The organism is Enterococcus sp. FR204, from assembly GCF_031143325.1.
GTDB classification, from domain to species: domain Bacteria; phylum Bacillota; class Bacilli; order Lactobacillales; family Enterococcaceae; genus Enterococcus_B; species Enterococcus_B faecium.
Genome location: NZ_JAKZIW010000018.1, coordinates 1 through 42,296, shown reverse-complemented (window position 1 = coordinate 42,296; position 42,296 = coordinate 1). Strand labels below are relative to the sequence as shown.

39 protein-coding genes and 3 pseudogenes are annotated in these 42,296 nt (G+C 39.7%); 40 read left to right on the top strand and 2 right to left on the bottom strand.

The window, feature by feature from the left end:
- Positions 1–34: 34 nt before the first annotated feature.
- The gene (locus RG571_RS06285) at positions 35–1,069 is read right to left on the bottom strand and encodes a LacI family DNA-binding transcriptional regulator (protein WP_002338791.1); all 1,035 of its coding nucleotides are present in this window, start codon (positions 1,067–1,069) and stop codon (positions 35–37) included.
- Between the two features lie 113 nt (positions 1,070–1,182).
- Here RG571_RS06285 and RG571_RS06280 point away from each other — a divergent pair, with 113 nt between their 5' ends.
- The 10 genes from RG571_RS06280 to pheA all read left to right on the top strand — a co-directional run bounded on the left by RG571_RS06280 (position 1,183) and on the right by pheA (position 13,961).
- Entirely contained in the window at positions 1,183–3,408 is a 2,226-nt protein-coding gene (locus tag RG571_RS06280) for an alpha-galactosidase (protein WP_002338790.1), read from the top strand.
- Positions 3,409–3,425: 17 nt separating this feature from the next.
- Complete coding sequence (locus RG571_RS06275) at positions 3,426–5,309, top strand: glycoside hydrolase family 2 (protein WP_002289518.1); 1,884 nt, start codon at positions 3,426–3,428, stop codon at positions 5,307–5,309.
- The gene (locus tag RG571_RS06270; protein WP_002289516.1) at positions 5,290–6,264 is read left to right on the top strand and encodes a beta-galactosidase small subunit; all 975 of its coding nucleotides are present in this window, start codon (positions 5,290–5,292) and stop codon (positions 6,262–6,264) included. The genes RG571_RS06275 and RG571_RS06270 overlap by 20 nt, the downstream gene beginning before the upstream one ends.
- A gap of 658 nt (positions 6,265–6,922) precedes the next feature.
- Positions 6,923–7,945, top strand: a complete 1,023-nt coding sequence (gene aroF / locus RG571_RS06265) for a 3-deoxy-7-phosphoheptulonate synthase (RefSeq protein WP_002338789.1) — start codon at positions 6,923–6,925, stop codon at positions 7,943–7,945.
- Positions 7,946–7,977: 32 nt separating this feature from the next.
- Positions 7,978–9,042: a 3-dehydroquinate synthase gene (aroB, locus tag RG571_RS06260; RefSeq protein ID WP_002338788.1), complete on the top strand. Its 1,065-nt coding sequence runs from the start codon at positions 7,978–7,980 to the stop codon at positions 9,040–9,042.
- A gap of 1 nt (position 9,043) precedes the next feature.
- Positions 9,044–10,210: a chorismate synthase gene (aroC, locus tag RG571_RS06255; protein WP_002338787.1), complete on the top strand. Its 1,167-nt coding sequence runs from the start codon at positions 9,044–9,046 to the stop codon at positions 10,208–10,210.
- Positions 10,211–10,226: 16 nt separating this feature from the next.
- Entirely contained in the window at positions 10,227–11,318 is a 1,092-nt protein-coding gene (locus RG571_RS06250) for a prephenate dehydrogenase (RefSeq protein WP_002338786.1), read from the top strand.
- Between the two features lie 12 nt (positions 11,319–11,330).
- The gene (gene aroA, locus RG571_RS06245; RefSeq protein WP_002338785.1) at positions 11,331–12,626 is read left to right on the top strand and encodes a 3-phosphoshikimate 1-carboxyvinyltransferase; all 1,296 of its coding nucleotides are present in this window, start codon (positions 11,331–11,333) and stop codon (positions 12,624–12,626) included.
- Positions 12,619–13,128, top strand: a complete 510-nt coding sequence (locus RG571_RS06240) for a shikimate kinase (protein WP_002295213.1) — start codon at positions 12,619–12,621, stop codon at positions 13,126–13,128. Before aroA ends, RG571_RS06240 begins: the two co-directional genes overlap by 8 nt.
- A complete protein-coding gene (gene pheA, locus RG571_RS06235; protein WP_002338784.1) occupies positions 13,125–13,961 on the top strand; it encodes a prephenate dehydratase in 837 nt (278 codons plus the stop codon). The genes RG571_RS06240 and pheA overlap by 4 nt, the downstream gene beginning before the upstream one ends.
- A 62-nt stretch (positions 13,962–14,023) precedes the next feature.
- Here the strand turns inward: pheA and RG571_RS06230 are convergent.
- Positions 14,024–14,536, bottom strand: a pseudogene (locus RG571_RS06230) (sensor histidine kinase); the annotation flags it as partial.
- Between RG571_RS06230 and RG571_RS06225 the strand changes: the two are divergent.
- The 30 genes and pseudogenes from RG571_RS06225 to RG571_RS06080 form a co-directional block, all read left to right on the top strand.
- Positions 14,527–15,024: pseudogene (locus RG571_RS06225) on the top strand (carbohydrate ABC transporter permease); the annotation flags it as partial. The pseudogenes RG571_RS06230 and RG571_RS06225 sit on opposite strands and share 10 nt — an antisense overlap.
- Positions 15,021–15,908 carry a carbohydrate ABC transporter permease gene (locus RG571_RS06220; RefSeq protein WP_002325749.1) on the top strand — a complete coding sequence of 296 codons (888 nt, stop codon included), beginning with the start codon at positions 15,021–15,023 and terminating at the stop codon, positions 15,906–15,908. The pseudogene RG571_RS06225 and the gene RG571_RS06220, both read left to right, overlap by 4 nt.
- A gap of 166 nt (positions 15,909–16,074) precedes the next feature.
- The gene (locus tag RG571_RS06215) at positions 16,075–16,758 is read left to right on the top strand and encodes a DUF1538 domain-containing protein (RefSeq protein ID WP_002292009.1); all 684 of its coding nucleotides are present in this window, start codon (positions 16,075–16,077) and stop codon (positions 16,756–16,758) included.
- Positions 16,755–17,528 (top strand): annotated as a pseudogene (locus RG571_RS06210) (DUF1538 domain-containing protein). Before RG571_RS06215 ends, RG571_RS06210 begins: the two are co-directional and overlap by 4 nt.
- Positions 17,525–17,923, top strand: a complete 399-nt coding sequence (locus tag RG571_RS06205) for a P-II family nitrogen regulator (RefSeq protein WP_002295200.1) — start codon at positions 17,525–17,527, stop codon at positions 17,921–17,923. Before RG571_RS06210 ends, RG571_RS06205 begins: the two are co-directional and overlap by 4 nt.
- Positions 17,924–18,107: 184 nt before the next feature.
- Positions 18,108–18,779, top strand: coding sequence for a transcriptional regulator (locus tag RG571_RS06200; RefSeq protein WP_002295199.1), 672 nt, complete (start codon positions 18,108–18,110; stop codon positions 18,777–18,779).
- A gap of 58 nt (positions 18,780–18,837) precedes the next feature.
- Positions 18,838–19,278 carry a hypothetical protein gene (locus RG571_RS06195; protein WP_002324957.1) on the top strand — a complete coding sequence of 147 codons (441 nt, stop codon included), beginning with the start codon at positions 18,838–18,840 and terminating at the stop codon, positions 19,276–19,278.
- An 11-nt stretch (positions 19,279–19,289) separates the two neighbouring features.
- Positions 19,290–19,958: a 2,3-diphosphoglycerate-dependent phosphoglycerate mutase gene (locus tag RG571_RS06190; protein ID WP_002338779.1), complete on the top strand. Its 669-nt coding sequence runs from the start codon at positions 19,290–19,292 to the stop codon at positions 19,956–19,958.
- Positions 19,959–20,020: 62 nt separating this feature from the next.
- A complete protein-coding gene (locus RG571_RS06185) occupies positions 20,021–20,644 on the top strand; it encodes an HAD-IA family hydrolase (protein ID WP_002325748.1) in 624 nt (207 codons plus the stop codon).
- Positions 20,645–20,699: 55 nt separating this feature from the next.
- Positions 20,700–21,086 carry a DUF1149 family protein gene (locus tag RG571_RS06180; RefSeq protein WP_002291995.1) on the top strand — a complete coding sequence of 129 codons (387 nt, stop codon included), beginning with the start codon at positions 20,700–20,702 and terminating at the stop codon, positions 21,084–21,086.
- Between the two features lie 212 nt (positions 21,087–21,298).
- On the top strand, positions 21,299–22,690 hold the full coding sequence (locus RG571_RS06175; RefSeq protein ID WP_002295194.1) for an L-cystine transporter: 1,392 nt from the start codon (positions 21,299–21,301) through the stop codon (positions 22,688–22,690).
- Positions 22,691–23,189: 499 nt separating this feature from the next.
- Positions 23,190–23,558 carry a lactoylglutathione lyase gene (locus RG571_RS06170; RefSeq protein ID WP_002296407.1) on the top strand — a complete coding sequence of 123 codons (369 nt, stop codon included), beginning with the start codon at positions 23,190–23,192 and terminating at the stop codon, positions 23,556–23,558.
- A 179-nt stretch (positions 23,559–23,737) separates the two neighbouring features.
- Positions 23,738–24,679 carry a rhodanese-related sulfurtransferase gene (locus RG571_RS06165; protein ID WP_002338778.1) on the top strand — a complete coding sequence of 314 codons (942 nt, stop codon included), beginning with the start codon at positions 23,738–23,740 and terminating at the stop codon, positions 24,677–24,679.
- A 68-nt stretch (positions 24,680–24,747) separates the two neighbouring features.
- Complete coding sequence (locus RG571_RS06160; RefSeq protein ID WP_002338777.1) at positions 24,748–25,479, top strand: metallophosphoesterase family protein; 732 nt, start codon at positions 24,748–24,750, stop codon at positions 25,477–25,479.
- A gap of 143 nt (positions 25,480–25,622) precedes the next feature.
- Positions 25,623–27,803: a Tex family protein gene (locus RG571_RS06155; protein WP_002338776.1), complete on the top strand. Its 2,181-nt coding sequence runs from the start codon at positions 25,623–25,625 to the stop codon at positions 27,801–27,803.
- Between the two features lie 19 nt (positions 27,804–27,822).
- Complete coding sequence (locus RG571_RS06150; protein ID WP_002296402.1) at positions 27,823–28,305, top strand: SprT family protein; 483 nt, start codon at positions 27,823–27,825, stop codon at positions 28,303–28,305.
- Between the two features lie 15 nt (positions 28,306–28,320).
- Positions 28,321–29,082, top strand: a complete 762-nt coding sequence (locus RG571_RS06145) for a YdcF family protein (protein WP_308947558.1) — start codon at positions 28,321–28,323, stop codon at positions 29,080–29,082.
- 130 nt (positions 29,083–29,212) lie between these two features.
- Positions 29,213–30,547, top strand: coding sequence for a UDP-N-acetylmuramate--L-alanine ligase (murC, locus tag RG571_RS06140; protein WP_002324015.1), 1,335 nt, complete (start codon positions 29,213–29,215; stop codon positions 30,545–30,547).
- 306 nt (positions 30,548–30,853) lie between these two features.
- A complete protein-coding gene (locus tag RG571_RS06135) occupies positions 30,854–31,339 on the top strand; it encodes a MaoC/PaaZ C-terminal domain-containing protein (RefSeq protein WP_002296398.1) in 486 nt (161 codons plus the stop codon).
- Positions 31,332–32,015, top strand: coding sequence for a Bax inhibitor-1/YccA family protein (locus tag RG571_RS06130; protein ID WP_002324016.1), 684 nt, complete (start codon positions 31,332–31,334; stop codon positions 32,013–32,015). Before RG571_RS06135 ends, RG571_RS06130 begins: the two co-directional genes overlap by 8 nt.
- Before the next feature lie 125 nt (positions 32,016–32,140).
- Positions 32,141–34,786 (top strand): DNA polymerase I, encoded by a 2,646-nt coding sequence (gene polA / locus RG571_RS06125; RefSeq protein WP_002338775.1) that lies wholly within the window; start codon positions 32,141–32,143, stop codon positions 34,784–34,786.
- Between the two features lie 44 nt (positions 34,787–34,830).
- Complete coding sequence (mutM, locus tag RG571_RS06120; protein WP_308947559.1) at positions 34,831–35,667, top strand: DNA-formamidopyrimidine glycosylase; 837 nt, start codon at positions 34,831–34,833, stop codon at positions 35,665–35,667.
- Positions 35,631–36,260, top strand: coding sequence for a dephospho-CoA kinase (gene coaE / locus RG571_RS06115; RefSeq protein WP_002288324.1), 630 nt, complete (start codon positions 35,631–35,633; stop codon positions 36,258–36,260). Before mutM ends, coaE begins: the two co-directional genes overlap by 37 nt.
- Before the next feature lie 49 nt (positions 36,261–36,309).
- On the top strand, positions 36,310–36,642 hold the full coding sequence (locus RG571_RS06110; RefSeq protein WP_002319136.1) for a hypothetical protein: 333 nt from the start codon (positions 36,310–36,312) through the stop codon (positions 36,640–36,642).
- A gap of 312 nt (positions 36,643–36,954) precedes the next feature.
- Complete coding sequence (nrdR, locus tag RG571_RS06105; RefSeq protein WP_002288327.1) at positions 36,955–37,446, top strand: transcriptional regulator NrdR; 492 nt, start codon at positions 36,955–36,957, stop codon at positions 37,444–37,446.
- A 22-nt stretch (positions 37,447–37,468) separates the two neighbouring features.
- Positions 37,469–38,842, top strand: a complete 1,374-nt coding sequence (locus RG571_RS06100; RefSeq protein WP_002331402.1) for a replication initiation and membrane attachment family protein — start codon at positions 37,469–37,471, stop codon at positions 38,840–38,842.
- Positions 38,842–39,768: a primosomal protein DnaI gene (dnaI, locus tag RG571_RS06095; protein ID WP_002288331.1), complete on the top strand. Its 927-nt coding sequence runs from the start codon at positions 38,842–38,844 to the stop codon at positions 39,766–39,768. The genes RG571_RS06100 and dnaI overlap by 1 nt, the downstream gene beginning before the upstream one ends.
- A gap of 128 nt (positions 39,769–39,896) precedes the next feature.
- Positions 39,897–40,337, top strand: a complete 441-nt coding sequence (locus RG571_RS06090) for a hypothetical protein (protein ID WP_002323022.1) — start codon at positions 39,897–39,899, stop codon at positions 40,335–40,337.
- A gap of 143 nt (positions 40,338–40,480) precedes the next feature.
- Positions 40,481–41,182 carry a tRNA (adenine(22)-N(1))-methyltransferase TrmK gene (locus RG571_RS06085; protein WP_002338773.1) on the top strand — a complete coding sequence of 234 codons (702 nt, stop codon included), beginning with the start codon at positions 40,481–40,483 and terminating at the stop codon, positions 41,180–41,182.
- A partial coding sequence (locus RG571_RS06080; RefSeq protein ID WP_308947560.1) for a Nif3-like dinuclear metal center hexameric protein occupies positions 41,179–42,296 on the top strand: 1,118 nt, incomplete at its 3' end. The genes RG571_RS06085 and RG571_RS06080, both read left to right, overlap by 4 nt.

Below are 42,296 nucleotides of genomic sequence, written 5' to 3'. Positions count from 1 at the left end.
GAAGAAACTAAGCGGCTTTTTCACAACCTCTTTTTCAATATCTTTTTGTTCTTGGGATAAAACTATCCCGAACAATCAATCGCGCAGGATAAGTCAAAATGATCGGTTCATCACGTATACCGTCAATTCGCTCCAATGCCATTCGAACAGCTGCTTGCCCAATTGATTTTGCATTGATTTGAACACTGGTCAAGCCAGGGGAGAGATTTGCAATTGTCTCGATATTATCGAAGCTTGCTACAACAATCTCTTCTCCAATTTGGATATTTTTTTTCTTCAATGCCCGATAGACACCGATTGCCATTGGATCGCTCCCGACAAGAATGGCAGTAGGAAGAGGGGATTCATTTTCTAATAGATTAGTCGCAAGTACCTCACCTTGTTTTTCTGTCCAGCCACCTAGATGATAAGACATATATTTTTCTAAGTGATGATCGATCATAAAATGCTGATAGGCACGCATCCTCTTTTCATTTATAGAAATCTGCTTCCCACCGAATTCATCCATATCGACTTTATATCCCCCGATATAGGCTATTCTTTTATGACCATTTTCTAAGAACAATTCCAGTACGGTTTTAGTCATCCGTTCAAGATCTGCATACACCATATCGACCTCTTGCTGGATGTCAGGGTTATCCACGACGATTATTTGCATGTTTTGTTTTAACAAGGCGGTAATCGATTCTTTCGTAACAGTCCCAACAACGATCACCGCACCTAACTGATCTAGATCTTCCCATTGTTTAGGATTATCAGATAGATTATAGATTCGATTCATCCCTAAATGCAGACGTCGAGCTTCTTCTTCCATCCCTACTCGCAAATGTTTGTAATAGATATCCTGTTCTTCGCTCGCTTTGCCGATCGTAGAGATCACACCAATCGAAGGCATTCTCTTTTTGATATATTTACGAGTACTGATGTCATAATCCAACGCAGCAGCTGCCTCTACTATCCGTTGCCGAGTAGTCTGAGCCACATGGATCGTCTGATCGTTATTCAACACGCGGGAAACTGTAGCAGGAGAGACATTTGCCTTTCGTGCGACATCTCTAATTCCAACCATTTTTACACACTCCTCAAAAAAATAAAAAATTTTTATTGACAAAATTGTTTAGTAAACAGTATACAGGAATTATAAAAAAAGTAAACGGTTTCCGTTTTGTTGGGAGTGAAATGATGGATATTACGCATAGAAAAACAGATAAAAATTTCATCTTATTTGATGAAAAGAGCCGAGTCTTCCATTTACGAAATACATTTCTTTCTTATCTGATAAAGATAGAAGAAAGCAATGTATTGGCGCATATTTATTTTGGCAAACCAGTCAAGCAGTACAAAGACAATAAAAATTATCCCCGAAGAGATCGTGGATTTTCAGGAAATGTTCCCTTAAATCCTGACCGGTCTCTGTCGAAAGATACACTACCGCAAGAATACTCTTCTCATGGCAGCATGGACTTTCGAACGCCCGCATCGATCATTCAGCGCAAGAATGGATCAGACTTACTGGATCTGAGATATGACAGCCATTATATTACAGATGGGAAGCCAGAGATCGAAGGCTTGCCTCAAACTTATGTGATGTACAAGTCAGAGGCACAAACGTTGGTGATTTCACTTAAGGATAGAGAAACAGCGATTTATTTCGATTTGTTCTATACCATATTTACTGATAGAGCAGTGATCACACGATCTGTAAAGATAAGAAATGAAACCGGAGAAACAATCAAACTAGAAAAAGCGGCTAGTTTCCAGCTAGACTTTGCCCATACTAGGCGATTTGATGAAGTCATTGCTTTGCCAGGAGCACATGTCAATGAAAGACAGATTTCACGGCAATCTGTTTTATCTGGAACAAAAGTATTTGAAAGCCGTCGAGGAACGAGCAGTCACCATATGAATAACTTTATTGCTTTAGTTCATCATCATACGACAGAAAATACTGGAGAAGCGATCGGACTTCAATTTGTTTATTCCGGCAACCATTCTTTCGAACTTGAAAAAGATCAGATCAATCAATTGAGAGTCGTCGGTGGGATCAACAGCCATCGTTTTTCGTGGGAATTGAATGCAGGCCAGTCTTTTCAAACACCTGAAATGATCCTTTCTTACTCAAGTCAGGGATTGAACAAAATGAGTCAGATCCACCATGAGTTGCTACGTGAAAGAATCGCAAGAGGTCGTCATCAATTTGCTGAACGGCCGATTCTGGTCAATAACTGGGAAGCCACTTACTTTGACTTCAATAGTGAAAAAATCAAGGCGATCATTGATGAAGCAAAGGAGCTAGGCATCGAAATGTTCGTATTAGATGATGGCTGGTTTGGAAAAAGAGATGCGGACAATTCTTCATTAGGAGACTGGTTCGAGTATGAAGGCAAGTTGACAAATGGATTACGTGAAATAGCAGATTATGCTCATAGCAAAGGGTTGAAATTTGGTTTATGGTTTGAACCTGAAATGATCTCGGTTGATTCTGAACTGTATCGAACACATTCTGATTTTCTTATGCAGGAGCCAGGTAGAATGCCTTCTGCTTCCAGATCACAACATGTACTGGATTTTACAAGGTTAGATGTTCGGCAGACGATTGAGAAACAAATGAGAAAGATTTTAGATACGATTCCTCTTGACTACATCAAATGGGATATGAACCGTTCGCTTTCAGATGTCTATTCGATTACCCTTGACCCACAGAGACAAGGAGAAGTAGCGCATCGTTATATGCTCGGGCTTTATGAACTACTTGAACATTTGATAACTGATTATCCGGAAATCTTATGGGAAGGCTGTTCTGGTGGAGGTGGACGGTTTGATGCCGGGTTTATTTATTATATGCCGCAGTCATGGACAAGTGATAACACGGATGCAGTGGAGCGTATGAAAATCCAATATGGAACAAGTCTTGCTTATCCGATTTCGTCCATCACAGCTCATGTATCAGCTGTACCAAATCATCAGACCGACAGATCTACTTCGTTGAAAACAAGAGGAGAAACAGCTATGAGCGCTGTTTTTGGTTATGAACTGGATTTGACAAAGCTGTCTCCTGAAGAAAAAAAGCAAGTCAAAGACCAAATTATATCCTATCAAACGATTCGTCCGGTGATCCAGTATGGCCATTATTATCGTTTGGCGAGTCCTTTTGAAGAAAATATTGCCGCATGGATGTTTGTGTCTCCTAAACAAGATGAAGCTATTGTGTTTTTAGGGAGGATACTAGCTTCAGCTCAACCAGCGTTCCATGAAGTATATCTGATGGGGTTAGATGATGAGGCACTTTATCAGGAACAGACCTCGAAGCGGATATTTTCGGGGGCCGAATTGATGACAGTTGGACTTTACTTCCCCGATTTTCAAGGTGATTTCCAAACAGAACTGCTTCATTTCAAAAAGTTATGAGAGAGAAGGAAAAAAGTATGAAAGCAAATATAAAATGGTTAGATGATCCACAAGTTTTTAGAGTGAACCAATCAAATGCACATAGCGATCATGTTTGCTATGCAACAAGGGAAGAAGTAGAAACCACATCCTCCCTTAAACAGTCTTTAAATGGATCATGGCGTTTTTGTTATTCGCCAAATCCTTCGGTACGACCAAAAACATTTTATAAAAAAGATTTTGATGCCTGTTCTTTTGATGAAATCACTGTTCCTAGTCATATTGAATTAGCAAATTATGACAAGATCCATTACATCAATACGATGTATCCGTGGGAGGGACATGTATTTCGCCGTCCCCCTTTCACGACAAGCCCTGAGAAAGAGGCGGAAGGGATCTTTTCAGCTGCTAAAGACAATCCGGTTGGTTCGTATTTGACGACTTTTCGATTAGAAGAAGGTCTAAAGGGAAAACAAATCTCGATTCATTTTGCTGGTGTAGAACAAGCAATGTTTATTTGGTTGAATGGTCATTTTATCGGGTATGCCGAAGATTCGTTCACTCCGTCTGAATTTGATTTAACACCTTATTTGGAAGAAGAAAATATTCTAGCTGTGGAGGTTTACAAAAGAAGTACAGCTGCATTCTTGGAAGATCAGGACTTTTTCCGATTTTTTGGGATCTTCAGAGATGTCTTCTTAGTTGCTCGAGGACAAAACCATTTAGAAGATCTTTGGATCAAACCTCGCTTAGATGACAAATGTCAAAATGGCAAACTTGAAGTAGATTTGTCTTTTGAGCAAGTAGCCAAAAACAGTCAGCTGAATGTAGCGATACTAGATCCTGATGGGAAGGAAATCTATCAACAGCAATATCCGTTAAAAGAGCAAATGACGATTCGCATCGATGGATTTGAAAATGTGGCACTGTGGGGGCATTTTCAGCCCAATTTATATAAGCTTGAATTGGAGACGATAGACGAAGAAAAAAGAGTAACAGAATATATTGACTATTCCTTCGGTTTTCGTAAAATCGAAATCAAAGATAAAATCATATACTTCAATGGAAAACGGATGATTATCAACGGGGTAAATCGACATGAGTGGCATCCGAAAAAAGGACGCGCCATCACTATAGAAGATATGGAAAAAGATTTGGCTATCATAAAAAATGCAAAGATCAACGGGGTACGGACATCTCATTACCCCAACCAGATCACTTGGTATTATTTATGCGACCAAGCAGGAATCCATGTGATGGCGGAAACGAACCTCGAATCCCATGGCTCATGGCAAAAAATGGGCGCATTTGAGCCTTCTTACAACGTACCAGGTGCAGTACCTCAGTGGCAGGCGGCTGTTCTTGATCGAGCAAAAACGAATTTCGAAACATTAAAAAACCATCCAAGTATTCTTTTTTGGTCTCTTGGAAATGAATCTTATGCGGAAGAAAACATTCGACAAATGAACGATTACTTCAAAAAAGTAGACCCCGATCGACTTGTCCATTATGAAGGGAATTTTCCAAATCCAGCATTCGAAGATTCGATTTCAGATGTAAAAAGCTGCATGTATGCGCCGCCAGAAGAGATTATTGACTACCTTGAAAATAAAGCGGAAAAACCGTTCATCTTATGTGAATACATGCATGACATGGGGAATTCGTTAGGTGGAATGGATTCTTACATGACGTTGCTTGATCGTTATGAAATGTACCAAGGAGGCTATATATGGGATTTTAAAGATCAGGCGATCCAAGTGACTGATCCAATCACTGGTAGAGAAGTGATGCGCTATGGCGGTGACTTTGACGATAAACCAAGTGACTATGAATTCTCAGGGAATGGAATCGTTTTTGCAGATGGACAAGAAAAACCCGCCATGCAGGAGGTAAGATATTATTATGAAAAATACAGTAAATAAAAGTCATATGGATACGGAAAAAGTTGCAATCGTCTTCGGCGACTGTACATTAGGTGTCAAATCGGGGAATACGCATTATATTTTTTCTTATACAAGAGGCGGACTGGAATCGCTCAATAAAAACGGAAAAGAATGGCTATACCGGGAAACACTTCCAGTTTTTTGGCGAGCAACGACCGATAATGACAGAGGTAGCGGATTTGGATTTAAATCCGGTATGTGGTTAGGAGCCGGATTGTATCCAAAAGTCAAAGAAATAGAAGTACTGGTGGACAATAAAAAGATCGATTTGCCGATTGCTCCAGTAAATAATCAATATTCAAGTAATGAATACGCTGAAACGGTTGAAATCATTTTTACACTGGAAATCAACACAGTACCAAAAACCCAAGTGACAATTTCCTACCAAATTGCTGGAGAGGGTAAAATGCTTGTCAATATGCATTATTATGGACAAAAAGGATTACCGGAATTACCCGCATTGGGTTTAAGGTTCATTATGCCAACGAAAGCAAAATTTTTTGAGTATGAAGGCCTATCAGGGGAAACATATCCGGATCGGATGGCTGGTGGTGTCGAAGGTATTTATAAAGTGGCAGGACTCCCCGTTTCCCCATACCTTGTTCCCCAAGAATGCGGCATGCATATGGAAACGAAATGGGTAGAACTAACAAGAAATCAAACGTTGGATAATACGGATAAAGATCAAGAAGATTTTTCGTTGCGATTTGAACAGCAGGATACGCCATTTGCTTTTTCCGCTTTACCATTCAAAGCAGAAGAACTGGAACAGGCAACACATATAGAAGAACTACCGCCAGAAAGACGAACGGTTCTTACGATTTTTGCAAAAGTAAGAGGAGTCGGGGGTATCAATAGCTGGGGAGCGGATGTTGAGTCACCTTACCGAATCAGCAGCGAAGAGGACCATGAAATCGGCTTTATTATTCAGTAGCAATCTTTAGATTATTATTTGAAAAACGGAGTTTACAAGACAAAGCTGCTTTATTCTATATGTCATGAACAAGAGAGTAAAAAAGTTCTCAGATACTTTTGTTCATGACTATTTTCTTCAATAAAACCAATTGTTATTTTTCTGAAAAACAAAGTTAACTATCAGAAAATTAAAAAAAGTTTCATAAAAATGATTGACAGTCGATTTTTTTATGTCTATACTAGGTACAATTCTTACATCAGTTTGGAGCGATTTTTTATGAAATCTAGAAAACTTACAAAACTGAATACGTATTACTTTAGCTATTTTAGATAGGTTTGTATTCATGACTTCGTGGGTACAAACAAACCAGGTTTGTATCTATGATGGCTAAAGATTTTTAAACACGACTTACAGCCACGTAGAGAAATTCATCTATAGTGGCTATTTTATATTTTTGCAGCGCTTTTTAAGGCTCGTTGAAGATGTTCACTGTAGAGGCAATTTCCTACAGGGACATCTTTTTTTGTTGATTATCTGGGTCATAAGTAGGAAAGAAGGAGCGAAAATGAGAACAACAGGACACGGTCATTTAGTAGGAATTAATGTAAAACCACCTTGAAAAAGTAGAGAAAATCAGCCAAGATAGATAAGTAAACAAAAGAAAGCGGGAAAAACAATGATAGTAATTATGAAAAAAGAAGCAACGGAAGAACAAATAAAAAAAGTCGTCGATCATATCGAAAAAGAAGGATTCAACGTCTCAATCGATCAAGGAACAGAACGAGTAGTGATTGGACTAAAAGGTGATACGCGAAGTTTACAAGAAGGAGCATTTACACGCTATGAAGGAGTAGAAAATGCTGTGCGTATTTTAAACACATACAAATTGACTTCTCGAGAATTCCATCCTGGCAATACAGTCGTGGATGTAGACGGAGTAAAAATTGGTGACGGCAGTTTCGTGACGATGGCTGGTCCTTGTTCTATCGAAGGATTAGACCAAATCAGAGAATGTGCGCGAATGGCCAAAGCCGGGGGCGCAAAAATTCTGCGAGGTGGTGCCTTCAAACCACGTACTTCTCCATATGCTTTCCAAGGTTTAGAAGAAGAAGGATTGAAATACATCCGTCAAGCGGCTGATGAATTTGGAATGAAAGTGATTACTGAAGTGATGGATGAAGGGCATATCGATATGGTGGCTGAGTACAGCGATATCCTACAGATTGGCGCACGTAATATGCAAAATTTTAAACTGCTATCTGCTGTCGGTAAAACAGGTAAACCTGTTGGATTGAAACGTGGAATTTCCGGTACGATCAATGAATGGCTTAATGCTGCAGAATACATTGCAGTCGAAGACAAATCTCCTGTCATTTTTATCGAACGTGGGATTCGGACTTACGAGACAGCGACACGTAATACGTTTGATTTAAGTGCTGTCCCATTGATGAAAAAATTAACTCATTTCCCTGTGATTGTTGATCCAAGTCATGGTACAGGAATTTGGGAACTTGTACCACCAATGGCTCGTGCGGGTGTGTCAAGCGGAGCAGATGGCATGATCGTAGAGATCCATCCTGATCCTGCAAATGCTTGGTCAGACGGTCCCCAATCGTTGAATGAAAAGACTTACTCACGCATGATGAAAGAAGTTGCGATCATGAAAGAAGCAATGGAAAAGATTCAGACACTCGATTAATTCCAGCTTTTTAAAAGAAAGAAGTGAAACGAATGCTTACTGTACATGTTGATAACCAAAAATACGATATTCATATTGAAAAAGGCGCTCTAGAACAGGCTGGATCATGGCTTCAAACGATTTGGAGACCTCAAAAAGTAGCTGTGATCACTGATACAAACGTTGCTCCACTATATGCAGAAAAAATCATGTTCCAATTGAGACAAGCTAATTTTGAACCAGTCCTTTCAATCGTACCGGCGGGTGAGACCAGTAAATCTTTAGAACAAGCAGCTGAGTTATACGATTTTTTAGCAGATAATGATTTTACCCGCAGCGATGGGATACTTGCACTTGGTGGAGGAATGGTGGGTGATCTAGCCGCATTCGTGGCCTCGACGTTCATGCGTGGGATCCATTTCGTTCAAATTCCGACTACGCTACTTGCACAAGTAGATTCTAGTATTGGCGGAAAGACAGCCGTCAATACAAACAAAGCGAAAAACCTTGTCGGAACATTTAACCAGCCAGCTGGTGTATTGATTGATCCTGAGGTTCTAAAAACTTTGCCGGTACGTCGTTTACGAGAAGGAATCGCTGAAATCATCAAATCAGCAGCTATAGCAGATGCAACGCTTTGGAAACAGCTGAACGAGCTGAAAGACGAAAAAGATCTTCTGGAACATGCTGTTCCAATCATTACTGCTACGTTGGAAATCAAACGAAAAGTAGTGGAAGAAGATGTCTTTGACCAAGGAAATCGACTTATTTTAAATTTTGGTCATACAATTGGCCATGCAATTGAAAATACAGCAGGATATGGGGTAGTCAGTCATGGAGAAGGAGTAGCTATTGGAATGGTAGCCATCACTTCTCATGCAGAAAAAATCGGCTTGTCTCCAACTGGATCGACAGCTGCTTTAGAAAGGATACTTCAAAAATTCCATCTGCCGATTACGTACGATCTAAGTCATCCAGATGAATTATTCCACGCGATAACCCATGATAAGAAAGCAAGAGGAAGCCAATTGAATATCATCTTGCTAGAAAAGATTGGGCAAGCAAAAATCGTTCCTGTTCCCACAGAGACATTCAAAGATTACTTAGGAGGACTGTAAGATGCGTTATATGACTGCGGGAGAATCCCATGGACCAGAATTAACAGCGATTATTGAAGGACTACCAGCAGGGTTACCTCTATCAGAAGAAGAAATCAATCACGAACTCGCTCGCAGACAAGCTGGTTACGGCAGAGGAGGAAGGATGAAGATCGAAAAAGACCGTGTTCGGATCACGTCTGGCATCCGTCACGGCAAAACAATTGGTTCACCTGTCACTTTAGTGGTAGAAAATAAAGATTGGAAAAATTGGACAACTGTCATGTCTGTAGCAGAAGTGCCTGAAAAAGATCAATCACTGCGGCGAGTTGCACGTCCGCGTCCAGGTCACGCGGATTTGGTTGGCGGTATGAAATACCATCATCGAGATCTTCGGAATGTGCTTGAACGGTCCTCTGCAAGAGAGACGACCATGCGTGTAGCAATCGGCGAAATTGCCAAGAAAATTCTGGAAGAACTTGACATCATCGTAGCAGGACACGTGATTTGTCTTGGTGGAATCCAAGCAGAAATACCTAGAAATATCTCCATTCAAGAAATCAAAGAAATTTCTGAAGCATCAGAAGTACGGGTTGTTGATTCAGCAGTCGAGCAAAGAATAAAAGAACTGATCGATCAGACAAAGAAAAATGGAGATACGATCGGAGGAATTGTAGAAGTGCTCGTTGGAGGCGTTCCAGCTGGATTAGGAAGCTACGTACAATGGGACACGAAGCTAGATGCCAAAATCGCACAAGCTGTGGTTAGTATCAATGCCTTTAAAGGCGTAGAATTTGGGGTCGGATTCACTTCTGGTTCATTACCAGGCTCAGAAGTGATGGATGAGATCCTATGGGAAGAAGAAAGAGGCTATTTCCGACGTACCAATAATCTAGGCGGCTTCGAAGGCGGAATGACCAATGGCGAACCACTTGTCATTCGCGGGGTCATGAAACCCATCCCTACATTGTACAAGCCACTTCAAAGTGTTGATATCGATACAAAAGAACCTTACAAAGCAAGTGTAGAACGTTCGGATAGTACAGCAGTTCCTGCAGCTAGCGTCGTTGCGGAAAATGTTGTAGCCACTGTGGTAGCGACAGAGCTATTGTCAAAATTCCCAAGTGATTCGCTTGTTGAGTTGAAAGCTGCAGTGAAGGAGTACCGTGACTACTTGAAACATTACTAAAAAGGGGGCAAATAAGATGGCACAACATGTTTTTATCGTGGGGCTTGGACTGATTGGTGCTTCTATGGCACTTTGTATTCGTCAGACCAATCCAGAACTGATAGTAGTTGGTTGGGATAGTCAGTCAAAAACCCGTGAGCAAGCAGTAGAACAGCAGATCGTTGATTACGTTGCAAATGATTTTGAAACAGGTGCAGAACAAGCAGACGTTATCTTATTAGCCGTTCCCGTCCGTACAACCTTAGCTTATCTTGATGTCCTTGAAAGAATCAACTTGTCTGATCACGTCATCATTACGGATGTCAGCAGTACGAAGCAGCAAGTCGTGACATCTGCTGAACAGAAAAATCTTCGGTTTGTCGGTGGACATCCAATGGCTGGTTCTCATAAATCAGGTATACAGGCAGCAGATGCTAAACTATTTGAAAATGCCTATTACATCTTTACACCTTTGGAAAAGACGAAAAAAGATGTTGAAAAACTGCAAGAACTATTTTGCGGAACCAAAGCAAAATATGTAACTCTTACAGCAAGAGAACATGACCGTATAACAGGAATGCTAAGTCATTTTCCACATATTCTGGCAGCTGGCTTAGTCAATCAGGCAGAACAATTCAATCAAGAGTATCCGCGAGCCAAACAACTGGCAGCAGGAGGCTTTCGAGATATCACTAGGATCGCTTCCTCGGATCCTGTTATGTGGACAGATATTTTGTTGAGCAATAAGCAGATATTATTGGAACGATTGGCGGATTGGCAGCAAGAAATGGCACAAATAGCAGAATGGATCATGACTGAGAACCAATCGGAAATCTTTTCTTTTTTCAATCGGGCAAAAGAAAGTCGAGACCAGTTGCCTATCCATAAGCAAGGCGCGATTCCTGCCTTTTTTGATTTATTTATCGATGTGCCAGATGAACCTGGCGTGATTGCAGAAGTAACTGGACTGATCGGAAAAGCGGGAGTTTCTTTGATTAATTTGAAGATCCAAGAGACCAGGGAAGATATTTTAGGAATACTGCAAATCAGTTTTAAAAACCAACAGGATTTGTTACAAGCAAAAAGAATCATTATGTCTAATACCAGTTATCATTGCTGGATCAAATAGGAGGCTGGATAAATGCAATTATTACAACAAATACATGGATTAAGAGGAACTGTTAGGATACCAGCAGACAAATCAATTTCTCATCGCAGCATCATGTTTGGGGCAATTGCGGAAGGAACGACGACTATACAAAATTTTTTGCGCGCAGAAGATTGTCTGAGTACTTTACATGCCTTCCAGCAATTAGGCGTTGAAATCGAAGAAGAGGAAGAGATGATCAAGATTCATGGTCGCGGTAGCCACTCATTTGTCCAACCAACCGAATCAATCGACATGGGAAACTCCGGTACGACCATACGTTTATTGATGGGTATTTTGGCTGGACAGCCTTTTACGACTACTCTGTTTGGGGATGCTTCGTTGTCTAAACGTCCAATGGGGCGAGTGATGGAACCTTTACGCGAGATGGGCGCTGACTTGCAAGGAAAAGAGAATGAGCAGTATCTACCAATCACTGTGACAGGAACCAACTCTTTATCACCTATCCGATACAATATGCCTGTAGCCAGTGCGCAAGTCAAATCTGCTTTGCTGTTTGCGGCACTACAAGCAGAAGGTACATCCGTAATCGTTGAAAAAGAACGTTCCCGTAACCATACGGAAGAAATGATTCGTCAATTTGGTGGAAGGATCACAGTGGAAGATAAAACGATCATAGTGACCGGACCGCAAAAATTAACCGGTCAGCAGATAACTGTTCCAGGTGATATTTCATCAGCTGCTTTCTTTCTAGCAGCAGGACTTCTTGTTCCGGAAAGCCAACTGTTGTTAAAAAATGTCGGGGTCAATCCAACAAGAACTGGTATCTTAGATGTGCTGGAGGAGATGGGCGCAGCGATTACTCAGACGAATCACAATGAACAGAACCAATCGGCTGATTTAAGTGTCAAGACGAGTCATTTGAAGAAAGCAACGATTGGCGGAGAAATCATTCCGCGTCTGATTGATGAATTGCCCATTCTAGCTTTAGTGGCTACTCAAGCAGAAGGAATCACGATCATCAAAGACGCAGAAGAATTAAAAGTAAAAGAAACCAACAGAATTGATGCGGTGGCAGAAGAATTACAGAAAATGGGAGCAAAGATAAAAGCGACAGCAGACGGTCTGATCATCCATGGGCCGACACCTCTGCATGGCGCAAAAGTGTCCAGCAGAGGCGATCATCGAATCGGTATGATGCTGCAAGTAGCTGCTTTGATAGCTGATGGACCTTGCGAACTAGAAGGAGCTGAAGCTGTTTCAATCTCTTATCCGGCATTTTTTGACGATTTAGCAGAACTTGTGACAGGAGGAGAAGCTCATGGCTAGCATTTTGCTGATTGGTTTCATGGGCGCTGGAAAAACAACAATCGGTAAAGGGTTAGCTCAACGTTTACAAAAAGAGTATGTAGATTTAGATACAAAGATTGAGGAACATATCCAATTGTCGATTGCCGAATATTTTCACTATTACGGTGAAAAAAGCTTTCGAAAAGTGGAGTCAGATATTTTAAGAAAGCTGTCAAATGAAGACAAAATTATCGCGACTGGTGGAGGGATTGTCCAAAGTGCAGAAAATCGGCGTTTTTTAAAAACACAGCCGATTGTTCTTTACTTAGAGGCAGAAGCGGACTGTCTAGTTGATCGTATCCAACAAGATGAAACGTCTATTCGACCTTTAGCTCTTGGAAAAACAAGAGAAGAAATAAAAGCATTATTGGCACAACGACTTTCTTGGTATGAAGAAAGTGCGACACATCGAATCAACACGACCAATCAAACACCAGAAAAGATCATCGATACCATTATAGAAAGGATCAAAAGCATATGAACGTCAGCTATCTAGGGCCAGAAAGTTCATTCACTTATCAGGCGGCTTGTCAGCTATTTCCTACAGAACAATTGACTGCGTATGCTTCCATCCCTGCTTGTTTGCGCGCTTTGTTTCGCAAGCAGGTCGATCTGGCTGTCGTTCCTGTAGAGAATTCATTGGAAGGATCTGTTCATCACACAATCGATCTTCTTTCCAAACATCCAGAAGTCGAAGTTAAAAGTGAAATCGTTCTTCCTATCAAGCAGCAGCTTTTAGGCAATCCAGCAACAAAGATTACAAAAATCCTTTCTCATCCCCAAGCACTAGCACAATCACAACAGTTTTTAGAAACGCATTATCCAAATGTACCTTTAGTAGCAACAGAATCAACAACTGCTGCAGCAATGTATGTAGCAGAACATCCGAAAGAAGACGCAGCAGCGATTGCTTCATTAGAAACAGCACAGCATGTTGGATTGGAGATCTTAGCTGAGAATATCCAAGATAATGAGTTGAATCAGACACGTTTTTGGATCGTCGGTGACCGAAAGATGACCAGCCAGCAGTCAGCTCCAGTAAAAATGAGTGTCATCTTGACACTACCTGCTAATCGGCCAGGGATGCTTCATAAAATGCTGGCAGCTTTTGGCTGGCGGGAAATCAACTTAAGTAAGATTGAATCCCGACCATTGAAAACTAGCTTGGGAGAATATTTTTTCGTGATCGATTTGTTGTTGGACCGCCCAATGACATTAGTAGAGAATGCGCTCCAAGAAATCAAGATGCTCGGAGGAGAAAGTCAAATATTGGGCTGTTATCCAGTGCTGACAGTAGAAGAGACGCGTAGATGAAAGTCAAGAATACTGATTGATTTATTTAACTTAAAATAAAAAAATCAGCGCTTGGCTATTCTTTATTTTTGATATTCTGATTGATTTTTAGGAAGAAGCGGTAGACAAATCGTTACAGTCGTTCCTGTCCCAATCACTGATTGGATTGTTAAGCCATATGCATCGCCATACATTAGGCGTATCCGCTCATCTACATGGCTGATGCCGATTCCTGAAAAATGATCATTTTTTTGTTTGGTATTTTCAGTATCGAAGCCATCGCCGTTATCAATCACTTCGAATAAAAGAAGCTGATTTTTTGTTTTGCCGTACACCGTGATGAATCCTTGCGTTTTATTGTGAAAAGCATGAAGATAGGCGTTTTCGATAATTGGTTGAAGGATTATATTCGGCATAGATAATGACTGCAGTTCATCAGGAATCATTATTTTAGCCGAGATTCTTTCGCCATATCGCATACTCAAAAGATCGATGTAACTTTGTACGCTTTTGATTTCTTCCTTGACTGGAATCACTTCTTCTTTTTTCCCAATCGTACTTCTTAGTAAAGTAATGAAACTGTCGATTCCTTGAATCTGGCCTTGTAAACAACTTGTTGTTGGGCATTGGTATGATTGACACACCGATTGGCTGGTTGACTCATCCAATTTGGTCGAGAGTTCTGATCATTCTTTCGATCACTTGGCGTTGGACTGGATACAATATGATTTTTTTTCTTTCAGGCATGCAAAATATTGATTCGGAGATTTATGAAGCAGCATCTATTGACGGTGCTTCTAAATGGCAGCAGTTTATCAAAGTGACGATCCCAAATTTAAAACCAATCATTTTGTTTACTTCCATTACTTCGACGATCGGGACATTGCAGCTTTTTGATGAAGTACAAAATATTACTGGCGGGGGACCAGCAAATGCAACGACCACCCTATCTCAATACATCTATAATTTGAGTTATAAATTCACGCCTAATTTTGGATATGCGGCAGCAGTTTCCTTTGTTATTGTTTCCTTTATTGTGATATTGTCGATAATCCAAACGAAAGTAGGAGGAGAAAGTCGATGAAAAATATGGTAGAAAAAGAAACAATCGAACGCCCCAACGTCAAAAAACAAGCATTAGAACTTCGTTCGACAATTGGGTCAGTATTAAAGTATACAGCATTATGCATCCTATCATTTATTTCCATTTTTCCTTTTGTCTGGATGGTTTTGGGAATGACGAATACACCCGTAGATATCACATCGGGAAAAATAAAGATTGGCAGTAACTTGATCATCAATTTTCAAAATTTGTTTTCCAATGAGCTGAATTTTACTCGTTCCCTTTGGAATTCAGCGATGATCGCTTTGGTGACCACTGTGTTTGCATTACTGATTTCGTCAATGGCAGGATATGGATTTGAGATTTATCAAAGTAAACGAAAAGACCTAATTTTCAATATTCTACTGCTATCGATGATGGTTCCTTTTGCGGCATTGATGATCCCTTTGTATCGAATGTTTTCACAATTGAACGGAACGGTTTTGGGAATCAACAGTTTCTTGGTTGTCATCCTGCCATCTGTTAGCACTGCTTTTTTGATCTTCTTCTTTCGACAAAATGTTAAATCTTTTCCAAAAGATCTAGTAGAAGCCGCTCGATTAGACGGTCTAAAAGAACTAAGTATTTTTTTTAGAGTGTATATGCCGACGGCTAAAAATACCTATGCCGCGGCTGCAATCATCACATTCATGAGTAGCTGGAACAATTATTTATGGCCCTTAGTAGCTTTGCAATCTCCTGATAAACGGACGGTTCCGCTTGTTTTATCTGCTATGGGTGCTTCCTATACACCAGACTATGGAATGATCATGGCTGGATTAGTCATCGCTACTTTACCAACTGCCATCGTATTTTTTGTTTTGCAAAAGCAATTCGTTCAAGGAATGATCGGCTCTGTAAAATAAAAAAACACAATAAGCGCGTTCCTTCAAAGTCATTTTTCCAAGTAAAAAGATACTTTTGGGACGAGTGTTATTTTATGTTGAGAAAAATTAAATGATAACGTTTTAAGTTTGTGCTCGAAAACTCTTTCATTTTAAGGTAAACTTAAAGAGTAAAGGAGGAGGATACATGCTAAAAAATTTTAAAGAAGTGATTGCTGCTATATTGCCGATGACTGTCCTGATTGTCATTTTAACGTTTGTTTTTGCACCGTTAGAAGGAGAAGACCTCGCTTCATTTCTGGTTGGTGCGGCAATCATGATGATCGGAATGACGCTCTTTTTGTTTGGAGCAGATTATTCTATGATGGAAGTCGGAGATCTAGTAGGGAAATATATGATCAAAAAGAAAAGTTTGGCTGTTTTGGTCAGTTTGGGATTTGCTATTGGGATCGTGATCACGATTGCTGAACCTTCCGTGCAAGTTTTGGGACAACAAGTATATGATATATCTGACGGAGAGATTGGCAGAGTGTTGCTGATTGGGATCGTCAGCGTCGGCACTGGAGTATTTTTAGCCTTTGCGCTACTTCGGGTCGTATTCAAGCTATCCTATTATCAATTGATGGCTATAGGCTACATAGGCGTTTTGATCGCCTCATTTTTCACCAGTTCCGAATTTATGCCGATTGCTTTTGATTCGGGCGGAGTAACTACTGGTCCAGTAACTGTTCCGTTTATTTTGGCCCTTGCCGGAGGGATGACTAGCATGATCAAACAAAAGAAAAATGAAAATGACAGTTTTGGAATGGTCGGTATTGCTTCGTTAGGGCCGATTCTTGCCGTGATGATTTTGGGGGTGATCTTCCAATGAGTTTCTGGCAGCAAGTGATAGATGGAATCGAAATCGTTACCATGGAAGTCATTTTGGCAGTGGCACCTATCGTAATCCTATTTGTTTTAATGAATATCATTAGTTTTCGTATGCGCAAAAAGCGTTTCTTTGACATTATGAAAGGTTTCTTGATAACGACTATTGGGTTGATCCTTTTCCTGCACGGAGTCAATATGGCTTATGTACCGGTAGGACAGCATTTAGGCAGTGCTATTGCGGGATTGCCTTACAATTATATACTGGTTCCCCTTGGCTTTTTAATGGGGTTCTTAGTAGGGTTTGCTGAGCCGGCGATTCATGTAATGGTCAAACAGGTTGAAGAATTGAGTGAAGGAAGGATCCGGTCGAAAGTCATGCTGATGGTGATTTCGATTGGGATTGGCGCAGCAGTAGGATTGTCTATGTGGCGTTTGCTCGTCGGATTCTCTCTTTATTATTTCTTGATCCCAGGATATGGGCTAGCATTTATTTTAGGATGAAAAGTGGACAAGATCTTTTTAGCAATGGCTTTTGACAACGGTGGAGTAGCAACGGGTCCGATGTGTTCGACATTTATTTTATCAATGAGTGTGGCAATCGCTGCACAAATTGAAGGAAGAGACCCGATTATTGACGGGTTTGGTGTGGTTGCAATGATTGCATTGACACCAATATTATCCACTTTAGTACTAGGATATATCTATAAACGAAAAGATGAAAAAGACAGAATCGAAAAAGAAAGATTGCAAAAATTGGGGGAAAGCAAATGAAAGACCTTGTAGCATTGAATCTTCACATGATTGTGACGATCGTTGACGGAGGAATGGGCGAAGATGTTATCGACTTTTCAAAAGAAGCAGGTGCAGCAGGCGGAACGATCTTACATGGAAGAGGTTCTGGTGTACATGATTCAGGGAAATTTTTAGGTTTGGACATTTCGCCAGAAAAAGATATTGTGTTGACATTAGTACCCGATAGTTTGACGAATAAAGTAATGGATGCGATTGGTCAAGGCATCAACATCGATATTCCAGGTAATGGTATTTGTTTTAGTATTGATGTAGACAAAGTCATTGGTATCACTAAGATTCATCAATATCGAGAAATTATCGGAATGCAAGAACTTTTAGATGAAAATAACGATAGAGAAAAGTCTGAATCATAGACAAGCGTTTGAAGAGGAAATAAACATAAACAAGAAGGCGGATGAGCGTTATTTCCGCTTTTTTGTTTGTATTTTTCTCGTGAATACTTATGAAATAGTAAATTTTTATGAAATTCTACTCTAAGCATCAGACTTTCTTTTCAAAATATGCTATTTTAAAAATGATGAAAAAAGGGGGAGAAAAATGAATTTTTTAGTTGTTTTAAAAGATACTCTGATTGAGCGATCTACATTTCTATATGTTCAATTGCAGGAAAATAAAACATTGCTGCATTTTTCACCAGAGTTCCATCTAGAGGGGCTAACATTAGGAGAAATCTATCAAGCAGAAGGGCTGTCGGCTGTTTTGCACTTTTTTAAGGTAGAATTGGAATTACCAGTAAAAGATTATATCGAGCTTTCTCTTGAATCTTGGGATCGAGCAGTGGTTGAACTGTTTCCAGAAGGTTTAATGATCGATACAAACGATGGGAAGATCCATCTGACTGCAGCAGAACTGCAAAAACAAATGCGTTATCAAATAGATGACGAAAATTCTTTTTCTATTTTTAGACGTCAGCAAAAGATTCTAAAAAGCTTTTTAAAAGTGATCAGTAAAAAACGGAATCTGATCAAAACGACACAGCTGTTGAAAAAATATCCAGGTCTGCTTCACACGTCTATTCAATTTCCTCAATTGATTACGATGATCCATCGTTTTATACGTATGCAACAGCTACCATCTAAGAAGCTGTTTCTTCCATTGACGGACACATTTCGAGTAGTCAACAGAGAAGATAAAAAGAAAGTGATTGTGATTGACTTTACCAGAAATCGGAATGTCCTTCACCAAGTTGCAATGGAAAAGGCCAATTAAGGCTTTTTCTTTTTGGATTTTTTTGTCATAATAAATATTAGATGATGGAGGAGATAATATGATGCAAACATGGTTAGAAAGGCTAATACGATTTCAGCAGAACTATCACAAACTTATGCAGGGAAGATATGCGAAATTTGATCAGTTGAATCGCGGTCTATTGATCGCTGCGCTTGTCTTTAGTTTGCTAAGTCGTTGGTTGCCCTATAGAATCGGACAATTGTTGTTCATCGTCTTTTTCGGATGGATGATATTTCGTTTCCTATCAAAAAAAATCTACCCCAGACTAAATGAGAATCAACGTTATTTGAAATATCTTGATAGAGTCAAAGAAAAATATCATCAGATAACAAACAAAAAGCAAGCTAAAATGGATCGAAAAAGTTATACTTTTTTTGAGTGCCCGAATTGTCATCAAAAGCAGCGTGCGCCTAAAGGAAAAGGACGAATACGCGTGACATGCAAAACATGTGGTATAAAATTCGAAACGAATGTTTAAGGGAGAAAAGAATGAAATTAGTATTATTACGTCATGGCGAAAGCGAAGCAAATTTTGAAAATTACTGGACAGGATGGCTAGATGTCGCCTTAACAGAAAAAGGAAAAGAACAAGCAGCAGTAGCCGGTCAAAAAATGCTTGAAGCTGGCCTTCAATTCGATGCCGTTTATACCTCTGTTTTGAAACGTGCGATTCTTACCGGACAAGTCGCACTAGAAGAAATGGGTCAGTTATGGCTTCCTATAATAAAAACATGGCGTCTAAATGAACGGCATTATGGGGATCTTGTGGGTAAAAACAAAGATAAGATGAAAGAAATATACGGAAAAGATCAAGTAAAAAAATGGCGCAGAGGATATACGGAAGTTCCGCCGTTAACCGCAGAAAATAGATTTGACCGCAGATATGATCACTTGGACCCGCATTTGATCCCATACGGAGAAAGTCTGGAAATGACAGTGAATCGGATCATTCCCTTATGGCAAGATCATCTAGCACCAAAACTAAAAGATCGGCAAGATTTACTAGTTGTGGGTCATGGTAATAGCATCCGAGCACTGACAAAATATTTAGAAGATGTTCCTGAAGATCAAATGGATACGATCGATATCCCAAATGCCCAACCAATCCAGTATACATTAGCAAATGATTTGACAATTCTGGACAAAAAAATACTTTAAAGAACACCTTTATCTAAAGTGAGAGATAGAAAAAAGAAGCAAAGGAATGGAACAAAAGGAACATGAAAAATTATATATGGGACTTTGATGGTACATTGTTTGATACGTATCCCGCAATGGTAGATGGTGCATGGCAAGCACTAAAAGATTTTGGTATCAGTATGGACAAAAAAGAAATCTACTTCAAAATGAAAAAGTATTCTACTAGTTATTTGATCAATGAATCAAACTTGAACGCCAAAGAGTTTAATGAATTATTTCACCGATATGAAAAAGAAAGTACGGAAGTTTCCCGTCCATTTCCAGAAACGAAACAAGTACTGGAAATGCTAAAAGACAACGGCGGTCGTCATTTCATCCTGACCCATCGTTTGACAGAATCAACATGGGGCCTGTTAAAAGAACATCGATTGGCACATCTGATTGAGGAAGTAGTAGGGATCGATCAGGACTTTCCTCGTAAACCTAATCCAGCATCTTTAAATTATTTGATCGATACTTTTCATTTAGAAAGAACAGACACGATGATGATCGGCGATCGTCGTTTAGATATCGAAGCAGGGAAAAATGCAGGAGTCGCTACTTGTCTTTACGACATCGATCATTTTCTGGGTGAGATCCCGGCAGATTATGTGGTAGGAAATCTGAATGAAATCCTTACCTTGCAGAGCATCATTAAAAAGTAGTATCCCCTTTCAAAGGAGATATGTTATAATTTTCATAAAGGAGTGATAAAATTATATGGAAATCAGAAGACAAAAAGAAGTTGTAGAAGCATTTCATTATGATATGAGATTGCCGAACCAAGAAGTAGAAACAGATTTGAAAGTAGGCTTCTCGCCTTTAAAAGAAACGATCGAAAACTATCCGAAAGAACATAGCATCGTAGGAGCACGCTTAGAGTTCCGGTTAGTGTTTGATACATATGTTTTATCTGGAAGTGTGAGTCAGATCAATCATATCCTCAATCGGAAAATTGAAGGTCAAAATGATGTCACACAAGAAGAAGTGGACGAGCTAGTAGCACCGTTATTCGATATCGTACGCCGGATGTCTTATGAGGTGACAGAGATCGCCTTAGATCAGCCTGGGGTAAAATTGAATTTTCAATCAGAAAAACAAGAATAGACAGTAAAAACATACCTGCGATAGATTAAAGCTATCACAGATATGTTTTTTTATTACTAATTGTAAGCAAAAAGAATGTCATTTCGATAAAAATCGTCTAAAATATAAAAGTCACTGAAAAAAATTTTTTCAGGAGGATGGTTGAAGAATCATTCTCGGGAACCTTTACTTCCTTCGATGGACTTGTCATTAATAATATGAGGAGGAGAAAAATGACAACACTCATCACAGTTTTAGTGGTTCTAGTTTTTGCGGCATTATTATATGTGTTCTATCGTATGCAAAAGCGCCATACAAAATTTTCAACACGCGTCTTTACAGCATTAGGAGTTGGTATCGTCTTTGGCGGTCTGCTTCAATTGATCTTTGGTGTAGACGACAAAGTCGTTACTCAATCCATGGAATGGATCGGGATTGTAGGTCAAGGATATGTATCATTCTTGCAAATGCTAGTTATGCCTTTAGTGTTTATTTCGATCATTGGTGCATTCACAAAAATGAAAGTTTCTGAAAAGCTAGGGAAAATTAGTGCGACTGTATTGACTTCTTTACTTGGAACAACAGCTATTGCAGCATTGATCGGAATTGGTTCAACAATGCTGTTCGGACTCCAAGGAGCTAAATTCACACAAGGAGCTGCAGAAACAGCACGAATCTCTGAACTGGCAACACGTCAGGAAACAGTTGAAAACTTATCGATTCCACAGCAGATTTTATCCTTTATCCCTAAAAACGTATTTGCTGATTTAGCAGGTAGTCGTGCAACAAGTACGATTGGAGTCGTTATTTTCGCGGCATTTGTCGGAATCGCTTATCTAGGCGTGAAAAGAAAAGCGCCAAAAGAAGCAGCATTCTTTTCAGATTTAGTCGACAGTCTGTATAAAATCATTATGCGGATCGTGACGCTTGTTTTGCGTTTGACACCTTATGGAGTATTTGCTTTGATGACAAACGTTTTGGCAACAAGTGATTTTGCAGCTATCGTCAATTTAGGTAAATTTGTCGTTGCTTCTTACGTAGCATTGCTTGCTGTTTTGATTGTCCACTCACTGATTTTGATTGGTGCAAAAGTCAATCCAATCAACTATTTCAAAAAAGCCTTTCCGGTATTGAGCTTTGCGTTTACTTCACGTTCAAGTGCTGGAGCTTTGCCATTGAATATCGAGACTCAGACAAAAGCTTTAGGAGTAGATGATGCAACAGCTAATTTCTCAGCAAGTTTTGGTTTGTCTATTGGACAAAACGGCTGTGCTGGCGTTTATCCAGCTATGTTGGCAACGATCGTCGCACCAGCAGCTGGAGTGAATGTCTTTAGTTTGGAATTTATTTTGATGCTTGTGGCAATTGTAACAATCAGTTCTTTTGGTGTAGCTGGAGTCGGTGGGGGCGCAACATTTGCTTCACTGATCGTTTTAGGGGCAATGAACTTGCCAGTAGCAATCGTTGGGTTAGTTATCTCTGTCGAACCATTGATCGATATGGCACGTACAGCAGTAAACGTCAGCGGTAGCATGGTAGCTGGTATCGTGACAAGTGCACGCATCAAAGATTTAGATCGCGATGTCATCAATGATGATTCTAAAGTGATCGATGTGAATGCATAGTCAAAAAGAGGTTGTAATAGAAGTGGTCAGCTTTAAGAAATAAGAAGAAGTTTCCTAAAAATAGCTTCTCAAATTTTTGTGAAATTTTGGCTTATTTCCGAGAAGCTACTTCTGAAACACCGTGAATAAGAGGTTGTGAAAAAGCTGCCCTGCATCAAGTAATAAGAACAGCCAAACAAAAATAGTTCCTCATATTTTACGTTTGGTTGAGCTTATTACCGCAGATGCAAGTTTTTGAACACCGTTTAAGAAAGAGGTTGTGAGCCTGCCGTTTCACTCTGAGTCACGACCTCTTTTTTTTATTTATTCCATATAAATACACATTATTTATTCCGAAAAGTGAAAGCGTAAATAACAAAAACAACCAACTTATTTATTATTAAAGAAAAGCGTATTTAAGTAGGACGATTCTGTTGAGAGCTTTCGTAGATTTTCCCATTTTCCTATGGTAAACTGACAAAGTTGAGAATGTTAGAACAGATCGTTTAGGAGGAAACAGATGTTTACGAATGAAATAAAAATCATGCTTTATGTGGACGATGTAGAAAAAAATGCAACGTTTTGGAGAGCAGTTGGCTTTGCAGAAAAAGATCGTCAAGAAATGGATGGGACGCTTATAATTGAAGTAGGAGTTGAAGATAGTCAAACCTCATTTCTGTTATATGATCGAGCATTTGTTGAGTCCCATTCACCTGGCACAGCTACTAGTGCCCCATCTTTGATGTTTTACAGTAAAGATATCTTTGGACTATATAAAAAAATGCAGACACAATCAGTCACATTAGGTGATATGGTACAGCTTGGAGAAGAATATGTTTTCAACTTTGCTGATCCCGATGGCAACTACTTTGCGGTTACAGGTAAATAATAGAAATAAAGACTTTGTTTTTCTGTGCGAAACAGGAAAGCGAAGTCTTTTTAATTCAAATAATAATATTATGTAAACAAAAAACTTTCCATGCGTAATTATACACAAGCAAATAAATCGTCAAATGCGAACGCCTTCTTTATACTGTTTAGGAACGAAAAGAAGGAAGGAAGAAATACATGGATTATCAAGTACTGCTTTATTACAATTATACAAAAATAGAAGAACCAGAGGAATTTGCCAAAAATCATTTAGCCTTTTGCAAATCTTTGGATCTTAAAGGTCGTATTCTAGTAGCTGAAGAAGGAATAAATGGTACTGTGTCTGGAACCGTTGAAAACACAACTGCCTATATGGAAGCAATGAAAGCTGATCCTCGATTTGCTGATACGATGTTCAAGATTGATCCAAGCGAAGGACATGCCTTTAAGAAGATGTTTGTAAGATACCGTCCAGAGCTTGTAAGTTTAAAGCTAGAAGAGGACATTGATCCAAACCAAGTGACAGGTGCTTATCTTTCACCGCAAGAATTTAAAGAAGCTATTTTAGATGAACAGACAGTGGTGATTGATGCACGGAATGATTATGAATATGACTTGGGACATTTTCGAGGGGCTGTACGCCCAGATATACGCAGTTTTCGAGAGCTTCCAGACTGGATCCGCGAGCACAAAGAAGAATTTATGGAAAAACGGGTAGTGACCTACTGTACTGGTGGCATTCGTTGCGAGAAGTTTTCTGGTTGGCTTGTCCGTGAAGGATTCAAAGATGTCGGACAGCTTCATGGCGGTATTGCTACTTATGGTAAGGATCCTGAAGTTAAAGGGGAATTATGGGATGGCAAGATGTATGTGTTTGATGAACGGATCGCTGTCGATATCAACCAAGTAGATAAACAAATCGTCGGTCGCGACTTGTTTGACGGAACACCATGTGAACGATATATCAATTGTAGCAATCCTGAGTGCAATCGTCAGATTCTTGCTTCCATTGAAAATGAAGAAAAACATTTAGGAGCATGTAGCATAGAGTGTGCGAAACATCCGCGCAATCGCTATGTTCAAGACCATGGAATCTCTCCAGAAGAAGCAGAACTGCGGTTTACAGCTTTAAGTAAATAGAAAACAATAGTTTTGATTGTCGACCATTTCCAATATGCGCTATACTAGCGTTGAGGATGGTGATCTATATGAAATCATTACTTTATGCTATTGGGGATGTCCATGGCAAATATGAGCTTTTTGAAAAACTTATTCACTATTATGATCCAAAGATCCATCAGCTTGTTTTATTAGGGGATCTCAATGATCGAGGTCCTCGTACAAAAGAATGTTTTTTATTAGGAAAGCAATTAGTCGAAGAAACAGGAGCCATTTACCTCCGGGGAAACCATGAAGAATATTTTTTGCAATTTCTGCAATCACCGGAGGACTGGTATGCGCCTTATATGAGAAATGGTGGAAAAGAAACGTTTGAGAGCCTGCTTCACCCAGGGGCATCGGAGGAATACTCCCCAACTGAAATCTCGATGATGATCCAATCGAGATATTCAGAACTGATTAAATTTTTAGTCCAGCGCCCCTTGTATTATGAATGGGAAAATTATCTTTTTGTCCATGCCGGTGTGGATTTGACAAAGAAAGACTGGCGTAAGACAAGTCCAAGAGACTTTATTTGGATAAGGGAACCATTTCATGAAGGGAAAAACAATACAGGTAAGACAATCGTATTTGGACATACGATTACACCAATGCTCCATGGAGATATGCAGACAACAGACCTCTGGATCCATGATCATAAAATCGGCATGGACGGTGGAGCTGTATTTGGAGGGTCATTGCATGGGGTTGTTTTTGACAAGGAAGGTATTCTTCAAGACATTGAATATCAGAACAACGAAGGACCATGGCATGGAATCTGACTAATGGAAAGAATGAAGGAGCTGTGACTTTGTTGCGGCTCTTTTTATTTGTATAGAGAATATTGTTTCTTTCAGTAGTTTAACCCACGATAAAAAGTATGATAGAATAAAGAAGCAATTTTTAGCAGAAAAGAGGCATTTTAATGACGGAAAATTTGAACCAGACGATCATTCGGCTTGTACAAAAAGAGCTTTCAGACTATCGTCCCAAGCAGTTGACTACTGTACTTAATTTGTTAAATGAAGGAAACACTGTTCCTTTTATCGCGCGTTACCGAAAAGAAATGACTGGAAGTCTTGATGAAGTCCAGATTCGTGAAATCGAAGAGCGGTATGCATATCTTGAAAACTTAGAAAAACGTAAAACTGAAGTGATTCGGCTAATCGATGAACAAGGGAAACTGACTCCCGAGTTAGAAGCAGAAATCACCCAAGCCGTGAAAATGCAACAAGTGGAAGATTTGTATCGTCCATACAAACAAAAACGACGGACAAAAGCAACGATTGCTAAAGAAAAAGGACTTGAACCACTCGCGAAGTGGCTGATGCAGCTTACAGATGGAGAGGTGCAATCTGAAGCAGAAAAATATATTGACAAAGAAAAAGAAGTCTCTTCTGCCGAAGAAGCGTTGCACGGTGCTCATGAGATTATTGCTGAACAAGTCAGCGATAATGCAAAATTTCGGACTTGGATTCGGTCTTATACGTATAACAAAGGTATGTATGTCAGCAATGTCAAGGATGAGCAAGCAGATGAAAAAGGCGTATATGAAATGTATTATGACTTTGCAGAACCCGTCCATAAAATGGTTTCTCATCGAATATTAGCTACTAATCGTGGAGAAAAAGAAGATATTCTGAAAGTATTCTTTCAAGTAGATGAAGCAGCAATTTTAGCTTACTTGGATCGCCAAATAGTCAAAAATCCTGCCTCTCCTTCTTCTTCATTCGTCAGAGAAGCCTATCAGGATAGTTATAAACGCTTTATTCAGCCAGCAATCGAGCGAGAACTGCGCAATGAATTGACTGAAAAGGCAGATGAGCAAGCAATCGCTATTTTCGGCGAAAACCTCCGTAATCTTTTGTTGCAACCGCCACTAAAAGGTAAAGTTGTCCTGGGATTTGATCCGGCTTATCGTACTGGATGTAAACTAGCAGTCGTAGATGCGACAGGGAAAGTTTTAGCAATCGAAGTTATTTATCCGCATAAACCTGCAGCGCAAGCAAAAAGAGAAGCTGCTGGACCAGCTTTTATCCAATTAATTAATAAATATCAAGTAGATATGGTAGCTATCGGAAATGGTACAGCCAGTCGGGAATCTGAACTTTTTGTGGCTGAGCAGTTGAAATCCGCCGACCATAAAACCTATTACGCCATCGTCAACGAAGCAGGTGCTTCTGTTTACTCCGCTAGTGAAATTGCACGAAAAGAATTCCCACATCTACAAGTTGAAGAAAGAAGTGCTGTTTCTATTGCCCGTCGCCTGCAAGATCCTTTAGCTGAATTAGTCAAAATCGATCCTAAAGCTGTCGGAGTAGGCCAGTACCAACATGACGTTTCTCAAAAACGTTTGGCTGAACAATTGGATTTTGTTGTGGAAACAGCGGTTAACCAAGTAGGTGTGGATGTGAATACAGCAAGCCCGCAGCTCTTGCAGCATATATCAGGATTGAATAAAACAACTGCCCAAAACATTGTCATTTATCGTGAAGAAAACGGAGAATTCACCGCACGAACTCAATTGAAAAAAGTGCCACGCTTAGGACCAAAAGCATATGAACAAGCAATCGGATTCTTGCGAGTCCCTGGTGGGAAAAACATTTTGGACAACACAGGTATCCATCCCGAAAGCTATTCTATTGCAAAAGAAATATTAACTTCAGTCCAACTTTCAGAAAAAGAGCTTGGTACAGAAGAAGCAGTAGAAAAATTGACACGATTATCCGTAGAGAAACTGGCTGAAAGCCTATCAGTCGGAGAAGAAACGTTAACCGATATTTTAGCTGGGCTGACACAACCTGGACGAGATATGCGTGATGAGATGCCAGCGCCCTTATTACGTACAGATGTATTGAGTATGGAAGACTTGAAACCAGGGATGGAATTGACTGGAACGGTCCGTAATGTCATTGACTTCGGCGCATTTGTTGATATCGGTGTGAAGCAAGACGGACTTGTCCATATATCGAAACTCAGCAAAAAATTCGTCAAGCATCCTACAGATGTCGTGTCAGTAGGAGATATCGTAACAATTTGGATAGAACAAGTCGATACGAAAAAAGGCAGAATCAGTTTGACGATGCTTTCCCCTTATGAAGAGTAACAATGAGGAGTAACAAAAATTGACACAAGAAGAACTGCAGCAGTTAGTAGAAGAGATATCATTAAAAAGCTTCCAGCTTCCTTTCAAGCACCAAGCAATGTTCAATCCACGCTTACGTACAACTGGCGGGCGCTATCATTTAAATGATCATCATTTAGATTTTAATGCGAAGCTATTTGAAGAGTCAGACGAAGAGACGATTGCAGGAATCATCAAGCATGAACTTTGCCATTATCATCTTCATCTAGCTGGAAGAGGGTATCAGCATAAAGATATGGATTTCAAGTATCTTTTGAAAAAAACAGGAGGGTTGCGCTATGCACCAGCCTTGACGAAGAAACAGATAAAGATGGAGTATTATCGATGCCAAGATTGTTCTGCCACGATCTGCCGCAAGAGAAGAATCGATGTACGCAAATATCGTTGTGGAAGATGTCATGGAGAAATCAAATGGATTGAGACAAAAAGAGAAGACTTTAATGAAGCACAAAAAATCAGATGAAAGGATGGAAGGCCTTTGGAAAAAAGTGAGCAGAGGAATCTAAAAGACTGGAATCAGCTATTAAATTTTTTAGCCGCACCTGAAGAGGGAAATTTTGAGGAACTGACGGCACCTACACTTATTTTAGCTGGAAACTGTCTTCCTATCTTAGCTGATAAAGCAGCACAAATGTATTTAAATGGCCAAGTAGATCAATTGTTTTTGGTCGGAGGGGTGGGGCATGCGACTAGAATCCTTTATGAGAATTTTGAAAAGCAAGGATTTCATTTTGAAGATGGCATGAGTGAAAGTGAAATCTGTCGTCAGTATCTAAAAGAAGTCTATGATTTGCCCGATAAGGCTTTTCTGATAGAATCGAAGTCTACAAATTCTGGAGAGAACGCCACTTTTTCACTGGAGATTCTTCATTCCTTAGGAGCTGTACCAGAAAAAATCTTATTGATGAATGATCCGACACTGCAACGCAGGACTCGAGCAACTTTTGAGAAAGTATGGCAAAATGAACAAACTATTTTCGCGAATGCTATGCCATTTGTGCCGGAAATCCTTCACTTTTCTGAAGAGATCATCTTTACAGCAAAAGAACTGAATCATCAATGGCCTAAGGAATATTTCCATGCGCTAGTATTAGGAGAAATGGAACGACTCCATGACGATGAGAACGGCTATGGTCCGAAAGGAAAAGATTTTATTCCTCACATTGATATATCAGAGGAAGTTTGGTCTTCTTACACCAGAATTAAAGAGTCAATAAAAACGGATTTTTCCCGTACTTGACCATTTTAGCAAGCGAATCCTCCTTTCCAAATAAATTTGGTTGAAATTTTCAATCGTTTATAAGATAATGAGGAGCGTGTTGAATGTAATAGCTAAAAGAATGGACGCTAGATAAGAGAAGAGGATTCAAATGGAAAATCAAAATAAATTGTATCATTTTGTTGGTATCAAAGGTTCAGGAATGAGCTCCTTGGCTCTTGTTTTACATGAACAAGGTCTAAATGTCCAAGGATCAGACATTGAAAAATATTTCTTTACACAAAGAGATTTAGAAAAAGCAAATATCACGATTCTGCCATTTAACGCAGATAATGTAAAACCAGGGATGACGATCATTGCAGGAAATGCATTTCCTGATTCACATGAAGAAATCCAGCGAGCAAAAGAATTAGGTTTGGAAGTGATTCGCTATCACGACTTTATTGGTCATTTTATCCAAAACTATACGAGTATCGCTGTAACAGGCTCTCACGGAAAAACAAGTACGACTGGACTGCTCTCTCATGTATTGAGTGGTGTCCGTCCAACAAGTTATCTAATTGGAGATGGAACAGGACATGGTGATCCGCAAGCGGAATTCTTTTCATTTGAGGCCTGTGAATATCGCCGTCATTTCCTTGCCTATTCACCAGACTATGCAATCATGACCAATATCGATTTTGATCATCCGGATTATTATACAAGTATCGACGATGTATTTACAGCTTTCCAAACAATGGCTGGACAAGTGAAAAAAGCTATTTTTGCGTATGGTGACGATGCTTATTTACGCAAATTAAAAGCAGATGTGCCGATTTATTATTATGGTGTCACAGAAAACGATGATATCCAAGCACGAAACATCGAACGCACAACTTCTGGTTCTGCTTTTGATGTCTATCATGGGGATGAATTTGTTGGGCACTTCACTGTACCAGCATTCGGTAAACACAATATCTTAAATGCTTTAGGTGTTATTGCAGTAGCTTATTTCGAAAAACTGGATCTGAAAGAAGTGGCAGAAGAAATGCTGACTTTCCCAGGAGTAAAACGTCGATTCAGTGAAAAGATCGTAGCAGACATGACCGTAGTCGATGATTATGCGCATCACCCTGCAGAGATCAAAGCAACGATTGATGGCGCACGCCAAAAATATCCAGATAAAGAAATAATTGCAGTTTTCCAACCCCATACGTTTACGCGTACGATTGCATTGATGGATGAATTTGCAGAAGCACTTGATTTAGCTGATAAAGTTTACTTATGCGATATTTTTGGTTCGGCTCGGGAAGAACAAGGAAACGTTAAGATCGAAGACCTTGGAGCGAAAATCAAAAAAGGTGGAGAAGTCATCAAAGAAAATAATGTATCTCCATTGTTAGATTATCATGATGCAGTAGTAATCTTCATGGGTGCTGGAGATGTTCAAAAATTTGAACAAGCGTATGAAAAACTTTTAAGCAGCACGACGAAAAATGTACTGTAATACAATTACTGCAGTGTCCTTATAAAAATAGAAAGAGGGGGAGTGGCAAAAATCTTGCCAAGCTCCCTTTTTTGCAACTTATGATAAACGGTGTTCAAAAGCTTACATCTGCGGTAATGAGCCCAACCAAATCAAAAACATGAGAAGCTGTTTTTTCTTGGCTGTTCTTATTACTTGATGCAGGACAGCTTTTTCACGACCTCTGTAAACTATAGGAATCTGTTAAATCAAGGGAGCAGAACTTGCCTTTTACGCTACTTTTGGTACAATAATGTATGATTAAAAATAAACTGGAGGGTTTCTATCTTGAACATAGGTAAGCCGAGAAAACTAGGAAAAACAATAAATGAAATCGAGGAAGGCGACTCGTTATCCTTAACAGAATCTATTGAAGATAACCAGCTTTTGCTGTATTTGGGATTGACGAATGATGCAAATCCTTTGTATATCCAACATGACTTTGCACAAAAAACAGAATATCAACAGCCAATCGTTCCATCAGTGATGCTGATGGGGATCATCACAAGTGCAATTTCAAAGCATCTTCCTGGACCAGGATCACATGTTGTCAATTTTTCTGTCAATTTTATTGAACCGGTTTTCCATTATGAAACACTGACTTTTCAGTTTGAGGTCATAAAAGTAGATAAGATGAAGGATGTGGTGACGATTTCTGTAGAAGCGGAGAATACGAACGAAGATCGTGTGTTGGATGCTGTCGTTATGGTCCAACCGCCACAAGTTCCTGAATTGGAAATAGCAATCGAAAGTGAAGGTGAATTGAATGAATAATCCAAGTACATCAATGTCAGGTATCAATCGTTTTTATGCAAAAGTTTATGGATTTTTAGGTATGGGACTTGCCCTTAGTGCAGCCACTTCTTACTTGGCTCTTTGGGTATTCCCTTTGCAATTAGCAACTTTTATCAATAATTTTCCATTAGGCTTTGTGGGTCTGTGGATCGTTGAACTGATTTTAGTAATGGTTCTAGGCGTAAAAGCACAAAAGAATCCGAGCTTAGCAATCGGTGGATTTATTGCCTACTCTCTTTTGAATGGCATAACATTAGCAGTTACTCTTGCATACTACGATATTGGAACAGTAACGCAAGCTTTCTTGACAGCTACCTTGATGTTCATGGGGATGTCTGTTGTCGGAGTAACAACAAAAAGAGATCTTAGCGGAGTTGGAAGAGCAGGACAGGCAGCTTTAATCGGAGTAATCATTGCACTAGTCTTGAACATCTTCATTTTGAGAAGTAGCGCAGTTGAGCTGTTCATCTCCCTACTGTTAGTCGTCATCTTTGCAGGGATTACAGCTTATGATAACCAAAGCATCCGTAATATCTATGTCCAGACAAACGGAACAGCACATAGTGGAATTGCTGTATTCATGGCATTGAAGCTGTATTTGGACTTTATCAACTTGTTCTTGGCGTTTCTGAGAATCTTTGGACGGAACAACTAAAAAAGAAAAAAATTCATCAGTTGGGGCTATACCGAATTATTTGGTATGGTCCCGCTTTTTCTTTTCGCATTCCGCAGGATTCTTTGTTAGAATGAATAAGAACTTTACAGTAAGGAGTTAAGAAGATGACAAAAAATAAATTATTACTCGTTGATGGGAACAGTGTGGCTTTTCGCGCATTCTTTGCGCTTCACAATTCTCTTGAACGTTTCAAAAATAGAAACGGTCTTCATACAAATGCAATCTATGCATTCAATACGATGTTTGAAAATGTTATGCAAAAAGAGCAACCGACTCATGTTCTGGTTGCGTTCGATGCAGGAAAAACGACTTTTCGGACAGAAATGTATGCGGAGTACAAAGGTGGAAGATCCAAAACACCTGGCGAATTCAAAGAACAAATGCCATATATACGTGATTTGTTGACAGGACTAGGGGTACAGTATTACGAATTGCCCAATTATGAAGCAGATGATATTATCGGTACTTTGGCAGAAAAAGTAGACAAAGATCAATTTGATGTCGTCGTGCTTTCAGGTGATCGGGATTTGACTCAATTAGCTAGTAAAGAAGTAAAAGTGGATATCACTGTAAAAGGTGTCAGCGATATCGAAAGCTATACACCAGAACATCTAGCGGAAAAATATGATGGGTTGACGCCAAAACAGATTATTGACATGAAGGGACTAGCCGGAGATGCCTCTGACAATATCCCCGGTGTGACTAAAATCGGTGAAAAAACAGCTATCAAGCTATTGAAACAATATGGCTCAGTCGAAGGAATTTATGAACATATCGATGAAATGAAGCAAAGCAAAATGAAAGAAAATCTGATAAATGACAAAGAGCAGGCTTTCTTATCGAAAAAATTGGCGACCATCAATACTTCAGCGCCTGTGGATGTCTCTATCGACTCATTGAAGTATGAAGGGAAAAATCTCGATAAACTCGTTCCGTTTTATAAAGAAATGGATTTCAATCAGTTCCTTTCTAAATTGAATATCGTAGAAGAAGAAGTAAAAATGGATGATATTTTGTTTGAAGTCGTTCATGAATTCAAAGAGGAAATGTTTACTACGGATATGGCGTTGTACGTGGAAATGATGGGCGACAATTATCATACAGAGGAAATCGTCGGAGTAGCGTGGGGGACAGAAAAGAAAATTTATGTCACGAACGATCTATCTGTATTCGAAAACCGAGCGTTCCATTCTTGGATCACTGATCCGACTCGGCTGAAAAAAGTATATGATGCGAAACGAACTTATGTTGCTTTAAACCGCTATACTGGAAAAACGAAAGGAATCGATTTTGATGTCTTGCTAGGTGCATACCTTCTCGATACGAATGAAAAAAGCACAGATATCGAAGGAATAGCTGCTCATTACGGATACAACGATATCCAATCAGATGAAGCTGTATACGGCAAAGGGGCGAAAAAAGGTTTACCAGAAGAAGAGGAACTCTTTTTTGCTCATTTAGCGCGAAAAGTAGCTGCAATCAATGCGTTGACACCAAAATTGAGCCAAGAACTGGCAGATAAAAACCAAGAAGATCTTTTCCGGAAAATGGAACTGCCATTGTCTATCATTTTGGCAGAGATGGAAATAAGCGGGATCAAAGTAGATGCGACTCGCTTACAAGAAATGAAGGGCGAGTTCTCTGCTCGCTTAAGAGAGATCGAACAAAAAATCTACGAAGAAGCCGGCGAAGAATTCAATTTGAATTCACCAAAGCAATTAGGAGTGATCTTATTTGAAAAAATGGGATTACCCGTTATCAAAAAAACAAAAACTGGATATTCCACAGCCGTAGATGTACTGGAACAGCTTCGTGAACAAGCACCAATCGTAGAGGATATCCTCACCTATCGTCAAATTGCAAAAATTCAATCTACCTATGTCGAGGGACTGCTGAAAGTGATCCAATCAGATGGAAAAGTGCATACCCGTTATGTCCAGACATTGACCCAAACAGGACGATTAAGCTCTGTTGATCCTAATTTGCAGAACATCCCGATTCGATTAGATGAAGGGAGAAAGATACGTCAGGCATTTGTTCCTAGAGAAAAAGACTGGCTGATTTATTCTTCTGACTATTCACAAATCGAGTTACGCGTACTTGCGCATATCTCAAATGATGAACATTTGAAAGCTGCCTTCCTAGAAGGTCAAGATATCCATGCCAGCACAGCGATGCGTGTATTTGGAATCGAAAAGGCAGATGATGTCACACCAAATATGCGTAGGCAGGCAAAAGCAGTGAATTTTGGTATCGTGTATGGCATCTCTGATTACGGACTTTCACAAAATCTAGGAATCAGCCGAAAAGCAGCACAGCAATACATCGATACGTACTTTGAAAAATACCCAGGTGTCAAAAAATATATGGAAAGAATCGTACGCGAAGCAAAAGACCAAGGCTACGTCGAAACGCTGTATCACCGCCGTCGATATCTGCCAGACATCAATTCAAGAAATTACAATATCCGTTCTTTTGCGGAACGAACAGCTATCAATACACCAATCCAAGGAAGTGCTGCTGATATTTTGAAAATCGCGATGATCGAATTGGATAAACGATTAAAAGAAACAGGTCTTCAAGCTACGATGCTGTTACAAGTTCACGATGAACTTGTCTTCGAGGTACCGGAAAAAGAACTTGAATCATTAGATAAATTGGTGAAGGAAGTTATGGAACAAGCTGTTTCTCTTCATGTACCACTGATCACTGACAGCAGTTGGGGAAAAACGTGGTACGAAGCAAAATAAACATTGTTTAAGACAAAGCAATATAATGAAGGTGAAAAGAAAAAATGCCAGAATTACCAGAAGTAGAAACCGTTCGTAAAGGATTGGAACAGTTAGTAGTAGGAAAAACGATTCAAAAAGTTCAGGTCTTGTGGCCCAAGATCATCGAGCAACCAGAGACACCCATCTTTGAGGCTTCTCTTGTTGGCGAAACCATCCAATCCATTGGACGTAGAGGGAAGTTTTTAATTTTTCATCTCGATCATTATGAACTGATCTCACACTTGCGAATGGAAGGAAAATATCAATTTACGAAAGAAAATACACCAATCGATAAACATACGCATGTACTTTTCTTTTTTGAGGATGGAAGCCAACTTCGCTACAACGATGTACGAAAATTTGGTCGTATGACAATCGTCGAAAAAGGAGCAAGTGCAACTTACCGAGGAATCATGAAATTGGGACCTGAGCCTTTGCCAGATAGCTTCTTATTAGCAGATTTTGCAAATGGACTGAAAAAGTCCCACAAAGCAATCAAGCCATTGCTGCTAGACCAACGTCTAGTGACTGGTCTAGGTAATATTTATGTAGATGAAGCATTATGGGAAGCGAAGATCCATCCAGAACAACCGGCGAACACACTGCGCCCCAAAGAGGTAGAACAATTACGTCTATCGATCATTGATGTTTTGGATCGTGCAATAGAAGCCGGAGGTACCACGATTCGCAGTTATTTGAATGCATTAGGAGAATCAGGCGGATTTCAAGTAGCACTGCATGTCTATCAGCAAACTGGCAAACCATGTATACGTTGTGGGACGCCAATCGTGAAAACAAAAGTGGCACAAAGGGGGACGCACTATTGTCCGAATTGTCAAAGGCTAAAAATCGCAAAGTAGGATTTGTTTTAGGTTTGACGGGTGGAATAGCTACCGGTAAAAGTACGGCAGCCAAAGTCTTTCAGTCTCATGGATTTCCTTTGATCGATGGCGATGTGATTGCCAGAGAAACTGTTGAGCCTGGAACGCTTGCTCTGAGGAAAATTGTATCAGTGTTTGGCCAAGAGGTATTGCAGCCTGATGGGCAACTAGATCGAGGGAAACTTGGGATGATTGTTTTTCCATCAAAGGAAAAACGGCAAAAACTTGATCAGCTATTAGATCCGTTTATCCGAAAAGCGATAAAAGATCAAATCGCCTCTCTAAGTTCCAATCATCCTTTAGTAATTGTAGATATCCCATTGCTTTACGAAGGTCATTATGACCACTATATGGATGCAGTAGCTGTCGTTTATACTACGCCAGAAACTCAGCTTCAACGTTTGATGAAACGTAATCAACTGACGCTAGAACAAGCGCAGCAGAGAATTAGTAGTCAACTTCCAATCGAAGAAAAAAAGCAGCGTGCGGATATTTTGTTCGACAACAATGGAACAAAAGAAAAACTTGTGGGACAAATCGAAAATTGGCTTTTTGCTAATCGCTTTCTTTGAGTATCTGTGTCAATTTTGCTATCCTGAGTATAGAAAGTGAGGGATAGCGATGGGATCATTAAAAAATCAAAAGGATAAAGTCGTAGGTAACGCAAAAGAAAAAATCGGCGAGATACTCAATAAAGAAAATCTAATCGATGAAGGTCGTACGCAATCAGAAACAGCAGAAGAAAAAGAAAAGCAGTACCAAGCAAGAATCGATGAAATAGAAGACCAGCAGGCAGAAGAAGAAGCGAAGCGGCAAGATTTGACTCAAGAACGAAAAAATCCGACACCTGATCGTAGTAAAACACCGCTCCCAGAAAGTGACCACATTCCCGATGAGCAAAAAATCGAGGAACAGCGAATGAAACACTATACAGGAATCGAAGAGAAGTTATAAAATAGTAAAAAATCGAGATGTGACTTGAAGCAGATGAGAAGGTGTTCATCTGCTTCAAGTTTTTTGTGCTAGATGACTAAATCAGCTTTTGTGTAAGTTATTTCTCAGTAATCAAGGTGATCAGTATTGGAAAATTGAAATTTGGTAAGGACAGGGGACACAATTACGCATGAAAGTAGAAAAAATTGTTCTTATATCCGTGTTTTTTGGGTAGGACAGTCGCGTTTGTGATTTGTTTCGTGTTATAATACAACTAGTTGTAAAGAAAGACACACCCTTTATATAAAAATGCGATGCAAGAGGTGAGACAAAATGAGATGTCCCAGATGTCAACATAATAATTCACGAGTAATCGACAGCCGTCAAGCAGATGATGGACGTGCGATCCGTCGCCGTCGCGAATGTGAGAATTGTTCGTTCCGATTCACTACATTTGAACGAATTGAAGCTGCTCCGTTATTAGTAATCAAGAAAAACGGGGAACGCGAAGAATTCAATCGCGATAAAATTTTAAGAGGACTCATCCGTTCAGCAGAAAAAAGACCTGTAGCTATGGAACAAATGGAACAAATCGTCAACCATGTCGAAAACCGCGTACGCAGTCTCGGAGAAAACGAAGTATCGACGAATCTAATTGGTGAATATGTGATGGAAGATTTAGTTGATTTAGACGAAATCGCTTATATTCGTTTTGCAAGTGTTTATCGCCAGTTCAAAGATATGTCTGTTTTCTTAAAAGAATTGCAAGATATCGTGGATAAAGCAAAAGAAAATAATAAAGAGAACAATAAAGAAAACAATTAAGAAACAAAAAGGAGGCATTTCCTTGGAAAATGCTTGGAAAGAGCTTCAACCAAAAAATATTTACCAAGGAAGAAAAGCGGCTCCGCTGAGAGAAGACAGCAAGAACGCCTTGCTGTATCTTTATCAGCCACTAATCGGCGGAGAAGCCTTGAGTATCTATTTCACCCTGTTATCAGAAATCTCTCAAGAATCTGGCAAAGGTCCTGAAGGGATGCATGCAGATCTGCTTAGTAGTCTAGGCTGCGGTATCCCGCAATTTTATGATGCAAGAAAAAAGCTAGAAGGAATCGGCTTACTGGATGTTTATTTTAAAGAAGATAGTGATCTGGGACCTCGTTTTATTTATGAGCTGTTAGAACCACTCATTCCTAAAGCATTTTTCAAAGATTCTGTTCTGGCTTTTCTTCTTCTGGAAAAAGTTGGTGAACGACGATTCCAGAAGCTTACCCAATTGTTTGAACCTAAAAGGCATACAGCAGAGGGATATCAAAAAATCACAAAAAAATTTTTAGATGTTTATCGCTTCAATGAAGCAGTGTACGCTGCTAATCAAGAAAACATCGAATCACTGAATAAATCTTTTGAAGAATCTGAATCAGTAGCATTACTTGAAGCAGATTCGACATTCGATTGGCAGTTTTTGAATGATTGGCTGGCAAAAAAACATATTGCAAGTCTTGATGATCCAATCATCAAACAAGTCGACATGTATCATCAGCTTTACGGTTTCGATGAATTGACACTTGGCGAACTGATCAGTCAATCTTATGACTTTAGTGAACAAAAAGTATCTGAAAAAGAACTGCAAAAAGCCATTTTGGCAATGCAGAGACGTCCGGTGAAGCAAACAAAAGAAACAGTTGCGGTTTCTGAAAACAGTAATGAACCCTCGTCAAACGAACATTTGACAAACGCAGCGCTTCAGCTGATAAAAGAAGCACAGAGCATTCCACCGATGAAATATCTGGAAGCAATCAAGTCAGAAAAAGGCGGATATGTTTCTAAACAAGAAAACTGGTTACTGCAAGATCTTGTTTCTCAATCAGGTCTTTCCAGTAGCGTGATCAATGTTTTGCTGAATTATGTACTAGTGATCAAGAATAATGCTAGCTTAAATGCCAGTTATGTAAATACAGTGGCAAATGAATGGGCACAAAAGAAAATCGCCACAGCAGAAGAAGCGATCCAGCACATTCGGCAAATAAGTAATCAAGCAAAACAATCAAAACAAAAGAAGCAAACAAATTATCAAACTGGCAAGCGAAATGTTCGACGGGAAAAGCTTCCTGATTGGGTCAACCAGCCAAAAGATGAAAAACAGATCAGCAGCGAGAAAAAAGCAGAGATTGACCGCCGTTTTAAAGAATACCTGGCAAAAAAGGAGGGTGACATCTAATGGAAGACGTAGGCAAAGAATTGAAGAGGATCATCAGCAAACGCAATTATCAAGAAAAGTATGCTGAAATGATCGCTGAAGTCTTAAATGATGCGGATGTTCAAGCTTTTCTAAGCGCACACCAAGAAGAATTGACACAAGCGGATATTGAAAAAAGTTACGCTAAATTGTATGAATTCGTGCAAGAAAAGCGTAAATATCAAAAAAACGATCCAACGATGATCGCTCCCGGCTATGAGCCGAAGCTGACGTTGAATTTTCATTATGTGGATGTCACTTATGTACCAACGGAAGCATTGTTAGCACGGCAAAGACAAGAAGAAATCAGAAGCCGAGTAAAAGCAATGGATATGCCAAAAGATATTCAATCGGCTTCTTTTGAAAACTTTGAACGTACAGATGGACGAGGATATGCGAGCTTAGAAGCCCTAGATTTTGTAGAGAAATATACTGCTGATCCAAAAGGGTATCATAAAGGACTGTATCTAGTAGGAAGTTTTGGTATTGGAAAAACATATTTATTAGGAGCAACAGCGAGAGAATTAGCGATTGCTGGATTCACCACGACGCTAGTCCATTTTCCGACATTTGCCGTTGAGATGAAACAGGCAATCGGAAAAGATCAAGTGGCAGAAAAGTTAGATGCAGTGAAACGTTCACCTATTTTGATGATCGATGATATTGGTGCAGATGCGATGAGTAGTTGGATACGAGACGAAGTATTCGGTGTTATCCTTCAATATCGGATGCAGGAACAGTTACCAACCTTCTTCTCATCGAATTTTACAATGGATGAATTGGAACAGCATTTGTCCGTCACTCAACGTGGAGATGAAGAGCCACTAAAAGCGAAACGGATAATGGAACGCATACGTTATTTGACAAAAGAAATCGAAATGACTGGTCGCAACCGACGCAATGGTTGAACAGTTGACAAGTCCAACTGACATTTGACCTAGTAGTAAAAGCAGGTCAGCGAATCATTATATGGACAGAAATGACCGGAGACAATCACCGCAACAAGTAATGCAGAAACTTAAACGGAGGATTTTTTATGAGGGCTATTTTTTCTAGTATATCTGTAGTTGGTCTATTTTTTCTTTTAGCAGGCTGCGGTAGCGCAGATAGCAACACAGGTTCTGTTGATTCGATTGATGCGGGTCAAACAGTAAAAACAAGCAGTACGAAAACGGAGGGACAAAGCATATTTGTCGGAACGATTGAAAGTATCACTCAAGTAGAAGCAGAAGAAGAAACGCTTCAGTTGAAACTCGTCGATGTCATGGCCAAAGAAGATCCAGCGAATATGGGAACGTCATTCAGCAATGACGGAGTGATCTTAAATGCTACTGCTGAAAAAATAAGCGTGGACATAAATGAATTGAAAATCGGTGACAAAGTCCAATTTACATTAGTTGAGATGCCGATCATGACGATGTCTATCCCACCGCAAGTTCCTGGAGATTCGATTATTGATGTTTCATTGAACAAATAACCAATAACATTTTTTCAAAAATAAGAAAATGTTGTTTTATAGAACGAAAAGGTATATTTTTTAAGGAGATATGGGAATTTTTTTATTCCTAGTCTCCTTATTTTATTTGGAAAATGCTATAATTATCTAGAAGGAGTGAAGCTATGAACCATTTAGATTTATCTCAGCGCTTAGCCGCAGTGGGTGACTTTGTCCCTGAATCCGCTCGTTTAGCAGACATTGGATCAGATCACGCTTACTTACCCGTTGCATTGATATTAAGAGGAAAAATCGAATATGCAGTTGCTGGTGAAGTCGTTCAAGGTCCTTATGAATCAGCACATAAGCAAGTCAAAAAAGATGGATTAGAAGACCGTATCACCGTACGCCTTGCAAATGGTCTAGATGCTATCCAGCCACAAGATGGTATTACAGCTGTCACGATTGCGGGTATGGGAGGTTCACTGATCCGAGATATCCTAGAAGCTGGCAAGTTGAATCAACGCTTAAGCGGACAAGAACGTTTGATCCTTCAGCCAAACATCGGAGAGCGTACATTACGATCTTGGCTGCAAGAAAATCAGTATAAAATCCAATCAGAAAAAATACTTGAAGAAAATAAAAAAATATATGAAATCATTGTAGCCGAAAAAGAACAAAAACCAGTTACTTACAATGAAATGGAGCTGATGTTCGGGCCATTTCTGCTTGAAGAGAAAAGTGAGATCTTCAAATCAAAATGGACAAGAGAGCTTCAACAAAGAAAAGCTATCCGTGAACAGCTCAAACAAGCAGCTAATCAAGAGGCACGTCAAAAACAAATCGAGCAGGAAATCGAAATGATTGAGGAGGTTTTAAAGACATGACAATCAGCGGACGCACCTTCATCCAAAAGTTTGAAAGCTATTGTCCTCAGTGGCTAGCTGAAGAAGGAGACCCAGTCGGACTGCATATCGGAACATTGGATAAGCCAATCCAACGAGTAATGATGACATTAGACGTTCGTCCAGAAGTGGTCAAAGAAGCAATCAAGAAAAAAATCGATTTGCTGATTGCTAAACATCCTCCAATCTTTCGTCCTGTAAAACGGCTGGTTACTGATCAGCCACAAGAAAAAATGTATGCAGATTTGTTGAAACATGATATTGCCGTCTATGCAGCACACACGAACATGGATATTATTTGGGATGGACTGAATGACTGGTTTTGTGAACTTCTCGGTATTGAAGTGGAGAGTTATTTAGTAAAGACGCATGAGATTCATTATAAAAAACTGGCCGTTTATGTACCTGTGGATCATGCACAGAAAATGCGTGAAGTATTAGCTGCAGCTGGTGCTGGTACACAAGGTGATTATACCGGTACAAGTTTTACCTCGATTGGACACGGTCGATTTACTCCGGAAGATGGTGCACAACCAGCGATTGGGAAAGTAGGGAAGACAGAACAAGTTCAAGAGGCAAAAGTTGAGGTTATTTTGCCGGAAACTATCGAAAAACAAGTGATTCAAGCCATGCGGTCAGCTCATCCTTATGAGGAACCTGCTTATGATCTTTTCGCTATAGATGAACCAGTCGAAATGTTTGGGTTAGGACGAGTAGGTGAATTGCCGCAAGAAATTTCTATAGAGGCATTTGTAGAACAAGTAAAAGAAGCGTTCCAACTAGATGGACTGAGAATAGTCCAGCCAAAAAATGCAAAATCCTCTGTGAAGCGCATTGCGATTTGCGGTGGAAGCGGTGAAAAATTTTATCCGCAAGCAATCGCCCAAAGAGCAGATGTCTATATCACGGGAGATATCTATTATCATACGGCTCATGATATGCAAAGCGCTGGGTTGATCGCAATTGATCCCGGTCATTATATTGAATCGTTATGCAAGCAACGATTTATCGAGAAATTTGAATCTTGGAAACAAGAAGAAAATTGGGATATTAACTTTTTCGTTTCTGAAACAAATACAAACCCATTTCAATTTAA

Excerpts from the sequence above, each read along its gene's own strand:
- aroF (WP_002338789.1), top strand. The coding sequence starts at position 6,923 with ATGATAGTAATTATGAAAAAAGAAGCAACGGAAGAACAAATAAAAAAA.
- pheA (WP_002338784.1), top strand. The coding sequence starts at position 13,125 with ATGAACGTCAGCTATCTAGGGCCAGAAAGTTCATTCACTTATCAGGCG.
- RG571_RS06155 (WP_002338776.1), top strand. The coding sequence starts at position 25,623 with ATGACGGAAAATTTGAACCAGACGATCATTCGGCTTGTACAAAAAGAG.
- RG571_RS06160 (WP_002338777.1), top strand. The coding sequence starts at position 24,748 with ATGAAATCATTACTTTATGCTATTGGGGATGTCCATGGCAAATATGAG.
- murC (WP_002324015.1), top strand. The coding sequence starts at position 29,213 with ATGGAAAATCAAAATAAATTGTATCATTTTGTTGGTATCAAAGGTTCA.
- mutM (WP_308947559.1), top strand. The coding sequence starts at position 34,831 with ATGCCAGAATTACCAGAAGTAGAAACCGTTCGTAAAGGATTGGAACAG.
- RG571_RS06240 (WP_002295213.1), top strand. The coding sequence starts at position 12,619 with ATGGCTAGCATTTTGCTGATTGGTTTCATGGGCGCTGGAAAAACAACA.
- RG571_RS06250 (WP_002338786.1), top strand. The coding sequence starts at position 10,227 with ATGGCACAACATGTTTTTATCGTGGGGCTTGGACTGATTGGTGCTTCT.
- RG571_RS06110 (WP_002319136.1), top strand. The coding sequence starts at position 36,310 with ATGGGATCATTAAAAAATCAAAAGGATAAAGTCGTAGGTAACGCAAAA.
- RG571_RS06220 (WP_002325749.1), top strand. The coding sequence starts at position 15,021 with ATGAAAAATATGGTAGAAAAAGAAACAATCGAACGCCCCAACGTCAAA.
- RG571_RS06275 (WP_002289518.1), top strand. The coding sequence starts at position 3,426 with ATGAAAGCAAATATAAAATGGTTAGATGATCCACAAGTTTTTAGAGTG.
- RG571_RS06285 (WP_002338791.1), bottom strand. The coding sequence starts at position 1,069 with ATGGTTGGAATTAGAGATGTCGCACGAAAGGCAAATGTCTCTCCTGCT.
- RG571_RS06130 (WP_002324016.1), top strand. The coding sequence starts at position 31,332 with ATGAATAATCCAAGTACATCAATGTCAGGTATCAATCGTTTTTATGCA.
- RG571_RS06215 (WP_002292009.1), top strand. The coding sequence starts at position 16,075 with ATGCTAAAAAATTTTAAAGAAGTGATTGCTGCTATATTGCCGATGACT.
- RG571_RS06190 (WP_002338779.1), top strand. The coding sequence starts at position 19,290 with ATGAAATTAGTATTATTACGTCATGGCGAAAGCGAAGCAAATTTTGAA.
- RG571_RS06195 (WP_002324957.1), top strand. The coding sequence starts at position 18,838 with ATGATGCAAACATGGTTAGAAAGGCTAATACGATTTCAGCAGAACTAT.
- RG571_RS06205 (WP_002295200.1), top strand. The coding sequence starts at position 17,525 with ATGAAAGACCTTGTAGCATTGAATCTTCACATGATTGTGACGATCGTT.
- RG571_RS06280 (WP_002338790.1), top strand. The coding sequence starts at position 1,183 with ATGGATATTACGCATAGAAAAACAGATAAAAATTTCATCTTATTTGAT.
- RG571_RS06180 (WP_002291995.1), top strand. The coding sequence starts at position 20,700 with ATGGAAATCAGAAGACAAAAAGAAGTTGTAGAAGCATTTCATTATGAT.
- polA (WP_002338775.1), top strand. The coding sequence starts at position 32,141 with ATGACAAAAAATAAATTATTACTCGTTGATGGGAACAGTGTGGCTTTT.
- RG571_RS06090 (WP_002323022.1), top strand. The coding sequence starts at position 39,897 with ATGAGGGCTATTTTTTCTAGTATATCTGTAGTTGGTCTATTTTTTCTT.
- RG571_RS06165 (WP_002338778.1), top strand. The coding sequence starts at position 23,738 with ATGGATTATCAAGTACTGCTTTATTACAATTATACAAAAATAGAAGAA.
- aroA (WP_002338785.1), top strand. The coding sequence starts at position 11,331 with ATGCAATTATTACAACAAATACATGGATTAAGAGGAACTGTTAGGATA.
- RG571_RS06085 (WP_002338773.1), top strand. The coding sequence starts at position 40,481 with ATGAACCATTTAGATTTATCTCAGCGCTTAGCCGCAGTGGGTGACTTT.
- aroB (WP_002338788.1), top strand. The coding sequence starts at position 7,978 with ATGCTTACTGTACATGTTGATAACCAAAAATACGATATTCATATTGAA.
- nrdR (WP_002288327.1), top strand. The coding sequence starts at position 36,955 with ATGAGATGTCCCAGATGTCAACATAATAATTCACGAGTAATCGACAGC.
- RG571_RS06170 (WP_002296407.1), top strand. The coding sequence starts at position 23,190 with ATGTTTACGAATGAAATAAAAATCATGCTTTATGTGGACGATGTAGAA.
- RG571_RS06200 (WP_002295199.1), top strand. The coding sequence starts at position 18,108 with ATGAATTTTTTAGTTGTTTTAAAAGATACTCTGATTGAGCGATCTACA.
- RG571_RS06270 (WP_002289516.1), top strand. The coding sequence starts at position 5,290 with ATGAAAAATACAGTAAATAAAAGTCATATGGATACGGAAAAAGTTGCA.
- RG571_RS06185 (WP_002325748.1), top strand. The coding sequence starts at position 20,021 with ATGAAAAATTATATATGGGACTTTGATGGTACATTGTTTGATACGTAT.
- dnaI (WP_002288331.1), top strand. The coding sequence starts at position 38,842 with ATGGAAGACGTAGGCAAAGAATTGAAGAGGATCATCAGCAAACGCAAT.
- aroC (WP_002338787.1), top strand. The coding sequence starts at position 9,044 with ATGCGTTATATGACTGCGGGAGAATCCCATGGACCAGAATTAACAGCG.
- RG571_RS06175 (WP_002295194.1), top strand. The coding sequence starts at position 21,299 with ATGACAACACTCATCACAGTTTTAGTGGTTCTAGTTTTTGCGGCATTA.